Here is a 57,671-nt window from a genome sequence, read left to right on the forward strand (position 1 = left end):
TAAGACACCTCGAACTTGTTTATTTGTTTTTAGTATAAACTCTCTGTTCGGTGTGTCTATCATTTAGACTAGCATCATTATACCCTCGGAAAAGTACCATATAAAATGTTTTTATTGGATAACCGTCACCTTAAAGGACCGGCAGAGAAATGGGTTAAAGCAAAAAGACCATTACTAAGTATAGGGGCACGACTCTTACCGAACCAATTGGCATACTTTGATAAGTCATTGCTTGAGCAATTTGATATTATTTTTCACATTCGAAAAACAAGTCCATCTCATATTAAATAAAGTGAAACTTTAATCAGTGGGGATTTTCTTCATCCCCCACTGATTATTAGTTGAACCAATCGGACTTTTATGGGCAGTTGATCCCCCACCTAAATTCTTTGCTTTTGCTGCATTTTCAGGTGGGGGTCTTACTGCCCATTAAAGCGGGATTGTTTTATGGAGATTAATATAAGCATCTTTTTTAACCAGAAGTAGGTTACTCTCCCCTTTTTAGCATCATTTAGAAATGTCATATGACACTTTTACACTAGTGAGAATGACAAAAAAAGCAGTACAATTCGGTTATTACATAGATAGGAGCGATGAACTTTATGAAATCAAGATTCATCCAGAATGGTTATTTTTTATTGCTAACTTTCGTTACAGGATTGTTTTATTTTTGTTTTTATCTAATAGCACCGCTATTCAGTTTCACCCTTTCATTTACGGTAATTGGGATTCCACTAGTTATACGTGTACTACAGACTACTACACCTTTTATCCAATTCGAGCGCATACAGACGAAAATTTATACAGATATTTCAACAGACTCTTATGATAAAAGTATAACAATAGATACATCGAACTGGACTCAGGTGAAATTAGTGCTTACTGATCGTCGCACTTGGTCTGCTGTCTATTGGTTAATGCAGAAATTTGCGATTGGCATTTTTAGTCTCATTAGTGCAACCATTTTTTATGTAATGCCACTCATGTTCCTGTTAGCACCACTACTGTATCGCTACATTGAAATGAATATCATATTCATACAGATAGATACGTTTGCCAAGTCACTCTTTGTAATGTTTATGGGTATAGTATTTACCGCCATAAGTATTAAAATAGTAGATTGTTTAACAAAGAAAATTGGGGGCTATACACGTAGCATGATCCGGCAACTAAATCAATAGAAGTTTGCCTTCTGTAAGAGAATTGCAGTGTAAAATTAAAAAGTATAACAATGTATGAAGGATTAATTTATAATATAGGAAGTAAAAAGGTAGGCTACTTAGGGGGTAAATGACTTGTTAGATATGGTTAAGTATTGGTTTTGGTACGATTGGATTATGTTAGGAGTCCGTATACTTGTTAGTGTCTCTATCGCCATAACCACATTAGATTTTCAGGATAGTTTAACATTGCCAATTTGGATTATTATTCTTTGGGAAATTATTGCCTTCTCTGTTCCATGGGTAGCCTTACTATTCAATTATAAATATTATTTGTTCACAGAAATACTGCTATATGGTGGACTGTGTATATATTTAACTTCTTTATTTCCGGGAGCTAACGTTACATTTCTTATATCGGTTTTTCTGATTGCTGCGAATAGTCAGCATTTGTCCTATTATTGGACAGCTCCAACAACAGTTTTTATAACAACTGGAATTTTCTATGCGGTTGCGCCAAGTAATAGCTATTGGATTATGGTTACCAACTATGGACTTGCTTATGTAATGGGCTTCGCTTTCCATTTATTAATCGTCAATCATAAGCAAAATGAAGCGATTCGTAAACAAAACGCGGTACTTGAGCAATATATGTCTCAGATTGAACGCATTACACTGGCAGAAGAACGGAACAGACTGTCGAGTGAGCTTCATGATACAGTTGGTCACGCTTATACTTCTATTATTATGGGGATGGAAACATTGCGTACCGAACTTGCTACTGAAATGGGTATCAGAGGCTAGATTCTCTGCTTGAAATGGGACGGAAAAGCATCGAGGACGTGAGAGGTTACCTACATCAAATGGATTCTCCGTGTCAATCGCCTTCCTTAATTCAATCTCTACAAAATCTTGGAGCCGAATTTCAGGAGCACGCTCAAGTAAATGTAAGTTTTAGGATATTCGGAGAGGAATATGAATTGTCTCGGCAAGCGAAGATAGCATTCATTCGTTGCTTACAAGAGTCCCTTACGAATGCAGTACGTCATGGACAGGGAACTGAAATTATAGTTTCATTGCAGTTTGAACAACAATATACGAGATTAGAAGTTCAAGATAATGGAAAAGGAAATGTAGAATGGCAGGAAGGCTTCGGTATGAATGCGATGAAAGAACGGGCAATGAACTTGCAAGGTCAATTGTCTGTATATACAAAGCCAGAGGAAGGAATGCTTGTTACATGTACCATACCACGACAAACTGAAATAAAAGATGGACTTATTCGTTTATTAATTGTAGACGATCAGCCATTTGTTCGAGAAAGTTTGAGGACACTACTCGATAGATATGAAGATTTAAATGTAGTCGGTTTGGCTGAGGATGGCAATCAAGCCATCGATTTGTGTGGGCGCCTTCAACCCCATGTTATACTTATGGATTTAGATATGCAGCACATGGATGGAGTCGAAGCAACCAAAAAGATTAAGCAACAATGGACACATATCCGCGTATTGATCTTTACAACGTTTCAGGATACCGAACAGGCGTTAGAATCGCTTCGCAACGGTGCGGATGGTTTCTTACTTAAATCTATTGAAACGTTGGAGCTAGCTAATACGATACGTCTTATTCACAAAGGTGGGACACTAATTGATCAGGGAATGTCTCACAAAATATTTGAGAAGTTTGATGTGCAAAAAGAGACACCACAATCAAAAGCAACCGCTTATGAGCTAACAGCTAGGGAGATAGAAATATTGCAGCTAGTAGCAAAAGGCCTTCGATACACTACCATAGCATCAAGGTTATATTTATCGAGTGGTACGGTCAGAAATTATGCTTCCACAGCTTATACAAAGCTAGGAGTCCGTAACAAAGAAGAAGCTGTTCAAAAGGCTCTAGAAATTGGAATTATTGAATAACAAAATGTTTCGCGGTGTATAAAAATGAGCAACTGTAACAGAGTAAATAAGGCCCGTTATCGTATAAGTAAATGTTAAAACACTTACTGTTTTGTCATAACAAAATTATTGAATCTTATCCTATAAAATAGCCTACTATCCACTTAACTGATAGTAGGCTTTTAAAATCATTTAAGAACTGGGTTATATTCTAATTTATAATTTTTAATCAGTGGAAATATTATCACTTCGGCTCTAAAGTTAACACTTTCCCCTCTATCCCCTCCGTATTCAATGTAGTCGTATGATACGTTCCATTTACCCAATCATCTATTTGATCATGGTACCAATCGCTTCTAAAATGTCCCGATTGTCCCGGTCCTACAATATGATAACCGTTTGACATATCTTTTGTATCAATAACAAATCTCCAAGAAGCTCCGTGATTTACAATACCATTTTCTCCGTAACTCGCTGCTTGAACGGTAACTTGGCTTCCGCCGATTGGAATTGGTTTTTCACGATTAAATGCAAGTAGTGCTAGCATACTAGATGATTTTGAAATTGGATGTGTGAACGCCAGTTGATGGTAATCGCCCCACTTCCACTCCGCAACATCAGGGCCATATTCCTTCTGCAGTTTCTTCATTACATTTTCGTACGATGTATGCACAACTTTTGTGAAGCCTCCGTACTTCGTAAACCAAGCGCCGTTTTCTCCCGCTACTTCTTTTCGAATCAATTCATCAACAACTTGTGACTTCCCTTCAAATAACTCCATCACATCTTTCGGTATTTCTTTTGAAAATAACGTATTCGAAATCTCTTTCATTAACAAATGGAATATTAATGGTGCCGCTTCATCTTTACTATCGTAAAAATTCCACTTTGTTAATTGTTTTACGCCTTCTTTCTCTACTTCATTTAAAGATGCTTTATTTAACTCTTTTAAAAATATAAGGGCAAATTCTTTCCCGTATAAATTTTTTTGATCCATCTGTAACTCTTCTAAATCTTTCACCGTATACTTTTCTTTCTCTTGTAAAAATTCTTGAATACGCATTTGCCTATATGGCTGTGCCCACGTATTACTAATATGGTACGGATAATTATCATCCACAATTTTATTATTCGCAGTTGAAATAAACCCTTGTTTTGGATTTATTACTTTTGGAAGTTGATCATATGGGATATACCCTTCCCATTCATATTCATCTGTCCACCCTGGCACTGGCAAACTTCCATCACCTTTTTTACGCACTGGTATATTTCCATTCGCTTTATACGCAATTGTGCCGTCATTTGATGCAAATACAAAGTTTTGAGTTGGTGTATGAAAATCTTGAAGTGCCGTTTCAAACTCATTCCAATCTTTCGCTTTATTCATATTTAATACAGCCTTTAATTCAGCAGAAGGCTCCAAAGCAGTCCATTTCAAAGCGAATACTGTTCTTGTTTTCTCTTTTACTTTATCCGCAAACTCTGAAATAACTGGACCATGCCTCGTAACCGTCACATTATACGGAATTGTTTTCCCGCCTTTTACTTTAATAGATTCATCAACAACTGTAGCTTTTTCCCACTTATCGTTATACAAAAATTCATTTTCATTATTAGGATTTCGCTTCTCAATATATAAATCTTGCACATCAGGACCTGTATTCGTAACGCCCCATGCTATTTTGTCATTGTGACCTAATATAACACCCGGTACTCCAGCGAAAATAACACCACTCACATGTAAATCTTTCATTTCGAGTTGCGATTGATACCAAATTGAAGGCGTCGCAAGAGATAAATGAGGATCATCCGCTAAGATTGGCTTACCAGACGCACTTTTCTCACCGCTTATGACCCAATTATTACTACCATTAAACTCTGGCGGAATAATCGTTTTTGCAAAACTTTGTGCTACGTCCACATTTGTATTTTTCAGTTCAGCTAACAATCTAGGCGCATCTTTCGGATATGTAGGAAATAGCTCATTTGCTTGCTCTTTCGGCAAATTTTTCAGCGCCCAATATCGAAACGCCTGTCCGTGCCAATGTCCACCTAAATCAAACGCCATATACTTTCCAATCGTTAACGTATCAACAATAGACCATTCAGCAGGCTCATAGCCTAATATAGTAAACTCAACTGGCGATTTCTTTTCTTCTTTTGCCTCACGTATAAAAGCGTTCACTCCATCAGCAAATGACTGCAAGGCATATTTCGCTTCCCCGTCATATTGACTAACAGACGCTTCGGCTGCTCGCCGTAAACCGAGCGTTCGAAACAACTTATCTCGATCAACAGCTGCTTCCCCTACAACTTCACTCAACATCCCAGAAGCTTGCCTTCTACTTAAATCCATTTGAAACAAACGATCTTGCGCTTGTACATACCCTTGCGAAAAATATAAATCATGTACATTTTCCGCTTTAATATGAGGTACCCCTTTACTATCTCGCTTTACTTGAACAGCATGTTGTAAATCCTCTAGCTTTATCGTCCCATCTATCTTTGGCACAGAACTAAGCGTATATATGTTCAAAAAAATCACTGTACAAATAACTACCAAAAGAACGATACTACTAGACCAAATAAAAATTTTCTTCCCTCTAGTTCGTTTCTTCTTTATGACGACTTCCATATAACCCCTCCTTTCTCAAACTATTCGCTTCTATTTTGAAAGAACCTTTTTGAATAGGAAAAATCCATCTTTTCTTATGCTATGGATCATGTAAACAGACTTCTCCTTCCTTTCTTCCACTGAAATCTCCCCGCCCTTTCTTACACCAATTCCTCAAAATCCCCTTCACATAAGCAAACGTTCGCTTATTCTGTTCAAACGCAACTTTAAGTGCCTTTAGTACTGTCTCTCCTGAAAGTCTTTGTATCCAATTCTTCAATTCCTTCACGATATATGGGGATAGACTACTTATATTTTGTTCGTAAAACTTATAAACTTCACTATGCGGAGTATCCGTTTCTATATCTTCCTCCTCAACAACTTCTTGTAAACTACTATTAACCTCTTCCTCTGGCATACCAAAATGCTGCAATAACAATGGAATCTTCCATTCTTCTTCCAAACATTTACGTAAAAACATATGTATGAACTCTTTATTTTTTACAGTCTTTAACTCACGTAACACACACTTCTCTACATTTGTATTTAAAATAGGGTTATAGTGTAGCCAATTTAGTATGTATAACTCTTTCGTTTCCGCATCGTATAAACTCTTTCCGTATTCAACAAATCTATTTAACAGCTTCTCAACAGTTTCCATACTGTAGCCTGTTTCCAGTTCTGACACACGCTTCGGTAATACGTAAATTCCACATTGCTTCGTTTTCGTACCAGTTAACAAATATATATATAAATAACGCTCCTCTGGCGTTAAATCTAATATGAATTCATCTTGCCAAAAGTTCACCTGCACATTACGGTACACCGCCATATATTTCCCTCCTCCTTTTATTCATAAAAAGGCAGAATTCACCCCTTCAATATACATATAGGAATGAGGGCTTTGTTTTTGCATTTGAATTCCAAATTTTTTTAACTACTACAACGCCGGTTTTATTTTTTCGCGCTTTTTTGTTCTTGTAGTTGTTTTTGTTTTGTTTTTTCTTAGTGATTTATTACTTGGTAGGTGCTTATGAGGGGCTTGGAAGGGGCTTCATAGGGGCTAAAATAAAAAGGAGCTGTTCCAAATTTTCATTTTGGATAGCTCCTTTAACATCCTTATTACTTTTTCTTGCATCAGTACAAACTTTTACATACCATTTTTATTTTTGCATAGAGTCTAACATCTTCACTAAAAAAGCAGCTGCCTCGCCACGAGTTGTTGTACCTTTAGGATTAAACTCATTATTTCCAACACCAGTAACTACCTTTAAGCTGTATAATCGTTGAACAGGCTGTTTATATGTGATCAAATGTTTATCCCTAAATGGTAATGCGACTAATTCACCTGTAACACCTTTATACTGTAATGCGTTGTCAATCATGATAGATGCTTCTTCACGAGTAATTGGCGCATTTGGGTCAAAAATCCCTCCGCCACGACCGCTAATAATTCCTGCACTTGCACTACGTTTAATACCGTCATGAAGTGATGAATGCGCTTCGTTAATATCTACAAATGACTTATTTCCTTCTGGTAGTTTAAGAGCATTTGAGATTAATGTCGCAAACTCAGCTCTCGTTACATTACGATAAGGCGCAAATACACCATTTCCTTCTCCATTCATAATACCTAGACTGTGTAGTTTACGAATATGTCCCTCAAACCATCCACCTGTAATATCATCTTTTGGCTTCTGTACTTCTTCTTTTGGTACATTGTAGTTAATTTTAATCCAACTTGGATTATAGAAAATCCACTCTCCATTTCCTATTTTATACCAACCATTTTTAACTGCTAACACTTTGTAACGATCTCCGTTTGAAGCTTTACGAACAATATGATGCTCAAGTCCTACGCCACTACGTACGTTTATACCGTCACCATTCACTACAAGCTCCATATTAGGTTCAGCTGGATTATATTCATTTGAATCAAATAGCTCATCTCTTTCTTGTAAAGGCGAGTCAATTTGCGCATTAACATTTGCATACCATTGAATACCTTGTACGAAGCCAGTCCAATTCCCACGAGAAATTAAAATATCAGGACAGTTTTTTCCGCTCCATTGTTGATGCCTGTAAATGTGATCCGCACTAATACCTTCTTTGTTCATTAAATAACCTGCAAGTCGTTTTGCATTCTCTAACGCTTTATTGTAATCTCCATCTTGGTTAACTGAAATTTCGATACCAATAGACTCTCTATTTCCTGAGCCATCGCCATCTCCTGCATGCCATCCATTTTCATTTGTTGGTAAGTGCTGATAAATTTGTTTGTCGTCTACAGTAAAATGCCATGAAGCTGTTCGGAACGTACCTTCCGTTGCTTGTTTATACAAATATTTCGCATGATTTTCAGCATTCGCACCACGGGCTGTGTTTGCAGTCTCATGAATTGTAATGTAGCGTGCTTTCATCGGATTAGCAGGGCGAATATCAGGGTTTCCTGCTGGAACAATCCACTCTACAAATGGAGTACCTGCAAGTGTTCCATATTTCTTTGTAGTCATCGATGCACTATACTGAATGGCTCTTGGCTTTTCAACCGGCTTCATTTCACGAGTAGAGCCATCATTTTTACCGTCTACATGTTCAAATGCCTTTTCAATGTTTGAAATAGCTTCATCTTCTGCTACTTGACCTTTTTTAGCTTCCTTCATTTTATTTAGTTCTTCTGTTTCATCATGTTTATGCTTATATTCTTCTAGAAGAATTTTCTCATTCTCTGATACTTCCGCTTCGTTAATTTGCATGTGATCTGGAGTTTCTAGATTGAAATTCGAATAACTTAATCCGCTCGTTCCACGTTCCCCTTGTGCGATACGAAGTTGATCCGTTTGAAGGTTTTTGCTCTCTTCTGCTGATATCGCTAAAGGTGCACTCCCTAACATTACTAAACTTGTTGATAGTGCAACTACTCTTTTTTTAATTATCTTTTTCATTGCTGTAATCGATACCCTACACTGTTCGTGTAAGTATCTCAACCTCCCTTTATTTTCTCATTAGTGAAAGACTATGAATCTACTATGTATAAAAATATGTTTATTTCGCCTTTTTATAAACACTTCATTTTACCCCCAGCAGGTGAATGATAGTTTCTATAAACTCCCTTAACAGACATTATTTTATAACCAATTGCAATTGCCGTCAAAAACACTTATCCCCTTACACACTACTACTTCTCAAAAAATAGATTAGGATACCTTTTACTGATTTTCTTCACCAAGAAGGACCTTTACGTTTTTTCATAAATACTATGTATCTATTAATTAGATCCTGATTTAATGTAATTTCCCTATTTGAAAATACTAAGCTTTTCAATTTTTCGTTATAATATAGTTGTCATCTTTTTACATTGAAAGGAGTTTTTATATGAAAGAAATTGCTCATATTTTACTCACTAATATTGATACATTAAATGAAGAAGACCAAAAAATTGTAAAGAAACTAGTTAATAAGTTAAAATCTTTTGCTCATGCACCACTAAATAAAAATCACTGCTTACGTATGAAACCTTTTATTGAATCTGAAGGAATAACTAGACTCGTTGCCAATACAGTACACTCTTACCAATTAGATTTAATGCCAAACAATCAATTTGCTATGTATGATGTTATTGGCTATTACTACAGCATAGCATTATTAACATGTTGTGTAGTATTTGAAAAAGGTGATTTCAAACACATCTACTCTGTATTAGAAAATGAAGTGACAAAAGAAAACGAAAAGAATGTTCTAGTATCAGAGCGTGGCGGGGAAAATTACTACGTTATGGCACGCATACTTAAATTTTTCAAGAAAGATGCTAAAGACATAGAAAGTTTATTTTCACAATTAATTATTCTAGATTAATTAATTGTGAAATATCACTACATACGAAACAAGGAGGATGAGTATGAGTATGCTACGAATAGAAAATATGGAAGATGATGAAGTTTTCCAATTTCTAGCTGGCACTTTCCATCAAGATACTTTCTACGAAGAAGCACTTAAAGAATTATTAGAAGAGGCACACAAGGAATATTTACAAGACTCTATTGCTTTTCTATCTAAATTTCTAAAAAATGATTATAGCATTGAAGAAAAACAAGCGTACATTCGATATTCAGCAGATGGGATATATTTTGAAGGGCTAGAAATCACACCGGTAGAATGGCTTGAAAACATAGTTGAAATATTAAAACAAACCATACAAGTTTATTAGATTATACATTAAAGGGGATGACCTAATTGTTAAATACGATCGTTTATGATAAAGCGAAGTACCATTATCAAGGTGATTTCCCTGAGGACTTACCAATTGATCAAGCTTTTGTACATACTGGTATGTTTTTAGGATGGATACTTGAACATAATTTATTTAGTGAAGAATTTGAAGAAGAGTCTCAAGACGAAATTAATCAGTTTAAACTTAAACAAATGACTGGCACAGAAATTTATATGAACTGGGATGGCGTTTTAGCAGACGACATGTTAAATGATGAGGGCAACCAATTCGCAAAGTACTACTTTAACCATGACGAGGACTGGAAATATATAAATGATTACAGTGATGTTTTTATAGACGAAGGCGAAACTCTCTACCATGTGCAAGATACTTGGGAAAACTATTTCAAATTAAAAAACGTTATTGATAATAGCTATAATTTTTGGAAAGACAACTTACAAAATAAATAATTATAATAAGTCGATTTCTTATTTTAATAAGGAATCGACTTTCTTAATATCTAATTTGCTGATTAACACCTCACCCAAAGATCATTTTACTAACGATACTATTATCGATATCGAATTTTCTATAACGGAACGTTCTGGACGTGATTTCATTAACACTGTTAATCCAATTAAGGACGTGACTAATGTTTGCGCTAATGCTTTAGCGTTCAAATCACTTTGCAGTTCACCTGATCGTATTCCCTTCGTAATTAATTCTTGAAAAATAACTGCAAGATACATTTGATGTTCTCTAGTCAGTACTTCAAATTTTTCATTATGAGAAGCAAGTTCAACCATTGTGTTAATACAAAAACAACCTTTACTGAACTCTTTTTTATATTCCTCTTCCACCATATTTTCAAAAAACGTCCGAATTGCTCCTTTTACAGATTGTTCGTTTTGAAGTTTTGTTCGTATATTAGCCGCATGTAAATTTGTGTATCTCCTTAATGCCGCTTCAAATAAACCCTCTTTATCACCAAAGGCTGAATATAAACTCGGCTTTTGTATTTCCATTTTTGCAGTTAAATCGCTTAATGAAGTAGCTGCGTATCCCTTCTCCCAAAAAAGTTGCATAGCAGCATCCAAAGCTTTTTCTTCATCAAATTCGCGTAGTCGTGCCATTTAAAACCATATCCTTTCTATATCTAGTTATTAAGATTACACATCGTCATTTATGTACCAATCAGTATGTTATATATCGTATTAGATTATAAACGACATGTCAAAAAAATTATAATTAACTCAAAATAAACTTGACATATATGTTTCTTCAAGATTATATTTTACTTACAAATAACATACCGTTCGGTACATTATTTGTAAGTAATGCAAAAAGGAGCTGTTTTTATGAATAGTAAAGAAAAAATGATGCCCATTCTAAAACATACTCACACTCAGATACATTCACCTGTTCATGCAACCATGTCTCGCTATATGACTCTATTATTCGCAATCGCTTGTGGGATGGCTGTAGCAAATATATACTTCGCTCATCCACTACTTGATTCTTTATCAAATGAATTTAAGATGAGTCATTCCACTATCGGTATTGTAATTACTATTACTCAAGTTTGTTATGCACTCGGTTTACTTTTATTAGTTCCACTTGGTGATTTATTAAACCAAAAGAAAATAATAATTCTCCAAATGCTTTTATCTGTTTTCGCTTTAATTATAATCGGGTGCGCTTCCTCAAGCACCGTACTTTTTATAGGTATGGCCTTAGTAGGTATTCTTGCAACGGTTACGCAAACACTCGTCGCATATGCATCAATTTTAGCTAATCCAGCAGAACGTGGACGCATAGTAGGTTTCGTTACAAGTGGCGTTGTAATAGGTATTCTCCTTGCTCGTACATTTGCAGGCACATTAACAGATTTAGCTGGATGGCGATCCGTTTATCTCACCTCCGCTATTCTTTTACTCTTCGTAACTGTTTTGTTACACCGGAACTTACCAACTCTTGAACTAAAAAAAGTGACAACTATGTCTTACCGAAAATTAATACACTCTGTTCTCTTATTATTTGTAGAAGAACGACTTTTACGCGTTCGCGGAATACTAGCATTTCTCATTTTTACTTCATTCAGTATTTTATGGACTTCTTTAGTATTACCTCTAAGTGCTACACCACATAATCTATCTCATACAGCTATTGGCGCATTCGGCCTTGCTGGAGTTGCAGGTGCATTAGCTGCTACTAAAGCTGGACAATTAGCTGATAAAGGATTCGGACAAAGAACAACTGGCATAGCCTTATCATTATTAGTACTTTCATGGCTCCTAATTAAATCTATTAACCATTCTCTATTATTACTAATTTTCGGAATTATCCTTTTAGATTTAGCGGTGCAAGCTGTACATGTCACCAATCAAAGTATGCTTTTCACAGTGCGTCCTGAAGCGAGAAGTCGACTCACTGCCAGTTACATGATTTTTTACTCTATCGGTAGTGCAACAGGTGCAATTCTTTCAACAAATACGTATGCAAAATATGGTTGGGATGGAGTATGCATATTAGGTGTATCTGTTAGTGCTTGTGCTCTTTTATTTTGGATAATAACCTTACGGCGATCATAACAGCTAAAAGAAGAATAATTCATTTATGTTTCATACGTGTTTTTCTACAAGACTATAGAATAGCATTTACTTTTTAACACAAATCAACGGCATTTTCATATAAAAAATGCCGTTGATTCTAAATTTTCACATATGCGATTCATCATTTTATAATAATAAATCCTATACTAGCGAAGTACATCTATTACAAATTCCCTTTAACGTTTTCGACAATCTCGTTTATCGTATTCCGATCAAACTTATCACTAATTTCGTATGGCTCACGATCTCCTACTAATTGTACGCCTACAATATCATTGCGGTCTTTACCATATTGCACTTCAATAATAGACCCACGCTCTATTTGTTTCCAAACGAGACCTGCTTCATCTTTATTATCTAAAATAATACAATCCTCAATATTTTCATCAATTCCAATTAACTTATTGTCATCCATATATCCAACCTCGTATTGTTGACGCTCTTTCGCTTTGCCGCTTACTACTATACCTTTGCTTCCATACGAGTAATCCGTATAATCCTTTTTCTCCGATTGTACCGCTTTCGGCTCTTTTGCTTCAGTTTTTTCAGTATTTCCACAACCCGCAATCATACCAATTGGCATAATTGCAGTTAATACTACTCTAGTAAATTTCTTTATCACTTATAACCAACCTCACATGTTTAACTTTAAATTCCATTTATCCCCTTTCCAAATAATAACATGATAATACCGAGAAAGAGCCAAAGATAAAATATTATTTTCATCCCAACAATCTATGTAAAAAGCTATACTTCTGTATTTCCTTCCCGTCTACTTTCATATAGTACCCTTACAATTATAGATAGCTAGAATTTCAAAATCAATAACTGAATTATCGATAAATTACAGAAAGTAGACATCCTACTCACATAAGATTTAAAATTAGGAAGTATGGAAGACATGATAAAAAATTTAAACTAGATGATCGCAATTAAAATGATTTTTATATGAAGGAAGGAAGTGCACAGCTATGGATTTAAAAACAGTTATGCAAGAGCTTGAATCCCTCGGTAAGGAAAGAACGAAAAAAATATACATATCTAACGGTGCGCACGAGCCAGTTTTCGGCGTAGCTACAGGCGCTATGAAACCAATCGCTAAAAAAATAAAATTAAACCAAGAGTTAGCTGAAGAACTGTATGCGACAGGCAACTACGATGCTATGTATTTTGCAGGCATTATTGCAGACCCGAAAGCTATGAGTGAGTCTGATTTTGATCGCTGGATAGACGGAGCATATTTTTATATGTTGTCCGATTATGTGGTGGCAGTAACTTTATCAGAATCAAATATTGCACAAGATGTTGCTGATAAATGGATTGCAAGTGGAGACGAGCTACGAATGTCAGCGGGCTGGAGTTGCTACTGCTGGCTTTTAGGAAATCGCAAAGACAATGAGTTTTCTGAAAGCAAAATTTCCACTATGCTTGAAATGGTAAAAAATACGATCCATGATTCACCAGAACGAACAAAATCCGCTATGAATAATTTTCTAAACACTGTAGCAATTTCATATGTGCCACTACACGAAAAGGCAGTCGAGATTGCAAAAGAAGTTGGTATAGTTGAAGTAAAACGTGATAATAAAAAAAGCAGTTTGCTAAATGCTTCCGAAAGTATTCAGAAAGAACTTGATAGAGGCAGACTTGGTTTCAAACGTAAGTATGTAAGATGTTAAAAAAGAAAAAGGTGGTATCAATCTTTCTTGATTGATACCACCTTTTTCTTTGACTACTGAACTCTCTTCTTAGAAAACATTCATTTACCTCTGGACAACTTATATGTTAGAAACTTCTTCTTTTAATTTATAAACCCTATCTCTTTTCTCATCGCTTTTGACAAAAATAAGCTTTCCTTCTTTAACAAAATCTTCTAATACTAAGCATACTTGTCCATATGCTTTCGGCTTATTCGTTGTGAATCTTTCATCTGATATTTTGCCGGATCGTATTAATTGTTCACATAGCTCAAGTGTACTTATTTCTTCAGAATCCACTAATTCCAATATATCTTTTTGCAATGGCGATAAAGGTACTGGTATATCAGCTACCTCCACCTTTTCTGGTTTGTTTTCTTCTTCAAATAAATCTTCAAATGAAATTTGATTCATTACTTCTTTTCCTTTCTAACGATTGATTTGTATAACATGAACTGAATTCTATAGCGTAGTTATTATTATGTAGTACTTACCTTATTACGTAAATGTCAAACTCATGTACATCGTTTCATATAGTATGTTTCGATTATACCAAATATACGTTCTGTTTTCTATTACAGATTGGAAAGCAGAATGTTTTACTGTATATACCATTATTAAATAGAGCTGAATATCCATTATCCAAATATTATATTTTCAGTTATATTATCAAAATTTATCCATATTGCGGAAATAAATGACCAATAATTATAATTTATATGTTATAATCACGATGCATGCATTTAGTTATATTAAATGTGTAATACGTATATTTAATAAAGTTAAATTAAACTGGGGAGGCTTGCGCAAATGGGCAAGAAAACAAGCAAAGCTAAAAAATTTTTCGGTTTCATAATCACTGCAGCATTAGCAACTACAACGATGGTAGGTACAGTAAATGCAGAAACAACTACGAAAACAAACGGTAATGAAAATAGCTATAAGGTAGCTAGCAATGCGAACGTTGTATTTACAGATGTACCAAAGGACCACTGGTCAAAAGATGCTATCGATTACTTAGCGTCAGCAGGAATTTATAAAGGATACGGAAATGGGAAATTTGGTTTTGGGGACAATGTTACTAGAGGACAGGTAGCTTCTTTAGTCAATCGACATTTAGGTTTAATAGCAGATGATAAACAGGCGAATATGTTTAGGGACATTACAAATCATATGTTTGAAAAGGATATTAAAGCCATTGCGCAAGCTGGAATTATGAAAGGTGATGGATCAGGTACATTTCGTCCAGATGATGTATTAACTCGATATGAAATGGCAGTAGTGTTACAAAAAGCATTTCATTTAGAATCAAAAGGACAAGGGAGCTTTAAAGATGTACCAAAAGGTCATTGGGCCTATGAATCTGTAAATGCAGTGCGTAGTAACCGTATAGCACAAGGTGACGAATCAGGTAATTTTAATGGCAACATGATTGTGAAGCGTGAGCAATATGCACAATTTTTCTATAATGCAATAGCAAAGAACCGATCTTATAATTTCAACATCAATACAAAAGAAGAAATGAAACAAATGTTAACAACAGCTTTACAGAATGGGACGTTTGGTCCATTTAAATTAGATGCACTAGGTAAAGATATATCTGAAGTGAAAAAAGAATTTGGAGCGCCTGATGTTTGGAAGCAAGCATCATGTACAGAATGTGATGCACCTAATATAGCGGTATACGGCGATTATAATATTGACATGTACCCTTCGGACGCTAGATATATTTCAGTGAAAATGGATATCACTATTAATGAATTAAAAGAGTGGTTTGGTGAGCCAGATGGAATCGGAGAGGATATGACTAGTGAAGGCTTTATATATAATCGAGGAAGCTATTCTCTTTATTTCAGCTTCTCTGATGGTTATATTCAACGCGCTGAAATATCTAAAAATAAATTCAATTAATAAGTTACAAGCAATATAAAATATATAAAGCATAAAAAATCCTTCAAGAACGTGCTTTTTCTTGAGGGATTTTATTTGTCTCTATCTATTTAATATAATCCAAAACTATATAACTCCTACTGTTTAAACTTTATTTTTCTTGATGCTCCGCATCCCATTCACTTAAATACGTTGCATATTCTAATTCATCTGGATCATCATGTAACATAGAAATAAACTCTAATTTATTTCCATCACAATCTAGAAAATATACACTTGCAGCTGGCATCCACCTTTGGACAATTGGTTCTCGATTTCCTTTCCCTTGACTCCCTACTACCTCTATTCCACGCTTCTCTAGCCATAATTTAGAAATCTTTAAAAACTCTAAATCTACACGAAAAGCGAAGTGTTTCGTCTCAAACTCTTCATTCGTATGTACTTCCCATAATCCGAGCATTTGCTCTTTATTTTCGCCTATCCAAAAGAACGCAACTCGTCTTTTGATAGTTTTTTTGCTACTGTTAAGCCTAACTTATTTTGATAGAAATCTATCGCCTTTTCTAAATTTCTTACATGTAAATGAGTTTCATATATGCTTTGTATCATTATATATTTCCCTCTCCTCTACATTCTGATTTTTAAAATATATTTTGTTTTTATCATACAAATATTTATATTTTTAAGCATCCTACTTTTGTATAATTGTTCTGTCCTACAAATGTATAGGTATCCATCTTTAACTAATGCCTCAACGCCGGAATTCAATACAATGGAACTAGTGAGCTTTTATGAAAAATTGGCTCTCACCTACTTTTCTCCCATTAGAAGCTTTGCTGCCCACAAATAGCAGGATAAAAATTCTATTTACATTCGTAAATTTTTATAATGTAATAAAATTAACATCTTAATAATAGAGGAGGAGCCATTCTGGATAAAACAAAAGTTATGGCTTATTTTAGTGCAACGGGTAATATATTCCCTGTTGAAGCAATTACCGACGCCCTAAGTATCGAGCCTACAAGAACTTATAAAAAAGGTGATGTTGTTGCAAAACGTGATAATCCGAATCTTGTATCCACCAAAACCCTATATAGAAAAGAAACTAATTGGACTTTCAGCACCGGCTATCAAGAATCATACGATATAAATAATCAGTTGCAAGTTATTCTAAAATCCCTTGAAGGAAAAACAGAGCAATTAAAACATCTCAAGAAGAAGTATAGTTTAGAGTTTCTTTTTATGGTAGTAATGCAAGTGGAGAATAACGAATCACCCGCGATGTATTTACAAAAAAACATTATTGATTTTGTTAGTTCCATTCAAGCAGAAATTCATTTTGATCTATATATTTGTTAAAAATAAAAACGCTATTGATATTGGAATCAATAGCGTTTTCTTATGTGACTTTATGTTTTATCTTGTTTGTACCCAAAAGCAAATTCTTTTTATATAACGTATTACTTCAATTTCCCCTCAAAGACAATCTTTCTACCGCACGGTTCTACTTCTGTTTTGCCGTTTTTCTTCACTTCATGAAAGATTGGTTCTTCCATACGACGAGACGGTGCATAGCCTTCTTGTTCCATACGTGCTAAGCAGTCTGTAATTGTTTCGTTTTCGAGTACTTCAAATTTCTTTTTATTAGGTTGTTTTGTCATGCCCTAACCTACTTTCTATTTTTCTTGATGCGAATTGATTCTTCATGTAGACCATATATACCATTGCGAGAATTCCCATTATAATCATAACCGCAATAAAAAAGCTTGTATACTGTATTTTTTCTATAAATACGCCTCCTAATACAGGTCCCATAATACTTCCTAAACTAAAGGCGATTCCAGATAATATATTACCTGCTGGTAGTAAATGTCTCGGTAATAAATCTGTCATAAATCCAAGACCTAGTGAGAAGCATGATCCAATGACCATACCCGCTAACAGCATACAGGCAAAGACGATCCAGTAATAGTGATCAAATACTGCTGCAAGTAGGAAAATGCCCGTACTTACGCTGAACGTCCACGTTAAAATACGATCTCTTCCGTATTTATCACTTAATATACCGAGTGGAATTTGTGTAATAATGCCCCCAACTGCGAACGCTGGTAATAAGAAGGATACATCTGATACAGACCATCCTTTACGAAGCGCGTATACTGGTAAGTTACTATTTAACATTGCTTCTAGTACGCCATATGCAAGTGGTCCTAGTAATGCAATCCAACCTAATCCAACAACTTGTTTATAACGAGAAAATGATGATTCACTCTTCACTTCTCTTTCATCTTGCGCCGGGAATGCATTTTTCGTTGGAAGTAATAATAGCCAACCTATTAAGCAAAGTATAGTAGATATAATAAATGGCGTTGCAAGACCGTACTGCACAGTGTTTGCTAAATACGGACCAACGGCAAAACCAATTCCGAAGAATACACCGTATATCGATACTTGTCTCCCTATTTTACTCGGGTCTGATGTTGTCGTAATCCATGTTTGTGTTCCGACATGAAGCATATGATCTCCGACTCCAACTAGAAATCTAAGAATAAACCATACCCAAAATGAAAAAGTTTGTGTAAAAAAGAATAATGAAATAATAACGAGAAACCCACCAATAACGATAATTGGCTTCATTCCAAACTTTTGCATCGGTTTTTCAAGAAACGGTGAAATAACTAATATCCCAATGTATAATGCCGTCGCATGAATACCGTTAATACTTGAACTTACCCCTTCTTGTTCAAAAATCATTGCAATGGCCGGTAAAAGCATCCCTTGTGACAAACCCGAGATTGCTACAATTCCAACCATAATCCAAAAAGTAAAACGCATCGACATCCTTTTCCCTCTCCTTCTCACGCTTTCCACTTTTCATTATAAACTGTTTCTCCAAATGCGTGTACGAATATTATGAATAAAAAAGAAGCTAAAAGAATGAATCTTTTAGCTTCTTATCCTTCCCATACTTGCGCTTTCACATTGTTATGGAATTGCTTGAAATACGGATGTTTATAAAAAGCAGTTTCATACACGTATTGCTGTGCATGAGCAATTGGTGGCTGCGGGTATTGCATTTGTAAAGGAACTACAGCTGATGAAACTTGCATATACATCGGAGCTATCATTATTTTTGTATATAAGTGATGATTATATGGCGAATGCGCAATTAAGAACGGATGATGCATGGATAATCTCCCCTTTTACCTACAATGTTATAGTATATGCAATACTTATCATTTCGGGGATTATTTCTCTTCTAACCAATCCTCTACATGTTTTATAAATACATCTAAACAATCAATAAACGGCGAATGACCGCAATCCTCTAACACTTTCAACTCTGCATTCGGCAAATGTTTTGCTAATTCCTCACCGACTACTTGCGGTACGACATAATCTCTGTCACCTTGTATGACGAGTGTTGGAGCTTTAATATGATGAATTTGCTTATTTCCCTCTACAACCCCGTTATGTTCATCCGAAATATTAAATGTAATGAGCGCATAATTTACATCCACGAAATTACGTTGCGTTAACATATCGTCTAAATACTTTTCGTAACGATCCGGTTCCGGTTGATTATGTGTATATATTAATAGATTCCATACTGTACGGTAATATAATTTATTCATATTTTTTATCGCATCTAGCACTGGAGCAATTTGTACGGGATCTTGCGCGATTTCTTCTTTCGTCTTTACTAAACTTGATACGATCGGTTGCCCGTTTATATCTTTTTTAAAAATTGGATATCCCTTCATGCCTACTGATTCTACTAAAATTAACTTTTCAACAAAAGTTGGATGATTCGCTGTAAATTGCATCGCAACACCACCACCCATTGACCAGCCCATTAATGAAAATTTCTCTAGTTTTAATTGATCAATAAATAGTTTTACATCTCTTGCAAAGTCTTGTAATGAATCTATCGATTGATTATATGTTGATTGTCCAAATCCTCTTAAATCAAGAGCGTAAATATGGTATCGGTCTTGCAGCTTTTCAATTACTAAATCCCAATGTTGTGACGATGTCATGTTTCCGTGAATGAGTACAAGAATTTCTGCATTTTGCCTTCCAACTTCCTGATACGCAATCGTTTCTCCGTTCGATAGTGAAGCAAACTCCATTGTTGCAGGCTTAATCATCACAAGTTCCCCCATTCTTTTTAATAGAAAGAAAATTCTTTACTTACTTAAAGAATAGCATGCAGAATATACGTTCGCAACATAAAACCTATACGAAATTTTTACATAAATCAACATGTCTATTACTAGACAATTATAATGAAAAAGTATATAGTTAGCTAGGTAACTAATTTGAAAGGATCAAAATACATGGACGAAAAACAACATTTTTTTCACATTGTCAGCCAGACTTCTCGAAAATTCACAAAGAAATTTAATGAACGCGTATCTCCAACTGGGCTATTCAGTGCGCAATGGGCTGTTATTTTCCGCATTAATCAAACCGGTTCTTGTACGCAAACAGAATTGTGCCAGTACTTAAATGTTGAATCACCAACGATGACTCGTACGTTAACACGTATGGAAACGATGGGCTGGATTATTCGTACAGAAGGAAAAGATCGTCGTGAGAAGCTCATTTCTTTATCAGAGACAGCGATAAAAATGATTCCGGTATGGCAAGAAGAAGTTGATACTTTCGAAGAAAAAACACTAGAAGATATTAACGAAGATGATTTACATCAAGCATTTGAAGTGTTACAACAAATTATTAAAAATTTAGATTAAATTGGAGGGATGACGATGCAAAGTGAGAAACTTTGGACGAAGGATTTCCTCGGAACTTGTTTTAGTAGTCTATTTCTCTTCTTAACATTTTACATGCTTATGACTACTCTGCCTGTCTATGTAATAGACGGCCTAAAAGGAAAACCTGAGGAAATTGGTTTAGTTGCAACTGTTTTTCTTATTTCATCTGTTTTATGTAGACCATTTACAGGTAAATGGCTCGATGATTTAGGAAGAAAGAAAATATTATTTATTTCACTTTCATTATTTTTAGCTGCTACTGTTATGTATTTCGGTGCGCAAAGTTTATTTTTATTACTTGCCCTTCGCTTCTTACATGGTATTGGGTTCGGTATGGCAACGACAGCAACTGGTACGATTGTCACAGATGTGGCGCCAGCTCATAGACGAGGCGAAGCACTTGCCTATTTCGGCGTATTCATGAGTCTGCCGATGGTAATTGGTCCTTTTTTAGGTTTAACAATTATTTCTCATTTTTCATTTACTGTACTATTTATCGTTTGTTCCGTATTTTCATTGCTTGCATTTTTATTAGGACTACTTGTAAATATTCCACATGAAGCACCAGTGAACAAACAAAAACGAGAAAAAATGAAATGGAAGGACTTAATTGAACCATCCTCTATTCCGATCGCTCTGACAGGATTTGTTTTAGCCTTTTCTTATAGTGGCATTTTATCCTTTATTCCTATTTATGCAAAAGAGATCGGTTTAGGAGAAGTTGCTAGTTACTTCTTTATTGTATACGCACTTGTTGTTGTAATTTCTCGTCCATTTACAGGAAAGATTTTTGATCGCTTCGGTGAAAATGTACTTGTTTACCCTGCTATCATTATTTTCACAATTGGAATGTTTATTTTAAGCCAAGCACAAACTTCATTTTGGTTCCTTGGCGCAGGTATGCTAATCGGTTTAGGCTATGGGACATTAATTCCTAGCTTCCAAACGATTGCGATTTCTGCCGCTCCAAACCACCGACGTGGTTCTGCGACAGCTACTTACTTCTCATTCTTTGATAGTGGTATTGGCTTTGGTTCTTTCATTTTAGGTATCGTCGCAGCGAAATCCAGTTACCATAATATGTATTTTATCGCAGCTATTATCGTTGCCTTCACTTTACTTCTATATTATGGATTACACGGACGAAAACAAAAATTCAAGAAACAGCATACAGATGGAAAAGTTTCCGCTTAACATGAATAAGGAAAGTAAACTTCCCCGTTTACTTTCCTTATTTTGTATTTCTTTTAATAGAAGCGTATACTTATAATAGAAATAAAAAAGGAGGGACCGATATGAAACTTAAAAAATCTCCCCTACTCTTACTCATAATCACATTCATATTTGTAATTACAGGGCTCGTTTTTACATACTTCAAACATAATAAAACAATCCCATCAAAAAATAACGTGACGAAAAAAAATTGGTTAGATGATCCTTACTTACGTTGGTCGTACACACATATGAAAGAATTCACTTTAATTAACGAGGTAAATAATAACCCGGATCACGTTTCCCACTTCTCTACCGCATCACAAAACTTAGACGATTTTGCTGTGGAGCGGAGATTTGGAAATACAACTCCTCTAAAAAAACTTTTAGACGATAACAAAACGGATGCTTTTGTCGTTGTACATAATGGACAACTTGTTTATGAACGATATTTCAATGGATATAACGAGAGTGAACCTCATGGCATGGCGTCATTAGCAAAGGTTTTTACCGGTGCAATTATACAATCTCTCGCTGAAGAAAATCGTATTGACTTAGAAAAAACAGCTGACGCATATATAAAAGAATTAAAAAATACACCGTTCGGTAATGCCACACTTCAGCAATTAATGGACATGCAAGTTTCTGTAGAATACCCTACTCACGGATACGAACATCCAGCGTTAGAAAATCAAGATGCACAACTATATTTAGCGAGCAATATTTTACCTAGAGGTAAAAACTACGACGGTCCGATGAAAATTTATGGTATGTTACGAGAAGCAGAAGAAACTGCAACGCCTGGTTCCGATTTTTCTTACGATAACGGATCAGCCGAAACACTCGCTTGGGTTATTCGAACTATCACGGGTAAATCATTAGCTGAAAATGTTAGCGAGCGCATATGGTCTCAAATTGGTATGGAAGAAAATGCTTATTATGTCACCGATGAAACAAAAGTTGAACAAGCTAGCGCTGGTTTAAATGCAACTGCTAGAGATATGGCTAGATTCGGGCAATTACTATTAAACAACGGGGAATATAATGGAAAACAAATTCTCCCTTCTTCTATTACTAAAGATATAAAAAATGTCCAAGAAGGTGAACTTGCAGTTGGCCCTGGAGCTTCCATTTCTTATCATAATCAATGGTGGATTCCGCACAATGAACAAGGTGCTTTTGAAGTGTTAGGTAGTTACGGACAAACACTTTACATCGATCCGAAAGCAAATATGGTCATTGTCCACTTCTCTTCTAACGCTACGCCAAGTAATGAAATACATTCAGTCTACTCAAATATGTATATTGATATTGCACATCATTTAGAGAAGCTTCCACAGTAGTGGAAGCTTCTTCTTATTGGGGTATTTATTTTAATAAATCCCCTCATCACGATTATTCTTTTCTTATTCATACGTGAATTTTTTATTAGCAATCCAATAATTTGTCACGAAGAGTGTCAATAAGATCCAAATAATCGTTAGTAGTACATTGACCATTGCAGTTGCATTCACTCCCCCTGTGACTAACGTTTCCATTGCGTGTTTACTCATACTGGCTGGATTAACTTGATCTATTATTGGACTCAAACCGACGATTATTCTACAAGCTAAAAGAACAACAATTGAAATTAGTGCAATAATACCTTGACTGTGAAAAATAGCACTTATCATTGTTGTGAAAGATACGATAAAAAGAACCCAAATTAAATAAAATAGTAATCCAGTAATCATGTGCGAAAACGGAACAACAGTAAAAAGATAGTTTGTATATAGATAAGAGGTAAAGTATCCAATCATTACACTAAGCGCTACTATTACATAATTTGATACTATTTTCCCCACTATATATGAAGTAACCGTAACAGGTCTCGTTAAAATAAAGGCCAACATACCGTTAGCTTTATCTGTTTGAATAGCACCCATCATAGAAATCACTAGAATCATAAGTCCGAGCTGATCAAACTGAGACCCCAAAGTACTCGCTAATACTTCGCCTCCTTTTTGTGATGTCATACTTGGATCGATGGTAATTCCCTGCCCTCCACCTAATGCTCCTAAAATGGATGGTAAGTAATGCGTTACTATTGGCTGTGTTGCCCCTAAAAATATAAAAACAATTGGTAGCCAAATGATCTTAAAATCACGTAACATTTGAACACATTCTTTTTTTATCAATATCATTGAGTTATTCATTTTTGCACCACCAATTTCAAGAAAATTTCTTCTAAAGTATCGTTGTTTATTTCAAACTTAACGATGTCCACTTTATGTTCGAGTGCATTTTGCAGTAACATATTTTTATTTATTTTGATACTTTCAACCTTCACTTTGACTTTAAGTCCAATCACTTCTACATCCTTCACATAAGGCAAATTTTTTACAACGTCAATCCACTCTCGATCTTTAGCTGTAATTTCAATGATTAATTTATTTTCGCTATTACGTTGTAAAAGCTCAGTAATTGTTGTATCTTCTATCTTTGTTCCATCTTTAATCATGACAAATCGTTCACAGATTTCTTCTGCATCACTCAATATATGGGTTGATAATAAAATAGTCGTATCTTTTTTTATTTCTTCAATGAGATTTAATACTTCCCTTCTACCTATTGGATCTAATGCGGATACTGGCTCATCCATGACAATAAGCGCCGGTTTATGCAGTAATGCTTGTGCAATACCGAGTCTTTGTTTCATTCCACCAGAAAAGGTACTCACCTTCGAATCTTCTTCCCCACTTAATCCAACTTTCTCCAAAATTTTTGGTATCGACTTTGACAATGCTTCTTTTTTCATCCCTGAAAGTTGCCCCATAAACATAAGGGTTTCTCGCGCTGTCATCCAATGAAAAAAATTAGGGTATTGCGGTAAGTAGCCAATTTCCCTTTTCATTTTTGATATTTTTATCCCATTCAATAACACTTCACCCACATCTGGATTAATAATATCCGAAATCACTTTTATTAATGTAGATTTCCCCGCTCCATTTGGTCCGATTAACCCTACACATTCCCCTGATTGCAGTTCCATTGAGAAAGTATTGACAGCAATTTTCCCTTTAAATGATTTTGTTACATTTCTAATCTCTAATTTCATAATTTCTCACTGTCCTTTCTCCCTATAACAAAGTATAGAATAGGTCCCAATACGTTAACAAAAAGAATAATTAGCGCCCATACAAGTACATTTTTTCTTGTTTTTCTATGTCGGTATAAATCAATTAGTGCAATGAAAACTAAAAGTACCCCGACTGCAATAACTGGCAATATGATTGGGAGAAACGCCATAATATCCATGTCTTTAAGATCATTCCATCCATAATGTAGTTGCATTTTTATCATTCCTTCCTAAACTCATTATCATTATTGATAATAATAATGATAAATCAAGAGCAGATGCATTGCAAACATTATTCTCATTATTTATAATGAGAATAAATAATGAATAAGGTGATATATAGTGAGTAATAAAGTTGAAATCTTAATGCATCCAGTAAGAATGAAAATTTGCCAAGTATTAATGAGAAATAAAGAAGATGGACTAACACCATTAGAAATGGTAAAAATCATTAAAAATGTACCACAAGCAACTCTATATAGACATCTACAAACTATGGTTGATTCTGATATCGTCCATGTAATTAACGAAAAAAAGGTAAAATCTGTTTCTGAAAAATATTACGCAATCAATGAAGAAGATGCAAAAATTGAAGGAAGTGAGTGGAAAGGATTATGTGATGAGGAAAAGTTAAATTACATTTCCTATTACCAATTATCACTTATGACACAATATCAAAGTTACCTTAAAAAATTAGAGGAACAAAACAGTCAAGAAGATAATGCTACTTTTTCTGTAGTGGAATTAAAGCTAGATGAAGAACACTTTATGAACTTTCAAAACGAACTTAATGAATTAATGAATAAATACTACCATACCCAAAGTAAAGGTGACGAAAAAGAGGCTCCTGTTCGGACCGTCGCTATTACAATTATTCCAGAAACGTAAACTAACTCAATATAAATAATACAAGCCGATGTTTCCTATGTTAAGGAAACATCGGCTATTTTCATTTCAAAAATTGTTTAGCTTCTGTTTTAACTTCTGCTGTAAGGCTAGCGAAAAAACTGATCTAGAATTCGAATGTGCTTAAAGCCCCTGTCTTTCTTTTATTAAATGAATTCTTTTCTTTCTTTTCTCATGCTACTGTCATACCATCCACACTCTCTCCAAACACTTTTTAAAAAGAAGCATGGGTAAACTAATAAATATAAATTAGGAATCCACCAAGAAATATCGAAATCTAAACGGATTGTCCAAAATGCTAGAGCTTGTATTCCTGAACAAAAAGTTAAAATTAATGATAAGAACGCCAAGTGGCTCCAAATATGTTTTTGTTTAGAATGTAATTACATGAGCATCCCCCTGTTGTTCCCTCTTATTAAAGGAGGAACTATTATGGGATTTGGTGGTAGTTGCGATTTTGCTGAAGGTTTTACTTTATTAGTTGTATTGTTTATTTTGTTAATCATCGTTGGAGCTGCTTGCTTCTGCTAAAAAACTATAAGAAAAGACACTCTTATCATAGTGTCTTTTCTATTCTCTTTAAAGAATTTATATCGACCTCATAATTATTCCCATATGGTCTAAGCGCCGAAAGTTCTTCCTTTGGCCCATAAAATAATACTTTCAACTCATCATCTTTATACTGAACTACAAAGAAGTCATCAAATTGGTCAAATGTGTTTTGATTGATCGTGATAAACCCTTTTTCTTGGGCAGTTGTTTTAACACTTATTCTTCGTCCATCTTTAATGACATCATATCCATGCTGATTCGTCACTTTGGATAGCTCACCATTCGTATAAAGAACACAAAAAAATTCACCTAGACGACCTATAAGATGCCTTAATTCAGTCGCCTTACAACCAAGAACATTCATTTCAAATCGTAACATTTCAAAATATGCCTCATATAACTTTTTAATTTGTGAGATTCCTATTTTATCCTTATCCCCATAGACAAGAAGTTTCCCATTATCCCACTCACCTACAACAGATTCACAATCTGTCCCTTTAGGTTTGTGAAAAACTAATCCTGTATAAGGATAATTTTCACCTACATATCTAAAAGTTTTTTTATTTATATATATAAACAGATTTTTATTAACAGCTCTCCCTTTGTTATAACGGTTATAACAATAATCAGCAGGATTAATACTCCCCGGTTTCGTATTAAATTTTGCTATTAATCTGTCCTTTATCTCTGCAGATGTTACAGTATCGCCTATCTTTTCTTTAAGAGCCTCTATAAATTGCTCATAAATAGTCAATGTAATCCTCTCCTCATGTTTCTCAATAGTTTTAAGCCTAGTAGAACTTGCACTCTATAATTTGGCCTAATTGTAGAATAATATATTTAAAGTTCTTCATAAATTTTTATAACTTACTATATAAATTTTACATTTAATTAATTAAATTTCATAGACTATTAGAGTAAAATATAAATTGGAGAATTTTATTAAATGCTCAAAATAAAGATAATACTCCATTAAGAGCTCGTTTATTTAGGAAACGTGTCTTTTTTTTATTGGCTTTTTAAATAAGGTAAACGTGAAGAAGCATTATAAAAAGCAGGGCAATAATATTAAATTAACTTCCATTCGAAGGAGTTTAAGCCTTGCCTGAATGACTATAATGACTATTTGGTTGAGCAATCGATATGTTGTGCCGAAACGTCAATATATTAAAAAAAGGATCTCTCTTTATCAAGAGAGATCCTTTTTTTACTTCTTCTTCTTTTCTGTCGGTTGGCTTTGTTTAGCGAAATTAGATGAATCATCGAAATTCGGTTGCTTTTTACCAGCATTATTACTTCTACCTTTTCCCATATGTAATGCACCTCCTCTCGTCCTTACTATTCCCAATAAAAAAATCCTCTTGCATCCAAGGGGATTTTTTGTTGTGCTATTATTAATAATGCCCAACTATTACCGCAGTACTTCCAACACGGTCCTATCCTAACTTTTAACCATGGTGTTGATCGTGGCCATCAAGCCTATGATTATCTATCCGTCTTGGCGTTTTCCTTTAAACGATACCCTAGTCTTCGATCGCTTGATAGGTCGTGGTCCAGAAGTCTTGGATAAGATGCGATGGGGCCGGAGTGGACATCCCAACCTGGGTGAACAGAATTCCAATAAACTGTTTATCTGGATCAGCGTAAGCTGAAGTACCGGTTCCACCATCCCAGCCGAACTGACCAATAGACGCGTAGTCTCCAAGATAGGTACGCACCGCCATCCCAAAGCCCCAGCCACCTTGGATCCCTTGTCCGAACGACAAATGGACGTTATTTTTGGCCAAATCGTCTCGGTATACTTGTTGTTCCGGAGTAAGACGGTTGGTGGTCATCAGCTGGACTGCGGGCCTAGACAAGATCCGTTTAGTATCGTGCACCCCTTTATTCAAAAGCATCTGCAAATACGCGTGATAATCGTCGACGGTTCCAAGCAGTCCACCACCGCCTGCTTGGAATGCTGGAGGTTTGCTGTAACGTCCACCCGCCCCCTCATCCCACACGATGAATTCACCTGTCTGCGGATTGGGGTTGAAGGCTGGTGGAAGCCGATCAATCTTGAGCTGAGGTACGTAGAATCCAGTGTCCTTCATTCCTAGCGGATCGAATATGCGTTCGCGCAAGAACGACTCGAACGTCTGACCCGTGACCCTGGCAACAAGAACGCCGATTACTTCTATACTGATATGATACTGCCACCGCTCTCCGGGCTGATAGCTTAGCGGAAGTGCACCTAGGCGACGCATAAACTCATCTGGATCGGGCATATCCTGACCTGGCGTGTCGAATATCCCACTCTCGAAGAACGCGTTCATGATTGGAGAACCCATCAACGTGAGATCCACTCCGAGCCCGAATGTGGAGGTCAACAAGTCTCGTACAGTGATAGGACGTCGTGCTGGGACGGTCTCTTCTAGCGGGCCATCGGGCTGTTTCAACACTTGCCGGTCGGCGAGTTCCGGTAGCCATTTGTCTACTGGGTCGTCTAAATGCAGTTTGCACTCATCGAGCAGAACCATTACTGGTGAAACTGCGATTGGCTTGCTAGTGGACGCCAATCGAAAAATCGTGTCCCGACGCATTGGTGCACCACCATCATGCCTCATTGTTCCAAGCGCTTCGACATACGTCTCGCCGTTTCGGCTGACTAAGGCGACGAGCCCAGGAATCTTTCCAGAATCGACATGCCGCGCCAATATATTGCGCATTTTGCGCAATCCTGTTTCAGAAAAGCCCTTATTGTTTTGTCCCATTTTGTTCTCCTTTAGTTTAGATTGAGATTTCTAATACATATTGACAATCAATTATTAGTTCTTCAAATAGAAAAATTCCCCTTTTTAATAATTTCGACAAAATGCATTTATATACATGGAGGCACCATGCATCACTATCAACCTAAGATAGGCTACATTTATGGGGATTTAATAATGGGAAATGCAATCATTAATAACTTTGTTAATGGAACGTTTTGTTCATTAATAATTGTTCTCCACCATTCCCATGCAAGACCTGTACATTCTCTTGCTACAATTTTTATATTTTTTGAATTTGGTGGAAGAGGGATAACTGTAGAGTAATGAGCCGTTTTGTCTTTGCCACTACCTTCCCATGTTTTATGTGTTAATACTTCTTTCCCATTTTGATCAAATGTGAATTCATCCCAAGATACATCAAATTGAGCAACGTAAGCACCGTAATGATCAAGTGTCATTTTAGCACTTGAATATTCTGTAGTTGTCGTCTCGATATAATCTGTATTGTTATGAACAGCAGCAGTTGCATTATCTTTTAAGAAAGTGCTTGTATATGAAATTGGGTATGCTGGATTTTTAAAACTTAATTCAGCATTATCTTTAATGATATTTCGGATTTCATTGAAATCTTTTGTAACAACCTTGTTATGCTCTTTCGCATCTCCACCTAATACGACAGCAGTAAAGGTACTTTCTTCAAAAATATCTTTATACTGTCCACTCGTTTCGACGCTGTTATTCTTAAGTAAAGCTTTAAAAGCAGCTTGTACATCTTTACTCTTAGATGTGGTTTCTAATTTTACATAAACCGTTCTACCATAAGCTACATTTGAAACCATAACAGGTGGAGCTGAATTACTTACTCCTTTACGAGTTAGCTCATCAAAAGTAACACTATTATCAAACAAATCGGATGGATTGTTAGGTAGTTCAGCACTTACAGTATAAAATATTTGTTTATATGCCGCCACCATCACTTTTTTCTCTCCATTTGCAACTGCATTAAAATCAATGTTTAAACTGTTATTAAGATATTTCGCATTAACATTAAGAGCACTAGCGATTTGTGATTTACTATAAACCATAGATTCTGTATACTGCATTCTTGCAGGTAACGTATGTGTTGCGGAATACTTTTCATTCCAAGTAGATACTAAATCATCTACTGCTCCAGCCACATTACCATATGTCGGATTTTGGACAGTGATTGTATTTTCTTTTCTCATGCCAGGTAAATCTATACTAATATTCAAAGGCTTTCTCTTAGCAACTAATAAACTCGGTTGATTGTCTGCAAAGGCTTTATTGGCAAGTTGTACAGCTCCTGGATACGTGCGATTCGCTACAGAATCGATAATCGAAATATCGACTGGTGACGTTGTAAGTGATTTTTTCTCACGTTCCACCACTACAAATTTACCATTTGAATTGATACTTTCTTTCGGAACAAAACTCTCTACTTTATCGCCATTTACAGCTAAAACCTCTTGATTATTATATTTAAGGTTTGCTATACCAGTATTAATGCCATTAACATTTTTAGTTATGTCAGTTGCATTACCGGTTTGTGTTTCTGCAAAAGAAATAGACGAATAATGAATCGTGCATAGACTAACTAATAAACACGCAAGGAACTTTCTTCTTTTGGTATTTTTCTTATTATTCAGAAAAATCACCCCGTTCTTTTTTAGTAAGATATAATAATGATTGATATATGATAGCTAACTAATAACCTTACATAAACGCTTTTAAAAGTTCTTGAACTAAAGGAATTACTCCACCTAAAAATTTTAAAACTGCCATTGCGATTTCCATATTACTTCCTCCTCTTTGCTGTATTAAGATGTGTTGTATATTTATGCTTTCATTATAATAAGCTTTTGCATTTGCATCAATTCATTTTTATATGCAATATTTCATATTGAGGAAAAGCAATTTTTTCTGTCAGGGTGATGGTGGTACTACTCTTCTTGACAATATTTCAATCCCTCTAAAAATATCAGAATTTTCTAATTATAAAAGGTTATGAACGAATCAACCTCGAATAATTGTAATACATATAGGAGGTTGATCTATTTTGTTTCGTTCTTTTACAAATGGTTGCGTCGCCTTAGTGCAACGTTTCTTGCCAGAGCCGTTTATTTTATCATGTTTATTAACTGTTTTTGTTATTTTCTTCGGCATGTTTGCGACTCACCAAACACCTGTGGAAATGATTAATCACTGGGGTAATGGCATTTGGGGACTACTCGCCTTTTCTATGCAAATGGCACTTGTACTCGTGACAGGATCTGCTTTAGCAAACGCGCCTCTCATTAAAAAAGGATTAACGAAAGCGGCAAAACTACCGAAAACGAATGGACAAGGTATTATTGCTATTTCAATCGTAAGTTTACTAGGGGCATACATAAACTGGGGATTTGGTATTGTTGTATCTGTTTTATATGCAAAAGAAGTAGCACGGCAGCTTGAAGGGTTAGACTATAGACTAGCCATTGCCTCTTCTTACTCTGGATTTCTCATTTGGCATGCGGGGCTTTCTGCTTCTATTCCTCTTACGTTAGCAACAGGCGGCGAAACGTTAATTAAAACGACAGCTGGAAGTATTAAAGAAGCGATTCCAATAACAGAAACGTTATTCTCACCATACGCACTTGTACCAGTTATTATTTTTCTCGTTACGATGCCTCTCATTAATAAAGCGATGCATCCAGATGAAAAACATACGATAACGGTAGATCCTAGCGTATTCCATGAAGAAGCTGCCGCGCAAGAAGTAGGAAACAATACATTCGCCGAAAAAATGGAAAATAGCATCATTATTACACTTTGCGTTGGATTGTTAGGTCTCATTTATATTTTCAATTTTTTTTATACGAAAGGCTTTAACCTTACGCTAGACATCGTTATTTTTATGTTATTAATTGCTGGACTTATTTTCCACCGTACTCCGATTCAATATATTCGCGCTTTTTCAGATTCTACAAAAAGTGCTTCTGGCATTTTACTTCAATTTCCGTTTTACGCAGGAATTATGGGGATGATGATTGGAGCGAATAGTGAAGGACTTTCACTTGGAGGGGCTATTTCGAATTACTTTATTAGCATTTCAAACGAAACGACTTTCCCACTCTTTACTTTTTTAAGTGCTGGCATCGTTAATATTTTCGTTCCATCTGGTGGCGGCCAATGGGCTGTGCAAGCACCTATTATGATTCCAGCTGGTGCTGAACTTGGTGTACCTGCAGCAAAAACAGCAATGGCAATTGCGTGGGGCGATGCTTGGACGAATTTAATTCAACCATTCTGGGCATTACCGGCATTAGCGATAGCTGGTTTAGGTGCTCGTGATATTATGGGATTTTGCGTTGTGAACTTACTATATGCAGGATTCATCATTAGTCTATGTTTCTTATTTATTTAAACGAAAAGCTAGTTTTATGCTAGCTTTTTTACATAATAAATCACTTATTTCCCGTGCAATTTATCACGGTCTCCCACTCTATCTCCGTAAGATATAACGCCTCAAATGCAAAAAAATCTTCACATACTTTTTCAATTAAATGTGGATTTTTCTTAAGGAACTTCCACTGTAACGCTTTAGGAAGAAAATATGTTTCATATTCTTTACTTCCTCTTACCACCTCATCAACTTCTCTTTCACAAATCCCTCTTATTAGATAATCATTTCTTAATTGAATCGTCATTTGTTGAAATGTTTCGCTACATTTTTTCAATTGAAGTAAACATGTAATATACGTTCGCAAAAGTTCGTTATCATACCCACAACAGTTTAGAATACGATCGATTTCATTCATAATGTACGAGCCTTTTCTTCTATTTGTAATAACCACTTTTCCCGCTTCTCTTGTTTACTCGTTTTCACAGATTGAAAAACTGACCGTTTTATATCGCGAATGCCGCAAAAACGTAAAACGCCTCTCTTCATCATAATCCAATCTGCTGATCGATATAATAACGCGACGTACCATAATGGCGAGTCTAACGTATTAATTACCCATGCCTTCTTCCCTTTCAATAAACCTTTCGGCAGAGCTCCTTCATATTTATAAGCAAAACCAGCAACGAAAATGCGATCAATAAACCCTTTTAAAATAGCAGGCATCCCCCACCACCATATCGGATATATAAAGAGAAGCGTATCCGCTTCTTTTACTAACGTTCTGTACCGGGCTGTTTCTTCTTCATTTACTAAATCACGTCTTTTCTTCTCCTCATTAAATACAAGGACTGGATCAAATTGTTCTTTATATAAATCAAGTACCGTAACCGAATGATCTGTTTCTTGTAATCCTTTTTGCACATGCTTTAATATCCCCGCATTAAAACTGGAAGGACTAGGATGAGCGTATACAATTAGTACATTCACTACAAAACAACTCCCTCTATAAGTTAAAGTTTCCCCTTCTTTAACATCTTCTCTACAATTTGCACGTTTTTCGAACTTTGCAATAAACGATTTAATACTGTGAGTAACTCTTCCTTTTCTAAATCTTTCAGTTTCTCTTTCACCGTACTTTCACCAGCACTTTGAATATCATAAACAACTGCCGCCATATGCTTACAATAGTTTTCATATGGACATTCACAGCTACTTTCCGAAAAATCCTCCAGTTCAATCACTACTTCATAATTCCCTGCATTACCAGTCACAAACGCAAATACTTTATTATTATGTATTTCAACATCTTCTACATGTCCTTCTTCATAATATTCATACCCTCTATCAATAATGTGTTTTGGAATATACCTATATAAATCTTTTAATAAATAAGCGTACATAACAACACCTCTTCCTTTAATTCCCTTTTGACTTCCACAACCCCTGCATGTTATTCTAATAACTGTCAAATAGCAAGTCTATATGACAAAATGACTGACACCTATTCGGCGGAGGTGTCTCTTTTCATTTGCAGCCGATACGAAGTGCCTCTTTCAGGCACATTCAATCTTTGACACTACACACTCAACACCATTCCCTTGTATCAGGCTGCTCAAGCAGTCTTTTACTCTACATACTTCAAAAAAAGAGAGCTTAGCTCCCTTTTCCCGCCTTATAAAATACCCCTTTTTCAGTATAGAGATATTCATCAGCTAATGTAATTTTCCCATCCAGTTTCAGTTCATCTAATAGTCTTGATAAATAAAATTGATGTAACATCTTTTTCGTGAATTTTCCTTCATGATGCGAAACGATATGTTCTTGAATATCTAACAATGATATTGGCTTATCTTGCTCTATCATATATTCATAAACTGTACTACGCAGTTTTACGTATTTTTCGAGTGTCACAGTACTTCGCAACCCCTTTCTTCTTAATATAAATTTTCGTAATCGGTTTTTTTGCAACAAAAAAACCTCTCCGATAAGAAGAAGTTACGTATATATCTTCGTCTTATCTCCCAGAACAAATATGTTCTGCTGGAATTAGCACCTGCATCGCGGTTGCTGGGTTTCATCGGGCCAGTCCCTCCACCTCTCTGGATAAGAAAATATTCACTTAATTCTTACTATACGTAATTTCATTCTAATTGTCAAACAAATATAACAAATTATATTTTGTTCCTTACTGTTCATACTATACATATATGAATATGCAAGGAGGATTATGAAATGCACGAAAATGCTCGCGGATATGTCCAAAATTCTTTTCAATCATTACAAGAAGCAAAACATTGTTTAGAAGAAGCGCTACAGACTGTTGAAAAAGATTTTAATCGCGCTCGTATTGAACAATCCCTTTATGCGATCGAACAAGCTATTCAACGCTGCGATTACACGGTTCATATTTTAGAACAAGATTGAAAAAACTTCCCATCATAAGGTGGGAAGCTTTTTCAAATGGCATACTTCATAATTATTGCCGTTATAATTAAAAAATATACAGAATTAACAATTTCTAAAACCCCTACTTTTATAATAGAAATTTTTTTGCCATACAATATAATTGCTCGAATGACACTCGGTATAAAAATAAGAGAACACAACGGATTGATAGCAAAGACAATGACTGTTAATACAATATGATACCCCCATGATATAAGACGATACTTCGGGTTATTTTTCTCGCGAATCATCGTTTTTACATAAAACGTACTTCCTAAAAAATATAAAAATGAAATAAGCGCAATAAATAGTGCTGTTTTATCTATCAGTTTCATTGAAAAATAATAACTAACTAAACCACCAATACAGAAAACAATAATTGCACTAATGTCATTTAGTAACGCTCTTTCATTCTTTTGACGGGCGTAATACATATTTACTATAAATAATGGAATCATTACTGCTATGAATAAAAGAATGCGCCATTCATATAATAGAGAAATCATCCCAAATACGAACGCGATGATAAAATATACAATTGCAGCATGTAAAAACTCTTTTTTTCGTTTTTGCTTTATGTACGTAAGAAATGGATACGTAGCTAAATAGATAAAGAACCAAGCTAAAAACAATGGAATATGATACATAGTAGGTTTCCCAAGTATGACACTTAATAGAAATGGTATAACGAGCATGGCCCATGCACCATGTTGCTTCGGAATAACTAACTTCATTAACTATACACCTCCCTTTTGAAAATAGTTCTCACCTACTATTATACAAATAAATTTATATAATAACGGATATATATTGAATCTATTTTTTGACAATAAAAAATGCTCCTTACAATATGTAAGAAGCATGAAAGAGGCAAACGAATATGTAAGTCGCGACCCTACCTTATATGAGTATGCTTTTCTATGCCATGTTATGCTTATCTAATATGCCATATTTCTTTTTAAATCTTGTAAGAATCGTAATCCAGGACGTACTAAATAATAGTAAGAAAACAACATTCGAAATCGCATGGCTCAAATCGAAATAAAAACTTGCGATATAATACGAAATGACAGCTTCCCACGTTGCCTCACGTATAAAACCGAGAAGCCCCCATAAGTTCATAATCCAGCCAAATAAAAATCCAACAAACAATCCGTATAGAAGTCTTCCCCATAGCTTTCGCATTAAAAATGTATTACGTAATAATCCAGCTATAAAACCAATCATACCCCATGAAAACATTTGCCACGGCGTCCACGGACCTTGTCCTAAAAAGATGTTAGATACGATAGCCGCTGTTGCACCGATCATAAAACCAGTTTCACTCCCAAACACAATTGCAGAAACGATAATGACAAATGAAGTCGGTTGTACACTTGGCAATATCGAAAATGGTACGCGGCTAACTGCTGCAATTGCCGCTAACACAGCAACGAGCACAATTTCACGTGAAACAAAAGCCTTTCTTTCAAAGCGGATATAAAACGGTAACATAATAACAACTAATAAAAACAAACTACTTAACATGTAATAACCGTCCATGATAAGTGTAGTAAAGAGTAATGTGCCTATTATTACTGCAAAAATACATATTATGAATGCAACATATCGTTTGGACACGCTTCGTACACATCCTCCCAAGTTAATGCATATGGCAACTCTTTTCGAATGAATCGATTGATAGATGTTGTATAAAAGAAGTTTCCACTAAAAAATTCTTTCGGTGCATCATTCATAATGACTGCTCCGTCAAATAACATCATACATTGATCAACGTATTTCGCTGCAAACTCAATATCATGCGTTGCCATTACAATTGTTGTACCTTCTTTTTGCAGCTTTCTAAATAGCTCTCCTACTCTTTCTTTTTTCCACGGATCTAATCCCTTTGTCGGTTCATCAAGTAACAATAAAGTCGGCTTTGATAATAACGTTGTACATAACGCAAGTAGTTGTTGCTCTCCCCCGCTACAATCATGCGGATGGCGTTCTTTAAGCGAATACAACCAAAACTTCTTCAACATATCTTCTGCTATTTCTTTTCCTTGTTTTCCGTATAACTCTCGTGCACGTTCATACACTTCTTCCCACACTGTATCAAATGTAAAATGATAATACGGATGCTGCGATACATACCCGATCCTTTTAAATCGTTCTTTCGAATCAATTTTATGTATCACTTTCCCATTCCACTTTACTTTCCCTCTTCTCGCTTTTTGTAATCCAGCTAAAATCGTTAACAGTGTAGACTTACCTGTACCATTTTTTCCAACGAGAGCTACCCATTTTCCTTTTTCAATCGATACGGTTAAGTCTCGTAAAATAAGTGGACTATTTTTTTCATATTGGAACGAAATATGCTCTGCACTTAAAATGACTTCTCGCTTTTCACTTTGTGCTATTGGCTCATTCACATATGATATCGCTGAAAAATGATTCAGTTTCATTTGCGCTTCTCGCACTGTAAACGGAATATCTTCCGCATTCCATTCTAAAAACAATCTTGGAATTTGCGGAATAAATGGACGGAATTTTTCTACTTCCCACATGTTCGCGATAACCGTTTTAGGATTTCCATCATACACGATTTGACCATTATTCATACAAATAACGCGCGTAGCAAGTGGGATCACTTCATCTAAACGATGTTCACTTAACACAATCGTAATACCAAGTTCTTCGTTAATACGTTTTAACAATCCTAAAAACTCTTTCGCAGCAATGGGATCTAACTGCGCCGTCGGTTCATCTAATAATAATAGTTTTGGCTGCATAACTAGTACCGCAGCCAAATTGACAAGTTGTTTTTGTCCACCAGATAACGTATGAACAGATTGATGCAATAAATCTTGAAATCCTAAGAAGCTAATAAGCTCTGCTATTCGTTTTTGAATAATCTGTGATGGTAACCCGATATTTTCTAAAGAAAATGCTAATTCTTGAATGACCGTATCCATTACGAGCTGATTTTCTGGATTTTGAAATACCATACCAATTTCTTGTGCAGATAATAAATCAGGTACTTCCTCTAATAAAACGTCATCATAAAAAATTTCTCCTGAACGTGTACCGATTGGAAGTAATTCCTTTTTAAAATGTTTCAATAAAGTCGTCTTTCCAGAGCCTGACCCTCCAGCAAGTGCAATAAACTCTCCTTTTTGAATAGAAAGAGAAATATGCTGTAACGCATATTCGTTTTCATCAGCATATACAAATGATAAATTGTTTATTTCTGCATGCGCCACCATATCCATTCCTTTCCTTCCATTATAATTGGTAGACTAATAAACATCATAAATACTCCGAACATCACTCCATCGTATTGCTGAAATAGAATAGATTCGACTCTCGGATAAATGATTAGCTTTCCCCCGCCATACGTATTACATATAATAGCAATGATAAGTAGAATACTTAAATAACTGAGCGTATACCAATCTCGTCTTTCCATTCTATACCGAATATATGTCGTACGCTTCGTTACACCAAATCCACGGGCTTGCATAGAATCTGCTGTTTGCAGCGCATCTTCTAATGAACAAATTAATAATACTTGCAGCAATTGCATACCATTTTTCACCCGTTCTACAATGGAACCTGCGTCTACTTGTACACCTTTCGTTTTTTGAACGAGTGTTATTTTCTGTAATCGCCTCATAAACAAAGGAACAAACCTCACCGTAATCATCGTTAACAATGCTACTTTCGGTGAAATTCTAGAAAACAAATATAAAAATTTATGACTCGAAATAATATCATTATACGAAGCAAACGTAAACATAATCGCAACTAATAATAATCCCATTACTACTCCAAACATAATCGCCTCAAGCTTAATACGGCTATCACCTAACCAAAATAACGTAGTTCGCCCTCTATGTGTTAATAACGAATTAAATAAAATGACCATAAAAAAGAAAACGATTGTGCTCGGTAACATCTTTCTTATCTTTTCACTATTCCCTTGCATTATATTGATTATGACGATTAATAGTATTGCTCCAATTAAAAAAAGAGGATGAAGACACATCATACATAGTGTCATCACCCCGATATAATAGAAAAAATTCACAAAAGGATGTAAAGAAGAAAAACTTATTTTCATAGTCCTTTACCGAATGCCTTTCTTATTTTAATACATACACCCACTCAATTGTATCTCCTGGTTTAACTGTTACTACACCTGCACTATGGTTTGGAAACGCACCGTTCACACGATATTTCCATCCACTAGTATCTGTAATATCTTTTTCATATAAATCATTAATACCTTTTACATAAATATCACCTTTAGAGCCCATTGCATCCACATCTAAACCTGTACGCTGCAATACTTTATAAACAGTATCGCCTTCTTGTACATCCATTTTTTTCGCACCTAATAAGTACCCTTTATCACCTTTTACTGAGATAGTGACTTGTTTTGGTTTTGGTATTACTGGATCTGGCACTGGCGGTACTGGATCTGGTACCGGTGTTGGTGGCGTTGGTACAGTTGCTTGTTGCTCTTTATTCGGATCAACCTTCTGCTCCTGCTTCGGTGTTTCTTCCGGCTGATTCACAACCTTCGCTTCTTCTTTTATTTCTTGCGCTTTCGGTTGTTTCTCTTCTTGTGCTTTTTGCTGTTCTGGTTGCTTTGTAGCAGGCTGTTCCTGAGGTTTCTCTTCTTTCTTTACTTCCGGTTGTGCCTGTGCCTTTTCTTCTTTCGGCTTCTCTTCTACTTTTTGCTCTTGTTTCTCTTTCTGCTCTTCTTGCTGCTTTTGCTCTTGTTCAGCTTGTTTTTCCTCCGGTTTTTCTTCCGGTTTCGCTTCATCTTTTTTCTCTTCTTGTTTTGCTACCTCTTCTTGCTTTGGTTCTACTTTCTTCTCAGGCTTTACAGCTGCCTCTTCACACCCGGCAAGTAGCCCAAGTGAAAGCATTAAAGAAATAAACCATTTCATCTTACTCATGTTGTCTCTCACCTTTCATATTAAAAATTAGGAGCAAATGATTGCTCCTAATTTTTGTTAAGCTGCTTTACGTCTCCATAATACATATGCAGAAGCAATACATAATACACCCATACCTACTTCTGTAGCTGCACTATGAGAAGATGCTCCTGTTTTTGGTAACGTACTACCGTTTCCTGACTTTTTGCTTTTAACTGGTTCGTTATCGACAACAACTTTTAGCGTGTCATCTTTCGTTTCTTGTTGTACTTGTTTTTGTTCTTCTGGTTGCTCAGTAACTTCTTTTTCTACTACAATATTTTCTGCATCCACATTTGGTTTCGTATCAATTTCAGGAACAGATACAGTTGACCAGTCATAAATCGATTTTCCAAGATCTTTAAACTGAAGTAAAGCTAAGAATGCTTGCTCTGTAGCCATTCCGCTACCGTTTTGATCACTTGGTAACCATTTGAATTCACCATTTGGAAGTTGGTATGACAGTAGATTTTGCATTGCCTTATGTAGACGATTTTGATCTACATCTTGTACAAGAGATAATCCAATAATTGCTTGTGCAACACAATTAGAATTTTCTTGTCCATCAGCAGAAAAACCACCGTTTTCTAGCTGTTCGTTATATAAATAGGCAACAGCCTTTTGCACAGCGGGTTTCACATCTTCTCGTTCTTGATAAGGAGCTAATGCTGATAAAACCATACCTGTTACATCAACGCTACTAGCACTGTCTTTACTGCTTGCGCTATCGTAAGTCCAGCCACCATCTGTATGCTGTGAGTTTAAAAGCGCATCTACTAAAGCAACTCGATTCCATTTTGAATTCACTGGCACTTCATATTTCTTCGTATCAAATGCAAGTAAAGCAAATGTATAACCTGTAACAGAATTCACTTTATCTGATTCGTACAATTTTTGAACTAAATTATGTTCGCCAACCTTTGTAGGGTCTGCTTGCATTGCATTCATCATAATAATCGTTCTAGCTAAATCTGTCGCTGAAAAACGGTTAATGCGCTTTTCTACTTTTTCAGTTACTGACTTAACATAATTTAATTTCGCCTCAATTGGAACATTCTTTCCAGAACGAGAAAGGCCTAAAGCTACCCAATCACTTTCAATTCCATCTTGTAACATCTTTTCAGATGTCTTAAAGATCGCGTCATTTACTTGTGCTACTGGAACTTGAATGTTCTCTTGCTTTGGTTGTTCTACCTTTTCATCATTTGTTTTTGGTTCTTCTGGTTTTTCTTGTTTTGGATCATCTGTCTTTGGTTCTTCTGGTTTTTCTTGTTTTGGATCATCCGTTTTTGGTTCTTCTGGTTTTTCTTGTTTTGGATCATCTGTTTTTGGTTCTTCTGGTTTTTCTTGTTTTGGATCATCTGTTTTTGGTTCTTCTGGTTTTTCTTGTTTTGGGTCATCTGTCTTTGGTTCTTCTACAGTTTTACAAGTACCAAATTTATCTAATGTTTGCTGTAATGTTTCCTGGCTCATATTGCTCCAGTCTGCAACAAAACGAAAGACAACAACATCTCCAGACTTTAATTTATAACTATCTGCTCCAACTTCTGCAGATTTATCATTTACATCATACAACCAGCCGCTTGTGTCCCCAGCCATTAAGCCGTCAATGCCTTTAACATACGTTCCAAACGACATCGTCTCTGCTGTTACTTTGTCCCCCATGACTTTTTGCAGCAAACTTAAAGCTGTTTCCCCATCTGTAATTTGCTCTTCTTTCGGGCATAACATAATGCCCTTTTGTGATTCACCAATAATTGCAAGTTTTGCTGTATTTCCTTCAGCAAACGTAATATGTACTGTATTCGCAAAAGAAACAAATACGAGTGTAACTGCCATTAACGACGTAAGCAGCCATTTTTTCAACATTGCCATCCCAAAATTTCCTCCCTTACTACTATTTACACAAAAAAAGGCCCTTCAAGGGCGTGCAATTGACACTCTTTTTTTGTAAGTGTCGAACAAACTGTGCAACACCTCCTACCCGCATCATTCGCGGCTATATTTGTATAGGAAAAATAATTTTGTTTATGAACGTATCATTGTGATAACATTCACTTTTCTAGGCAAAACTGACTTCCATTCAAGTTATCGTAAAACGATAAACCTATACATTCTGTTAATTATAAATTTCTGTATCATTTTACTATTGACAAAGAATTTTGTCCATGCTTTATCGGATTTATTTTCTAAGAATAGTAGTTTACTATCCTTTAACGATGCAAACTCTTTTCACTAATAATGACGCCATCTTCATCCGCATAAACATATTCATTCGGCTTCCATTCTACTTGTCCAAATTGCAATGAAATACCACGCTCTCCTTTTCCTTCTTTTATACTTCTATTTGGCATCGTTCCTAACGCTAAAATACCAATATTAATATTCTTTAGTTCACTAGAATCACGAACATATCCATTCACAATAATTCCTGCCAGCTTTCTTTCTTCTGCAATAGCTGCCAAATTATCGCCAAGTAACGCACAATTCGTAGACGCTTCGCCATCAACGACTAATACCGTTCCTTCTGGTAATGTTTGCAATCCTTCCTTCACTAGTACGTTATCATCCTTCACTTTTACCGTTGCAATTTTCCCGTGAAATTGTTCTTTCTTCCCAAAAGACCGAAAAGACTGGCGACATATTTGTAAATCCTTTTCAAACTCATCACATAGATCCGTAGTTTTCCACATCTTTTTCCCTCTTTTCCTTATTCTTTCTATATAACATATTCTTTGATTTTTTTCGTTTCCCTGTCTAATGTTGCAAGAATTTGTATGTGTAAGAAAAGGATAGAAAAACTATTGCCTTAAGAAGCCACCTTTATTATAATCTATTTCACAGATAAGATTCAGAATATTGAAAATTAACTAGGTGAAAAAGGAGGTTTTTTATGCAATTACATACCGATGTAAAAAAACAGCCGAGTAAACGAAAGTTTAAAATGCCTGACGCGTACGTACTACTATTTTTTATTGCCTTACTTTGTGCCATTGCTACATATTTCGTTCCTGCTGGGGAGTTTAAAAGAGTTACAAACAGTACTGTTACAACGACAATACCAGGAAGTTATCATTCTGTTCCACAATCGCCGGTAGGATTTGTTTCTTTTTTTACCGCTATTGAAAAAGGAATGACACTTGCTGCTCCTATCATCTTCTTAATTTTATTTACAGGTGGAGCCATCGCCATTCTTGAAAAAACAGGCGCTCTTGACGGTTTAATCTATCATGTTATTAACAAATTTCGTAATCAGCAATTACTTTTCATTTGTATTGTCGCTGCACTCTTTTCTATTCTCGGAACGACTGGTATTATCGTTAACTCAGTTATCGGCTTTATCCCCATCGGTATCATCGTTGCACGCACATTAAAATGGGATGCTATCGTCGGTGTAGCAATTATTTATTTAGGCACTTATGCTGGTTTTAATGCTACTATTTTATCTCCCTCACCTTTAGGCATTTCACAAAAAATTGCAGAACTTCCGATGTTTTCGGGGATCGGTTTACGCACGGCAATTTATATCTCTTTTTTAATTGCTACCATTTTATATATTAATTGGTACGTAAAACGTTTGAAGAAATCGAATAAAGGAAGCATACTCGGAGATAACTGGTTTCCAAGTAATGCTCTTTCAAGTGAGAAAGAACTAGAGAAAACTGAAGTTCCTTGGACAATACGTCACAAATTAATTTTACTCGTTTCAGCTTTATCATTAATTGTATTTTTAATAGGCGCTTTTCGTCTACATTGGACTGACGCAGAAATGACCGCTACTTTTATTTTCATAGCAATTACAGCTGGAATAATAGGTGGTATGAAAGCGAACGATATCGCTTCTACTTTTCTAGCAGGCTGCCAAAATCTCATATACGGTGCTTTGATCGTCGGAATGGCTCGTTGTATTTCAGTCATTTTAGACCAAGGCAAATTATTTGATACAATCGTTAACCAACTCGCACAGTCTCTCGAAGGACAAAGCCCTGTATTTGGCGTTATCGGCATGTATGTAAGTAGTGCCGCATTACATTTCCTCATTTCATCCGGGACAGGAGAATCTGTTATTTTCATTCCGATATTAGCTCCATTAGCTGATTTCATGCACATTACACGCCAAGTTACAGTACAAGCTGTTATGCTTGGAGAAGGTGTAGTGAACTGCCTCAACCCAACTTCCGGTGTTTTAATGGGAGTACTCGCAGCGAGCGGCATTTCTTACGGAAAATGGATTCGATTTATGGCTCCACTTGCATTCATTTGGTTTATCATTGGACTTATTTTTCTTATTGTTGGTGTGAATATTGAGTGGGGACCGTATTAAAAGACTCATATTATACTTTACTTAATAAAATATCGATTCTATTCTCCAATCCTATAAAAATCACTTATTCTAGTATAGATATAAACAGGGATTGATCATAGTGATCAATCCCTTCTCTCAAAGTAAAATACCTTTAAGTATTTTACTTCCAAATTTTATTTACCCATTCCGGATGATCAATAAAAGGATTACGATTATGTTGATATTTCGTAAAAATCACTTCATTACGCTTTCGCTCTAAATCATCTACAGGGTCTTGTTCATTCCATTTTAGTAAAACGGATAGTTTGCCCATGTATGGATCTTTATTGTTATTCACCTTTTCATTTAATTCTAAGTCTATTTCGCCGTTGTCTCCTTCATAACGAACAGCCATGTAAAATAGCATTCTAGCGATATCTCCTTTTACACTATCACGAGGTTCCCAAGAATCACTATCATATTTACATTCTGTCGCTTCCGAATGATTCACACCACCATTATCAAAATCCAGATTTCCACGTGAGCTATTTACAGATACATCCGTCGCTCTTAAATGATGCAAATCTGTTCCAGCTCCTGCAGTCGTTCCAAAATCACCGTGAGATTTTGCCCAAACATGCTCTCGGTTCCAATTATCAACTCCTGAACCATTCGTAAGTTTCCCTTGCGAACGCCCAGTATATAAGAGTATCACATTGTTTTTATTATTTGGATCTTCATCAGTATCTCTTAGTGCTTCCCAAACCGCACTGTATGATAACTTTGTATGATCATCAATAATATTATGAAGTTCCTTCTTTAACTCTAAACCCGTTTTTCCTATTGCATTATTATAATATGTATCATCATAGCTTTTTACAGTAATCTCTTGTGGTGATGCAGAAGTTACTTCACCGTGTATGATATCTGTGAATGATAGAGATGCAGTACTTAAAATAAAAAATGAAGATAGTGTAACCATAGCAAGCTTTGTATTTCGAAACTTCATATACCCATTTCCCCTTTAACATATAATTTGAAGCCATTAACTAAAAAATGCTTTCTAACCCCCAAAAACTTTTAGAAAGCCATACCCATCCTTTTCTTTTTATTTAATACAAAACTCTATTGAGTCTGTATTATTTCCACACTTTTGGTTTATCTACTTCTCAAGGAATATCCTTCTCTAGTAAAGATTATTAAAATATTCTTTACAATTAAAAAGTAGTTTAATGTTAACTTATAAATTTCAATTTTTTCATGCAATTATGCATATTTGATAAATCGTTCGACTTTTCCTTTTTCTATAATTGTCTTTATTTTTTGGTGTAAAACCCTTCTTCCTCTGAAAAATAAGTACAAAAATAGATTGGATACCATGTAAGGCACCAATCTATTTTAATTAAAGAAACTTTGGTAATTCTGAGTTCACAACACATTGCGCAGTAATGATAACATTTTTATATTGAGACAGAACTACTACTATTTATTTGGTATCGAATCTATATACTTTTTAACTACTTCATATACATATTCTTGATTTGCCGCCGCTGTATTTGGATTGTATTTTCCGCCGTTTGTTTTATTGTTAGATAATACTCGAATCCCTAAAAATGGTACGTCATAAGCTTTTGCGATTTGCGCTGCGGCAGCACCTTCCATTTCTTCAACAGATGTACCGTATTTTGTATGGAACCATTTAATTCTATCAACTTCATTATTCCAAAGATCTGCTGAACCTATAGTCCCTTCAACCACTTTACCTTTTGTATATTTATCTTTTACCGCATTAGCTGCTGCAAGTAAATCCTTATCTCCCTCGTAGTATCGGATTTTCTCAGCATTTGGATCTTCTCCTGCACTTCCTTCAGAAGCCATTAAGTCCATTGAAATCCATTTTGTCGGTTCAATCCCTTGATTCTCATCCATATTTGTTGTTTTTAATGAACCTATGTTTGCTACTTGTTTTCCTAAAACAATATCAAATACGTTTAAATTTGGATCGTGTCCACCTGATGTTCCTTGGTTAATAATCGCTTTAGGCTTATATTTTTCAATAGCCACTGCTGTAGCAGCTGCTGTATTTTCCATTCCTTTACCTGTTTTCGCTACGATTACAGGATAATTGTCGACAGTGCCTTTATAAAATACGAAAGTTCCAGACTTTTCTTCTTTCACATTTTTTAACCTTTTTGCAAACTTCTCAGCCTCTATCGGCATTGGCCCTTGAATTAAAATAGGTTGTTGATTACTTTTTGCCTCAACTTGTTTTGGAGTCACATTACATCCCGCAAGTATTGATAATGACAATCCAACAGTAGTTACTAGGGCAGCACATTTTTTCAACGTATTCTTCTTCATAAATAATCTCCTCTTTTTCTTGTTGTTTTCTATACTCGATGCTTTTAGTCCAAACAAAAAAGTTCTAGAAATTGTAGAAGAATCTCTACTTTCTAGAACTACGGTAGTCAAAGTTAATTAAGCACATGCAAAATTATAAATCGGTAGCGTACATTACATAGCACGGCCGAATACTTTAACCCGTAGTCCAGTTCTTTCATTGGGAACTAGGTAGAAACGCTCGGACCATATTACCGAGTATATACGAGTGATGATGTGTAAAATTATTATATTGGTAATATATCAAACTTTTAGTGTGCATGCAATCTAAATATGAACATTTTAACTAAAAATAATTAAAATGTTCGTTTTTACACAAAAAAGATGATATTATTCATTTTCCAGCGGATAATATCACAAAAAAACTTACAATCAAAAACACTAAACTATAGTCATGATATGAACTCACTTTTGGTTTCCGATAATTTTTTTGTATTATTCTTTATGAAATGAACAACTAAGGCGATTAAAGGAAAAGCTGCTCCAATGAGTAAAGTTACTTCACTATTAAATTTATAGTACGTATAACTTCCACCCCATGAACCAAAGGCTCCCCCCAAAAAGAAGATGGTCATATATAATCCATTCAGTCTGTTTCTTATCTCGGGATTCAAACTAAAGATAACTTTTTGACCTAATAATAAATTTCCTGCTACACCAATATCGATGCTAATGCCTGAAATAAGTATTAAAATCACACTAAACAGTGAATGATCTTGAACAAAAAATAGTAGTACAACAGATAATAGTACGAGCACCATTGATAGATTAGTCATTGTAAACATATAACCTTTATCTGCTATTTTACCAATAGTAGGAGTTAATACAGCTCCAGCTATTGCAACAAATCCAAACAATGCAATTTCATTATTTGAGAAATGTAATGGCTCCGACCTTAATAAAATGGGAATAACTGTCCAATAAAGGCTAAATGTTGCGAATAAGCATGCATGATAAAAAGCTCGTTGTTGTAACGGAGAAGTATGTATGAGTAGTTTTACCATAGAAGCTATTAAATTTGGATATAACATGTTACTAGTCGATACCACTTCATAGTTGGGTAAAAATTTTATAATTAACAGTAAGACAGCAACTAAGACTATTAATGAAAAAAGAAATACCATTCTCCAGCCAAACCATTCAGCTATTCCGATCGATAATGGGCGAGCAATCATAATCCCAATCAATAAACCACTCATTACTTTACCGACATATTTCCCCGTCTCTTCAATAGGCACAATCCTCATTGTTAGCGGAACTAACATTTGAGCAGCACAGGCTCCAATGCCAATTATAGTTGTTAATAGTAAAAAAACAATTCCATTTGTCGAAATTAACGCACCAATTAATGAAAGAATAGTAAGCCCGATAAGACCCCCTATTATTTTCTTACTTTTAAATAAATCTGCCATTGGTACGATAAAAAACAATCCCAATCCATAACCAATTTGCGTAAAAGTAGTGAGCAATCCAGATAAATCAGAGGAGATATTCAAGTCCTTTGCAATGAATTGTACAATTGGTTGCGCATAATAAATATTTGCAGCAAGTGAGCCACAACTAATCGCTAAAATAAATATTAGAAAATTTGTCTTGTTATTCAACTTTACCATTCCTTTCTTTTTTTGGAACGTTCATTCCTAAATCATTAAAAAAAGAAAGACTATAGGTCTGCAATAGTCTTATCCACTAGGCGATAGGCTAAATTTTTTTCTTTTTTATATTTGGACATTATATTCAAGCTGTGGTTTAAACTTAATAAAGAATATGCAACTAATTCAGTATCAGCCTCTTGTGAAATTTCGCCTTTCTTTTTTCCTTCTTCGATAACTTGCTTAAATACTTTTTCAAGTTCATTAAAATCATTTATGAGTATCTCTTCTATGGAAGGATCAATTTGTCCAATAAGCAGTGAAGAATTTGTTATAATACAACCTTTTGGAATTTCATCTGAATAACATTTTTCAATATGTTGATAAAAAAAGGATTGAAGTGATGCTTTTGTGTTTATACCACTAAAAAGTAAATTTCTCTTTTGAGAGCCATAATTTTTATAATGTTCCAAAACTAGTTTAAATAGTGCATCCTTATCTCCAAAACTATCGTACAGAGTAGAGCGACTTATACCCATTGTCTCAATAAGCTCTGAAATATACGTAGCATCATAACCTTTCTCCCAAAATAAATGCATCGCTTTATTTAAAGCATGTTCTTTGTTAAAACTAATCTTTCTACCCATTTAACAACACCCCCTATTATATAATTTAGTATAAATTTTTCGGAACGATAAGTCCATAAAAACATTTCGAAACTAAGCCTTCTGTTAAAGAGTTATATAAATTTATTAATAAAAATCAAAAACACTTGAAGTTGACGTTGGGTCATTTTATATACTGTTAAGTAGCTACTATTTAGCAATTTCATAAAAGAAATTAAAAAAATAGGAGGTTTTTAGATGAAGCAAGGCGATATTATTATTTATGGATGCGTCATTATAGGTGCAGGGATCGGAATGACATTGGATCATGCCTTTCCTGGTGTACTAATTGGGCTAGGAGCAGGATACTTACTTAAAAACATTTTTAGTAAAGAAAAATAGATGTGGTTTGAAGAAAATAATCGTTAACGATAAAATCTTAACGTACAGAAAGGTAGGTTTATCCGTTGATACACATTAATAAAGTTGGAGAACTGACAGGCGTTACAGTAAGGACACTGCGTTATTACGATAAAATCGGATTATTAAAACCAGCATCCAAAACAGAGGGTGGCCATCGTTTATATACAAATGAAGAAATAAAAAAATTACAGCAAGTTCAATTTTTAAAAAAGGTTGGATTTCCGTTACAAGAGATTAAAAATATGCTCGACTTCAATGAGTGGAATTGGTCGGATAGTTTACAGAGTCAATTATCTTATGTCATAAAAGAGCAGGAACATTTAAAGAAAATAGAATTATCCTTACGGGAATTGATAAATGGAATTGCGATAGAAGGAGAAGAAAGCTGGATTGCGATTCAGAAGATTATGCAATTATCCAGCAAAGATAAAGATATACAACAGTATTATCGCGAATCTGTATTTAAAGAAAAAGAAATAAAACTATTGGAAAAGGTTCCCAAAATGGCAAGTGACTGTTCTGATTCACTTGAATGGATTGCTCTCATCGGCCAGTTAAAGCGTTATATGAAGGACGGTCCAAAAGCAACAAAAGTTCAAAATATCATAAGAAGAATGGAGGAAAAACGCTTAGAAGAATTTGAAGGTGAGGATGAATTTCTAAATAAGCTTTGGGAGATAAGGATGTCTCCCAAACAATCAGAGAAACTTAGTTTATATCCAATTGATCAAGATGTGCTTCAGTTTATGAACGAGGCATATGCCATTTTTATGACTGAAAAAAATAATCCTGAGCCGAAATAAGGGGGAAAGCACGATGGGTACAGAACACCTTCTCCTAATAGGCGGATTAGCTATATTGGACACGCTAAGCCCTACTACAATAGGAGTAACAATATATCTACTTTTAACAGATAAAGAGCGTCTCACGAAACGTTTATTCGTTTATTTATTGACGGTAGCTGGATGTTATTTTGTTGTTGGAGTTTCACTCATGCTAGGATTAGATTTTTTGTTTGAGATTATTTCTGGCGTATTTCAAAACCAAATCGTAAGCTGGACGTTCTTTATTATTGGAGCCCTATTATTCATCGCAAGCTTTTATATTCCACCAAAGAAAAGTTCAAAGCTCCCTTCACCAAAATCAAATAGCATTCTTTCAATAATTGCGCTCGGATTCACTACTACATTAATTGAAGTGGGAACTGCATTCCCTTATTTTGCAGCAATCGGCATATTAACTACTTCTAATCTATCATGGATAGAATGGTCTTCTATTTTAGCTGGATACAACTTTATCATGGTATTGCCCTCTCTCTTGCTGTTTCTCCTCTATCTCCTATTTGGTCGATGGATGCAAAAATCTCTCGAGAGGCTTCGAATGAAAATCGCTAATCATTCAGGATCAGCTCTGTCATGGATTATGTGTATAGTTGGCTTCCTCCTAATATTAAATAGCCTGGATTATTTATAGGGGGTTATATAATTGTTCTAACTTTACTTTGAGCCTACACCTATATTGATTTAGATAAAAGTTTTGAAGCGGAATATGAATTTATACTTCGAACCTTATATAAACACCCCTATACAGAATTTAGTAGTATATTGAATTGATTAAGAGGATTTACTATAGCAATCTAATAACAAAAGCTTATTATCTTACTATAGAATGTACGGTCAGGGAGATATGCTTGAAACTACTAAAGAACTTATACCTATTATTAATCTAAACCAATCCGTCTTTTACAGACAGTTACTCTCCTTTCCATCTCCCTCATATTCACTTAATGTTGATGCAGGGATCTTATGCGAGATAAAACGCGCATCCATCCAATTTACAATTATTCCTTCCAACTCTGGATGAAGCGGCTTATCTGCACTTTCCGTATAAATCTTTTTAAATTGTAACGCTTTAAAATCTCCTTCAAAATACTTTAAGGTATGATCCATATTTTTTATTACGTATACTTCAGAATCACCTTGTACATAATCACCAATTCTCTTCGCTTTTTCAGGATTCGCCTGAAAATCTTTATCACCAGCAATTGCTAGTACTGGACATGTTACTTGTTGTAAATCTTTATAAATATCATGCTGAAAATGCTCTCTATACCATTTTGCGTTCATCGGTTTAAAACCAACTTTAATTGTATCTTTTTCTGTATTCATCATTTTCTCTTTTATTTTTCCCATCTGCTTCTCTCCACGTTTCTCCACATTGAGAAGGCGCATTAGTTTTCCCTTTATTCCCTTTTGTTCTTTTAATTCTTTATAAGCAATTTCTCTTTGTCTTTTCGTAGCTTCTTCTAATGATTCCGCAGCTCCTGTAAGAAGTATGAGTCCATTAACTGGTGTTCTTGCGTTTATTACACTTGCTAACATACACCCTTCACTATGACCAACTAAAATGATATTTTCCGAATCAACAAATGGCTGTTCTTTTACATACGTAATCATAGCCTCTATGTCATTAACTAAATCCCACATTCCAGTCTTCTGAAATTCCCCTTCACTCTTTCCTACCCCGCGCTTATCAAAGCGGAGCGTTACTACTCCAAGTCTCGCTATTACATGTGCTAAATCTTTGTAAATATTCGACGCAAGCTTTAACGGTACAATCATTCCATCACGATCAACTTCTCCAGAACCAGCGATAATGACAACAGCAGCATACTTCCCGTCAGCTTTCGGTTTAGTAATCGTGCCTTGCAAAGTAAATTCACTATTTATCGCTACTTCATATTCGTCAAAGGTCATCATATTTGTCCTCCCTCTAATCTGTTATATCCAATTTAAATTTCAAACTCGCTATTATATTTTTGTACTCTTTTACATCTTTCATCGATGCGAAAATGGGGTTCTCTGCAATACCTTGTAGCATGCTTCGCTTTATAATATCCTCATTTCTAACCGTTTTAGCGCCAAGCGGAAATTCTGCAAACCATCCATCAATCGCATCAAAATATGAATCGCCGTGTAAATGCAGACTATTTATTGTAAAGCTAGACGCACAAACCGCTGCATATTTCCGTAACATTTCTAATGCTCTTTCAAAATTCCCTTGCATACAATATACTTGTGCAGCAGCATAGTATACTTTTAAAGTCATATTGGGATGTAATGTTTCTATTTCATATATATCTATTAACAGGAAAGCTCTATTTAAAATTACCTCTACCTTTTCAGTGTTTGAAGCATTTACTACTACATAATTCGGTATCGTCGCAACGAGGTGTATTAAATGTTGGTACATACTAATTTGCATCATTTCATTCGCCTTTTCAGCATTTCCAAGCATTTGATACGCTTGTGCGATTAAATCCTCTTCTGGAAAATTAGGACGTATCGTTTCACCAAGTAATTGAAGCACCTCATTTGGTCTATTGAATATAAGATAGCAAGTTGCTTGAAACGATACCGCCTCTTTCACAAGAGAAACATCATCACTCTCTTCCTGCACCCTGCTAAAGAGATACATTGCCTCTTCTAACAGTTCAGTTCTTTTATCCGTATCCTCTGTTAACATGTGGTGATTAATAAAAAGTAGTCCCATTTGAAGTAATAACGGAAAACAAGAATAATATTTTTTAATTATTTCTCCGCACTCCTTCATTACTTCATCAAACGGTTCTTCACTAAAAGCTTCCGCTAGCCTATGATATAAATCTCTAATATCTTTCTGTCCCATTTGCGGTGTATAACAGATTAGTTCATCTATACTTATATTAAAGTACGATGCTAACAGTGGTAAAAATGTAATATCCGGATAACTCTGCCCCGTCTCCCATTTAGAAACCGATGCCTTCGTAATACCGATATACGCCGCTAACTCTTCCTGTGTAATTCCCTTTTCTTTTCTCTTATCCGCAATAATTTTATGAATATGAATTTCTCTCACTGTATCACCTCATACTTTTATTATATGTACTATATTCTATACAAAATATGGATTTAAAGTCGACTTTCGTTAACAAAATCAACTGTTAGGAAACATCTCTCTAAAATGAAAGGCAGGAACATATTTGATATGCTCCTGCCTTTTTATTGTGGGGTACCGATACATAGCCATCTAACTAAGATTTTGAAGTGCTTCAAAATCAAAACTTTCATCTCACCACCGTTTTCTATGAGAATCCAGTGAACAGCTTATTTACATAATTTTTGAAAGCGGAAGTTAAAAATTCTTAGTTTCTGACTCAATTAAAGCACTACATTAATCTAGAATTTCAAGTGATTTCAATTTTTCAATTATCATTGACTTATATTTGATAGCTTCATACTGTGAATTATCAATTTTTGTCTTTTTTATATTTAACATATTAAATATTTCTCTTTCAATATCTCTTCTTGCTTCTAAAACTTTAATTGTTCCGTCTAAACCGTGATAGCCTTTCATTTTCCCATACCCTTGATTTGTATAATACTCAATAAATCCAGCAGACCATTCTTTATCTCTTTCATTAAATACCTTTCTGAATGAGAATTCCAAATCATCTTGTTCTATATATAACAATACTGGATCTAATTTTTCTATGATTTTCGCTAATGCATTAATATAACTTATAACTTTCTCTTTTTTTTCACCATATTTAACCATCCCGATTGTTAATGGATTTTGTATGAAGCAACATTCAAAAATATAAATTTTATTTTCGTTGTTGGCTATTTTAACAAAATCCCTCCATTTTTCAGTTATTAATTCAATATTCCTCTCTAGCGGTAATTCATATATATCATTTTTGAAAATGGTATTTAATAAATTTTCAGGAAAATTAGAGCTGTATTCATTTTTAATTTTTTTATATGGCAATAAATAATTGTTTTCTCGCTCCGTGACTCTATCACTAATTACTTCCTTAAAATTACCACTATTCACTAACAAACTTTCGAATTCACTTTTATCAAAATAAGATACCCCATCATAATCAGCAGGGTGGCCCGGATTCCCTTCAAGAAATAACTCAGCGTCAATACTTTTTTCAATTAGAATATCGTAAAGCAAGCTTGCAGTAGTGGATTTCCCAAAGCCAGGAAGCCCTTCTACTATGATTAATTTCGTATTCAAAAAACCTACACCTTTCTAAGACAAAACGGACTAACTACCCTATAAATTATTATCTAAACTCAATAAAACTAGAACTTCTTTCCCTATCTATCATTATTTCGTTATTTCACCAAACTGCGCTCTTGTCACTTTCGCCAAGTCATCCACTTTAAGTTCAATTTGTATACCAATCTTCCCGCCGCTCACTATGATTGTTTCAAGCGATTGCGCACTCGCATCAATGCATGTTGAAAATAACTTTTTCATTCCGACTGGTGAGCAACCACCGCGAATATATCCTGACACTTTCGTAATATCTTTTACAGGAATCATTTCAATCTTCTTTTCACTAACCGCTTTTGCTGCTGCTTTCAAGTTCAGTTCCTCATCTACTGGAATGATAAACACATGATAATTTTTACTATTCCCTTGAGCGATTAACGTTTTATATACTTCTCTCACTTCTCGTCCAATTTTCTCGGCTACTGATACGCCATCAATTTTTCCATCGTCTGGATCATATGACATCATCGAATATTCAATTTTCTCTTTATCTAATATTCGCATCGCATTTGTTTTATCTTTTTTCATAGTGATCTCCTTAAACGTTTAATTCATATTATTAAGTTTTATTATACACCCATTTCTATTTCTCCTACATAACTTCACGTATATTTCAAAACTAAAAATATTGATAATTCAAAAATCTTCTGATATAATTTGGAAAAACTTATGTTAAGGAGAGATTTGTCATGCGAAATGTTAATACTTCTTTCCAACTTCATCATCATACGTAACGCCGTGTATCCGAAGGAAAATTTTTCTTCGTGGGTACAGGGCTTTTCCTGTTGACCCACGAAGCGTTCATAAAGCTATGTGGGTATTTTTATACCTGCATAGCTTTTTTTAATTTTAAAAAGGAGTGATTACAATGGAAATGAAAAATGTAAAAGGAACGAAAGACTATTTACCAGAGGAGCAAGTGTTGCGAAATAAAATTAAAAGAGCTTGTGAAGATACGTTTGAACGATACGGCTGTAAACCGTTAGAAACACCAACTTTAAATATGTATGAGCTTATGTCATATAAGTACGGTGGTGGCGATGAAATATTAAAAGAAATATATACGCTTAGGGATCAAGGAAAACGTGACCTTGCCTTACGTTACGATTTAACCATTCCATTCGCAAAAGTCGTGGCAATGAACCCGAACATCCGCCTCCCTTTTAAGCGGTATGAAATTGGAAAAGTCTTTCGAGATGGGCCCATTAAACAAGGAAGATTTCGTGAGTTCATTCAATGTGACGTTGATATAGTCGGTGTAGAATCAGTCATGGCAGAGGTGGAACTTATGAGTATGGCGTTTGAACTGTTCCGAACGCTAAACTTAGAAGTAACGATCCAATATAATAACCGAAAATTGTTAAATGGTATTCTCGAGTCCATTAACATCCCTGCTGAACGAACGAGTGACGTCATTTTATCATTAGACAAAATCGAAAAGATTGGGATTGATGGTGTACGAAAAGATGTATTAGAACGCGGAATTTCTGAAGAAATGGCTGATACGATATGTAATACCGTTTTATCTTGTCTAAAGCTTTCAATTGCTGACTTTAAAGACGCTTTCAATACTCCACTCGTTGCCGATGGAGTAAACAAACTACAACAATTACAGCAATACTTAATTGCCCTTGGAATAAATGAAAATGCTATATTCAATCCATTTTTAGCACGAGGACTTACAATGTATACAGGTACCGTGTATGAAATCTTTTTAAAAGATGGCTCGATTACATCCAGCATCGGTAGCGGTGGTCGATACGATAATATTATCGGAGCATTCCGTGGTGATAATATGAACTATCCAACAGTCGGTATTTCATTCGGTTTAGACGTTATTTACACAGCACTATCTCAGAAAGAAACAATATCATCTACAGCGGATGTATTTATCATCCCACTCGGGACAGAATTACAATGCTTACAAATTGCCCAGCAATTACGTTCTACAACTTCCTTAAAAGTCGAACTCGAACTAGCAGGACGCAAATTAAAACGGGCCCTTAATTATGCCAATAAGGAAAACATCCCTTATGTGCTTATTATTGGGGAAGAAGAACTTAGTACAGAAACCGTTATGCTGCGGAATATGAAGGAAGGTAGTGAGGTGAAGGTTCCCCTTTCTTCTTTAAATAGTTATTTATAATACGAACCACCCTCGTTTGGGTGGTTTTTCTATTTTATAGATAACGAAACCATTAGTTAACATAAAACAATTATATTCTACTAAAAATCACAAGTATTTAATATCCAATTACCTATTATTTTTGGTAATATATAGATATGAATTGTTTTAGGAGGATTTACTTTGAAAACTTACATACAAGCACTAAAGTGGACTACAGGGATCTCTCACCTATTATTACTTCCTTGTTATTATTTATTTCCAAGTTTTATTAACCTAGACGGGATACCTTTACTACTATTTTATTAGCTAACAAAGCAGGCATGAATACGTACGCTCATTATATAGGTATTATCGTTACTCTAGTTGCCTTCTTTCCTTATATAGACGTCGTTCTACATATTATAGCAGCTGTTTTCCTTTTATTAGATGCAGCTTCTACTACTAAAAAGGAAGTTTTTAATTCATAGCAAAATCAACAGCACATCCCCAGAATAGATTCACATGCATTTTAATTACAACCAAAATTTAAGAAAGTAAAAAATAAAAGGTTTCTTCACATATGGAAAACACCTTTTATTTCTACAACTCTTAACTATTATTTTTCGTATTTCTACTCTCCAAAACTTTCTCCATATTATGAGTTGCCCACTCCATCATTAATAGAATCATTGGACGTAGTGATTCACCAAGCTCCGTTAACGAATATTCTACTTTTGGCGGCACTTCACGGTATACTTCACGATGTATAATGCCATCTGCTTCAAGTTCTCTCAGCTGCAGTGTTAACATTCTTTGTGTGATATTAGGTTTTAATCTTTTTAATTCATTAAATCTCTTTGTACCATCTAATAAATGATACAAAATAACCCCTTTCCATTTTCCGCCAATAACCTCAACCATAGCTTCCACTGGAC

General features: G+C 35.1%; 56 protein-coding genes, 5 pseudogenes and 2 riboswitches (1 of these 63 running past the window's edge). Of the genes and pseudogenes, 23 read left to right on the forward strand and 38 right to left on the reverse strand.

What is annotated here, in order from left to right; translation table 11 throughout:
* Positions 1 to 75: 75 nt before the first annotated feature.
* The 3 genes and pseudogenes from JDS99_RS21495 to JDS99_RS21505 form a co-directional block, all read left to right on the forward strand.
* Positions 76 to 291: pseudogene (locus JDS99_RS21495) on the forward strand (erythromycin esterase family protein); the annotation flags it as partial.
* A gap of 311 nt (positions 292 to 602) precedes the next feature.
* Entirely contained in the window at positions 603 to 1,181 is a 579-nt protein-coding gene (locus JDS99_RS21500) for a sensor domain-containing protein (protein WP_199695679.1), read from the forward strand.
* 114 nt (positions 1,182 to 1,295) lie between these two features.
* Positions 1,296 to 3,082, forward strand: a pseudogene (locus JDS99_RS21505) (response regulator).
* 223 nt (positions 3,083 to 3,305) lie between these two features.
* Here JDS99_RS21505 and JDS99_RS21510 read toward each other — a convergent pair.
* The 3 genes from JDS99_RS21510 to JDS99_RS21520 all read right to left on the reverse strand — a co-directional run bounded on the left by JDS99_RS21510 (position 3,306) and on the right by JDS99_RS21520 (position 8,620).
* Positions 3,306 to 5,696: a penicillin acylase family protein gene (locus JDS99_RS21510; protein ID WP_088609321.1), complete on the reverse strand. Its 2,391-nt coding sequence runs from the start codon at positions 5,694 to 5,696 to the stop codon at positions 3,306 to 3,308.
* 79 nt (positions 5,697 to 5,775) lie between these two features.
* Positions 5,776 to 6,507 (reverse strand): DnaD domain-containing protein, encoded by a 732-nt coding sequence (locus JDS99_RS21515; protein ID WP_199695680.1) that lies wholly within the window; start codon positions 6,505 to 6,507, stop codon positions 5,776 to 5,778.
* Between the two features lie 331 nt (positions 6,508 to 6,838).
* The gene (locus JDS99_RS21520; RefSeq protein WP_199695681.1) at positions 6,839 to 8,620 is read right to left on the reverse strand and encodes an S-layer homology domain-containing protein; all 1,782 of its coding nucleotides are present in this window, start codon (positions 8,618 to 8,620) and stop codon (positions 6,839 to 6,841) included.
* Positions 8,621 to 9,050: 430 nt separating this feature from the next.
* On the opposite strand from JDS99_RS21520, the gene JDS99_RS21525 reads away from it, so the two are divergent.
* The 3 genes from JDS99_RS21525 to JDS99_RS21535 are packed head-to-tail and all read left to right on the forward strand — an operon-like array spanning position 9,051 to position 10,355.
* Complete coding sequence (locus JDS99_RS21525) at positions 9,051 to 9,530, forward strand: hypothetical protein (RefSeq protein ID WP_098201153.1); 480 nt, start codon at positions 9,051 to 9,053, stop codon at positions 9,528 to 9,530.
* A 49-nt stretch (positions 9,531 to 9,579) separates the two neighbouring features.
* Positions 9,580 to 9,882, forward strand: coding sequence for a contact-dependent growth inhibition system immunity protein (locus JDS99_RS21530; protein WP_199695709.1), 303 nt, complete (start codon positions 9,580 to 9,582; stop codon positions 9,880 to 9,882).
* A 26-nt stretch (positions 9,883 to 9,908) separates the two neighbouring features.
* A complete protein-coding gene (locus JDS99_RS21535; RefSeq protein WP_063220963.1) occupies positions 9,909 to 10,355 on the forward strand; it encodes a DUF7832 domain-containing protein in 447 nt (148 codons plus the stop codon).
* A gap of 81 nt (positions 10,356 to 10,436) precedes the next feature.
* On the opposite strand, the gene JDS99_RS21540 is transcribed toward JDS99_RS21535, so the two are convergent.
* The gene (locus JDS99_RS21540) at positions 10,437 to 11,018 is read right to left on the reverse strand and encodes a TetR/AcrR family transcriptional regulator (RefSeq protein ID WP_199695682.1); all 582 of its coding nucleotides are present in this window, start codon (positions 11,016 to 11,018) and stop codon (positions 10,437 to 10,439) included.
* A 225-nt stretch (positions 11,019 to 11,243) separates the two neighbouring features.
* Here JDS99_RS21540 and JDS99_RS21545 point away from each other — a divergent pair, with 225 nt between their 5' ends.
* The gene (locus JDS99_RS21545) at positions 11,244 to 12,476 is read left to right on the forward strand and encodes an MFS transporter (RefSeq protein ID WP_098201155.1); all 1,233 of its coding nucleotides are present in this window, start codon (positions 11,244 to 11,246) and stop codon (positions 12,474 to 12,476) included.
* Positions 12,477 to 12,660: 184 nt separating this feature from the next.
* Here the strand turns inward: JDS99_RS21545 and JDS99_RS21550 are convergent, their stop codons facing one another.
* Positions 12,661 to 13,119, reverse strand: a complete 459-nt coding sequence (locus JDS99_RS21550) for a hypothetical protein (protein WP_088609319.1) — start codon at positions 13,117 to 13,119, stop codon at positions 12,661 to 12,663.
* Between the two features lie 349 nt (positions 13,120 to 13,468).
* Between JDS99_RS21550 and JDS99_RS21555 the strand changes: the two genes are divergently transcribed.
* Positions 13,469 to 14,176, forward strand: coding sequence for a DNA alkylation repair protein (locus JDS99_RS21555; RefSeq protein WP_088064009.1), 708 nt, complete (start codon positions 13,469 to 13,471; stop codon positions 14,174 to 14,176).
* 99 nt (positions 14,177 to 14,275) lie between these two features.
* On the opposite strand, the gene JDS99_RS21560 is transcribed toward JDS99_RS21555, so the two are convergent.
* Positions 14,276 to 14,608, reverse strand: coding sequence for a DUF3895 domain-containing protein (locus tag JDS99_RS21560; RefSeq protein WP_087984191.1), 333 nt, complete (start codon positions 14,606 to 14,608; stop codon positions 14,276 to 14,278).
* A gap of 396 nt (positions 14,609 to 15,004) precedes the next feature.
* Here JDS99_RS21560 and JDS99_RS21565 point away from each other — a divergent pair, with 396 nt between their 5' ends.
* A complete protein-coding gene (locus tag JDS99_RS21565) occupies positions 15,005 to 16,105 on the forward strand; it encodes an S-layer homology domain-containing protein (RefSeq protein ID WP_199695683.1) in 1,101 nt (366 codons plus the stop codon).
* 130 nt (positions 16,106 to 16,235) lie between these two features.
* Here the strand turns inward: JDS99_RS21565 and JDS99_RS21570 are convergent.
* Positions 16,236 to 16,693: pseudogene (locus JDS99_RS21570) on the reverse strand (VOC family protein).
* 339 nt (positions 16,694 to 17,032) lie between these two features.
* Here JDS99_RS21570 and JDS99_RS21575 point away from each other — a divergent pair.
* On the forward strand, positions 17,033 to 17,443 hold the full coding sequence (locus JDS99_RS21575) for a DUF4279 domain-containing protein (RefSeq protein ID WP_088064011.1): 411 nt from the start codon (positions 17,033 to 17,035) through the stop codon (positions 17,441 to 17,443).
* Positions 17,444 to 17,544: 101 nt separating this feature from the next.
* Here the strand turns inward: JDS99_RS21575 and JDS99_RS21580 are convergent, their stop codons facing one another.
* The 4 genes from JDS99_RS21580 to phaZ form a co-directional block, all read right to left on the reverse strand.
* Positions 17,545 to 17,745: an NETI motif-containing protein gene (locus JDS99_RS21580; RefSeq protein WP_000166305.1), complete on the reverse strand. Its 201-nt coding sequence runs from the start codon at positions 17,743 to 17,745 to the stop codon at positions 17,545 to 17,547.
* Positions 17,729 to 18,925 carry an MFS transporter gene (locus JDS99_RS21585; RefSeq protein WP_199695684.1) on the reverse strand — a complete coding sequence of 399 codons (1,197 nt, stop codon included), beginning with the start codon at positions 18,923 to 18,925 and terminating at the stop codon, positions 17,729 to 17,731. The genes JDS99_RS21580 and JDS99_RS21585 overlap by 17 nt, the downstream gene beginning before the upstream one ends.
* A 113-nt stretch (positions 18,926 to 19,038) precedes the next feature.
* Positions 19,039 to 19,272, reverse strand: a complete 234-nt coding sequence (locus JDS99_RS21590; protein ID WP_199695685.1) for a hypothetical protein — start codon at positions 19,270 to 19,272, stop codon at positions 19,039 to 19,041.
* A gap of 60 nt (positions 19,273 to 19,332) precedes the next feature.
* Positions 19,333 to 20,250: an intracellular short-chain-length polyhydroxyalkanoate depolymerase gene (gene phaZ, locus JDS99_RS21595; RefSeq protein WP_199695686.1), complete on the reverse strand. Its 918-nt coding sequence runs from the start codon at positions 20,248 to 20,250 to the stop codon at positions 19,333 to 19,335.
* Between the two features lie 174 nt (positions 20,251 to 20,424).
* On the opposite strand from phaZ, the gene JDS99_RS21600 reads away from it, so the two are divergent.
* From JDS99_RS21600 to JDS99_RS21610, 3 genes are all read left to right on the forward strand, one after another.
* Positions 20,425 to 20,841 carry a MarR family winged helix-turn-helix transcriptional regulator gene (locus JDS99_RS21600; RefSeq protein ID WP_046954781.1) on the forward strand — a complete coding sequence of 139 codons (417 nt, stop codon included), beginning with the start codon at positions 20,425 to 20,427 and terminating at the stop codon, positions 20,839 to 20,841.
* A 15-nt stretch (positions 20,842 to 20,856) separates the two neighbouring features.
* Positions 20,857 to 22,056: an MFS transporter gene (locus tag JDS99_RS21605; protein WP_087984184.1), complete on the forward strand. Its 1,200-nt coding sequence runs from the start codon at positions 20,857 to 20,859 to the stop codon at positions 22,054 to 22,056.
* A gap of 101 nt (positions 22,057 to 22,157) precedes the next feature.
* Entirely contained in the window at positions 22,158 to 23,417 is a 1,260-nt protein-coding gene (locus JDS99_RS21610; RefSeq protein ID WP_199695687.1) for a serine hydrolase domain-containing protein, read from the forward strand.
* Positions 23,418 to 23,480: 63 nt separating this feature from the next.
* Here JDS99_RS21610 and JDS99_RS21615 read toward each other — a convergent pair whose 3' ends face one another.
* From JDS99_RS21615 to JDS99_RS21625, 3 genes are read right to left on the reverse strand one after another with little or no spacing between them, the layout of a single operon-like run.
* Positions 23,481 to 24,269 (reverse strand): ABC transporter permease subunit, encoded by a 789-nt coding sequence (locus tag JDS99_RS21615; protein ID WP_088064016.1) that lies wholly within the window; start codon positions 24,267 to 24,269, stop codon positions 23,481 to 23,483.
* The gene (locus tag JDS99_RS21620; RefSeq protein ID WP_199695688.1) at positions 24,266 to 25,171 is read right to left on the reverse strand and encodes an ABC transporter ATP-binding protein; all 906 of its coding nucleotides are present in this window, start codon (positions 25,169 to 25,171) and stop codon (positions 24,266 to 24,268) included. Before JDS99_RS21620 ends, JDS99_RS21615 begins: the two co-directional genes overlap by 4 nt.
* On the reverse strand, positions 25,168 to 25,407 hold the full coding sequence (locus JDS99_RS21625) for a PLD nuclease N-terminal domain-containing protein (protein ID WP_087984180.1): 240 nt from the start codon (positions 25,405 to 25,407) through the stop codon (positions 25,168 to 25,170). Before JDS99_RS21625 ends, JDS99_RS21620 begins: the two co-directional genes overlap by 4 nt.
* Before the next feature lie 127 nt (positions 25,408 to 25,534).
* Here JDS99_RS21625 and JDS99_RS21630 point away from each other — a divergent pair, with 127 nt between their 5' ends.
* The gene (locus JDS99_RS21630) at positions 25,535 to 26,080 is read left to right on the forward strand and encodes a transcriptional regulator (protein WP_088064018.1); all 546 of its coding nucleotides are present in this window, start codon (positions 25,535 to 25,537) and stop codon (positions 26,078 to 26,080) included.
* 164 nt (positions 26,081 to 26,244) lie between these two features.
* Here the strand turns inward: JDS99_RS21630 and JDS99_RS21635 are convergent.
* Positions 26,245 to 26,481, reverse strand: a pseudogene (locus JDS99_RS21635) (DUF5360 family protein); the annotation flags it as partial.
* 49 nt (positions 26,482 to 26,530) lie between these two features.
* Here JDS99_RS21635 and JDS99_RS21640 point away from each other — a divergent pair.
* A complete protein-coding gene (locus JDS99_RS21640) occupies positions 26,531 to 26,629 on the forward strand; it encodes a YjcZ family sporulation protein (protein WP_088064019.1) in 99 nt (32 codons plus the stop codon).
* Positions 26,630 to 26,654: 25 nt separating this feature from the next.
* On the opposite strand, the gene JDS99_RS21645 is transcribed toward JDS99_RS21640, so the two are convergent.
* From JDS99_RS21645 to alo, 3 genes are all read right to left on the reverse strand, one after another.
* Positions 26,655 to 27,404, reverse strand: a complete 750-nt coding sequence (locus tag JDS99_RS21645) for a DUF7225 domain-containing protein (RefSeq protein WP_199695689.1) — start codon at positions 27,402 to 27,404, stop codon at positions 26,655 to 26,657.
* A 769-nt stretch (positions 27,405 to 28,173) separates the two neighbouring features.
* Positions 28,174 to 29,403, reverse strand: a complete 1,230-nt coding sequence (locus JDS99_RS21650; protein ID WP_199695690.1) for a serine hydrolase domain-containing protein — start codon at positions 29,401 to 29,403, stop codon at positions 28,174 to 28,176.
* A 158-nt stretch (positions 29,404 to 29,561) separates the two neighbouring features.
* On the reverse strand, positions 29,562 to 31,079 hold the full coding sequence (alo, locus tag JDS99_RS21655; RefSeq protein ID WP_199695691.1) for an anthrolysin O/cereolysin O family cholesterol-dependent cytolysin Alo: 1,518 nt from the start codon (positions 31,077 to 31,079) through the stop codon (positions 29,562 to 29,564).
* Positions 31,080 to 31,480: 401 nt separating this feature from the next.
* On the opposite strand from alo, the gene JDS99_RS21660 reads away from it, so the two are divergent.
* Positions 31,481 to 32,827: a short-chain fatty acid transporter gene (locus tag JDS99_RS21660; RefSeq protein WP_199695692.1), complete on the forward strand. Its 1,347-nt coding sequence runs from the start codon at positions 31,481 to 31,483 to the stop codon at positions 32,825 to 32,827.
* 40 nt (positions 32,828 to 32,867) lie between these two features.
* Here the strand turns inward: JDS99_RS21660 and JDS99_RS21665 are convergent, their stop codons facing one another.
* The 4 genes from JDS99_RS21665 to JDS99_RS21680 form a co-directional block, all read right to left on the reverse strand.
* A complete protein-coding gene (locus JDS99_RS21665; RefSeq protein ID WP_199695693.1) occupies positions 32,868 to 33,221 on the reverse strand; it encodes a group-specific protein in 354 nt (117 codons plus the stop codon).
* Entirely contained in the window at positions 33,218 to 33,793 is a 576-nt protein-coding gene (locus JDS99_RS21670) for an NAD(P)H-dependent oxidoreductase (RefSeq protein ID WP_199695694.1), read from the reverse strand. Before JDS99_RS21670 ends, JDS99_RS21665 begins: the two co-directional genes overlap by 4 nt.
* Positions 33,794 to 33,816: 23 nt before the next feature.
* Positions 33,817 to 34,206, reverse strand: a complete 390-nt coding sequence (locus JDS99_RS21675; protein ID WP_088122670.1) for an SWIM zinc finger family protein — start codon at positions 34,204 to 34,206, stop codon at positions 33,817 to 33,819.
* 253 nt (positions 34,207 to 34,459) lie between these two features.
* Positions 34,460 to 34,777 carry a hypothetical protein gene (locus JDS99_RS21680; protein WP_002096439.1) on the reverse strand — a complete coding sequence of 106 codons (318 nt, stop codon included), beginning with the start codon at positions 34,775 to 34,777 and terminating at the stop codon, positions 34,460 to 34,462.
* Between the two features lie 40 nt (positions 34,778 to 34,817).
* Positions 34,818 to 34,916, reverse strand: a riboswitch (SAM riboswitch).
* A 122-nt stretch (positions 34,917 to 35,038) separates the two neighbouring features.
* Here JDS99_RS21680 and JDS99_RS21685 point away from each other — a divergent pair.
* Positions 35,039 to 35,230, forward strand: coding sequence for a hypothetical protein (locus tag JDS99_RS21685; protein WP_000545003.1), 192 nt, complete (start codon positions 35,039 to 35,041; stop codon positions 35,228 to 35,230).
* Between the two features lie 32 nt (positions 35,231 to 35,262).
* On the opposite strand, the gene JDS99_RS21690 is transcribed toward JDS99_RS21685, so the two are convergent.
* From JDS99_RS21690 to rraA, 7 genes are all read right to left on the reverse strand, one after another.
* Entirely contained in the window at positions 35,263 to 35,985 is a 723-nt protein-coding gene (locus JDS99_RS21690) for a YwiC-like family protein (protein ID WP_088122671.1), read from the reverse strand.
* Positions 35,986 to 36,169: 184 nt separating this feature from the next.
* Positions 36,170 to 36,871, reverse strand: a complete 702-nt coding sequence (locus JDS99_RS21695; protein WP_060487721.1) for an ECF transporter S component — start codon at positions 36,869 to 36,871, stop codon at positions 36,170 to 36,172.
* The gene (locus tag JDS99_RS21700; protein WP_199695695.1) at positions 36,844 to 38,505 is read right to left on the reverse strand and encodes an ABC transporter ATP-binding protein; all 1,662 of its coding nucleotides are present in this window, start codon (positions 38,503 to 38,505) and stop codon (positions 36,844 to 36,846) included. Before JDS99_RS21700 ends, JDS99_RS21695 begins: the two co-directional genes overlap by 28 nt.
* Positions 38,478 to 39,356 carry an energy-coupling factor transporter transmembrane component T gene (locus JDS99_RS21705; RefSeq protein ID WP_199695696.1) on the reverse strand — a complete coding sequence of 293 codons (879 nt, stop codon included), beginning with the start codon at positions 39,354 to 39,356 and terminating at the stop codon, positions 38,478 to 38,480. The genes JDS99_RS21700 and JDS99_RS21705 overlap by 28 nt, the downstream gene beginning before the upstream one ends.
* Before the next feature lie 22 nt (positions 39,357 to 39,378).
* Positions 39,379 to 40,200 (reverse strand): DUF4430 domain-containing protein, encoded by an 822-nt coding sequence (locus JDS99_RS21710; RefSeq protein ID WP_199695697.1) that lies wholly within the window; start codon positions 40,198 to 40,200, stop codon positions 39,379 to 39,381.
* Between the two features lie 57 nt (positions 40,201 to 40,257).
* Positions 40,258 to 42,093: a DUF4430 domain-containing protein gene (locus tag JDS99_RS21715; protein WP_199695698.1), complete on the reverse strand. Its 1,836-nt coding sequence runs from the start codon at positions 42,091 to 42,093 to the stop codon at positions 40,258 to 40,260.
* Between the two features lie 338 nt (positions 42,094 to 42,431).
* On the reverse strand, positions 42,432 to 42,911 hold the full coding sequence (gene rraA / locus JDS99_RS21720) for a ribonuclease E activity regulator RraA (RefSeq protein WP_088064029.1): 480 nt from the start codon (positions 42,909 to 42,911) through the stop codon (positions 42,432 to 42,434).
* Between the two features lie 200 nt (positions 42,912 to 43,111).
* On the opposite strand from rraA, the gene JDS99_RS21725 reads away from it, so the two are divergent.
* On the forward strand, positions 43,112 to 44,542 hold the full coding sequence (locus JDS99_RS21725) for a YfcC family protein (protein ID WP_199695699.1): 1,431 nt from the start codon (positions 43,112 to 43,114) through the stop codon (positions 44,540 to 44,542).
* A gap of 142 nt (positions 44,543 to 44,684) precedes the next feature.
* Here the strand turns inward: JDS99_RS21725 and JDS99_RS21730 are convergent, their stop codons facing one another.
* The 4 genes from JDS99_RS21730 to JDS99_RS21745 form a co-directional block, all read right to left on the reverse strand.
* Positions 44,685 to 45,512 carry an endonuclease I family protein gene (locus JDS99_RS21730; protein ID WP_199695700.1) on the reverse strand — a complete coding sequence of 276 codons (828 nt, stop codon included), beginning with the start codon at positions 45,510 to 45,512 and terminating at the stop codon, positions 44,685 to 44,687.
* Positions 45,513 to 45,985: 473 nt separating this feature from the next.
* On the reverse strand, positions 45,986 to 46,864 hold the full coding sequence (locus tag JDS99_RS21735; protein ID WP_199695701.1) for a 5'-methylthioadenosine/S-adenosylhomocysteine nucleosidase: 879 nt from the start codon (positions 46,862 to 46,864) through the stop codon (positions 45,986 to 45,988).
* A gap of 163 nt (positions 46,865 to 47,027) precedes the next feature.
* Positions 47,028 to 47,131: riboswitch (purine riboswitch) on the reverse strand.
* Positions 47,132 to 47,295: 164 nt separating this feature from the next.
* A complete protein-coding gene (locus tag JDS99_RS21740) occupies positions 47,296 to 48,516 on the reverse strand; it encodes an MFS transporter (RefSeq protein WP_199695702.1) in 1,221 nt (406 codons plus the stop codon).
* Positions 48,517 to 48,566: 50 nt separating this feature from the next.
* Positions 48,567 to 49,142 (reverse strand): TetR/AcrR family transcriptional regulator, encoded by a 576-nt coding sequence (locus JDS99_RS21745; RefSeq protein WP_088064033.1) that lies wholly within the window; start codon positions 49,140 to 49,142, stop codon positions 48,567 to 48,569.
* Positions 49,143 to 49,358: 216 nt separating this feature from the next.
* Between JDS99_RS21745 and JDS99_RS21750 the strand changes: the two genes are divergently transcribed.
* The 3 genes from JDS99_RS21750 (at position 49,359) to JDS99_RS21760 (ending at position 50,996) form a co-directional block, all read left to right on the forward strand.
* Positions 49,359 to 49,502 (forward strand): hypothetical protein, encoded by a 144-nt coding sequence (locus JDS99_RS21750; protein WP_179196846.1) that lies wholly within the window; start codon positions 49,359 to 49,361, stop codon positions 49,500 to 49,502.
* A gap of 65 nt (positions 49,503 to 49,567) precedes the next feature.
* On the forward strand, positions 49,568 to 50,326 hold the full coding sequence (locus JDS99_RS21755) for a MerR family transcriptional regulator (protein WP_088609515.1): 759 nt from the start codon (positions 49,568 to 49,570) through the stop codon (positions 50,324 to 50,326).
* Between the two features lie 13 nt (positions 50,327 to 50,339).
* Positions 50,340 to 50,996, forward strand: coding sequence for a GAP family protein (locus JDS99_RS21760; RefSeq protein ID WP_088064035.1), 657 nt, complete (start codon positions 50,340 to 50,342; stop codon positions 50,994 to 50,996).
* A 269-nt stretch (positions 50,997 to 51,265) separates the two neighbouring features.
* Here the strand turns inward: JDS99_RS21760 and JDS99_RS21765 are convergent, their stop codons facing one another.
* The 4 genes from JDS99_RS21765 to ybaK all read right to left on the reverse strand — a co-directional run bounded on the left by JDS99_RS21765 (position 51,266) and on the right by ybaK (position 55,157).
* On the reverse strand, positions 51,266 to 52,282 hold the full coding sequence (locus JDS99_RS21765) for an alpha/beta hydrolase family protein (protein WP_142291781.1): 1,017 nt from the start codon (positions 52,280 to 52,282) through the stop codon (positions 51,266 to 51,268).
* Between the two features lie 13 nt (positions 52,283 to 52,295).
* Positions 52,296 to 53,420 carry a helix-turn-helix domain-containing protein gene (locus JDS99_RS21770; protein WP_199695703.1) on the reverse strand — a complete coding sequence of 375 codons (1,125 nt, stop codon included), beginning with the start codon at positions 53,418 to 53,420 and terminating at the stop codon, positions 52,296 to 52,298.
* A 315-nt stretch (positions 53,421 to 53,735) separates the two neighbouring features.
* A complete protein-coding gene (locus JDS99_RS21775) occupies positions 53,736 to 54,587 on the reverse strand; it encodes a P-loop NTPase family protein (protein WP_199695704.1) in 852 nt (283 codons plus the stop codon).
* Positions 54,588 to 54,680: 93 nt separating this feature from the next.
* Complete coding sequence (ybaK, locus tag JDS99_RS21780; protein ID WP_098857647.1) at positions 54,681 to 55,157, reverse strand: Cys-tRNA(Pro) deacylase; 477 nt, start codon at positions 55,155 to 55,157, stop codon at positions 54,681 to 54,683.
* Between the two features lie 340 nt (positions 55,158 to 55,497).
* Between ybaK and JDS99_RS21785 the strand changes: the two genes are divergently transcribed.
* Positions 55,498 to 56,775 (forward strand): histidine--tRNA ligase, encoded by a 1,278-nt coding sequence (locus tag JDS99_RS21785; protein ID WP_199695705.1) that lies wholly within the window; start codon positions 55,498 to 55,500, stop codon positions 56,773 to 56,775.
* Positions 56,776 to 56,937: 162 nt separating this feature from the next.
* Positions 56,938 to 57,224, forward strand: a pseudogene (locus JDS99_RS32065) (hypothetical protein).
* 121 nt (positions 57,225 to 57,345) lie between these two features.
* Here JDS99_RS32065 and JDS99_RS21795 read toward each other — a convergent pair.
* Positions 57,346 to 57,671, reverse strand: partial view of a winged helix-turn-helix transcriptional regulator gene (locus JDS99_RS21795; RefSeq protein WP_000340656.1) — the 3' portion only. It continues 55 nt past the right edge of the window; the window shows 326 of its 381 coding nt (coding positions 56–381); the start codon falls outside the window, past its right edge; its stop codon occupies positions 57,346 to 57,348.

It is taken from the genome of Bacillus cereus group sp. N6, assembly GCF_016483705.1.
Taxonomy (GTDB): Bacteria; Bacillota; Bacilli; order Bacillales; family Bacillaceae_G; genus Bacillus_A; species Bacillus_A wiedmannii.

Coding starts and splice junctions, on each gene's coding strand:
- JDS99_RS21500 (WP_199695679.1), top strand. CDS start 603: ATGAAATCAAGATTCATCCAGAATGGTTATTTTTTATTGCTAACTTTC.
- JDS99_RS21510 (WP_088609321.1), bottom strand. CDS start 5,696: ATGGAAGTCGTCATAAAGAAGAAACGAACTAGAGGGAAGAAAATTTTT.
- JDS99_RS21515 (WP_199695680.1), bottom strand. CDS start 6,507: ATGGCGGTGTACCGTAATGTGCAGGTGAACTTTTGGCAAGATGAATTC.
- JDS99_RS21520 (WP_199695681.1), bottom strand. CDS start 8,620: ATGAAAAAGATAATTAAAAAAAGAGTAGTTGCACTATCAACAAGTTTA.
- JDS99_RS21525 (WP_098201153.1), top strand. CDS start 9,051: ATGAAAGAAATTGCTCATATTTTACTCACTAATATTGATACATTAAAT.
- JDS99_RS21530 (WP_199695709.1), top strand. CDS start 9,580: ATGCTACGAATAGAAAATATGGAAGATGATGAAGTTTTCCAATTTCTA.
- JDS99_RS21540 (WP_199695682.1), bottom strand. CDS start 11,018: ATGGCACGACTACGCGAATTTGATGAAGAAAAAGCTTTGGATGCTGCT.
- JDS99_RS21545 (WP_098201155.1), top strand. CDS start 11,244: ATGAATAGTAAAGAAAAAATGATGCCCATTCTAAAACATACTCACACT.
- JDS99_RS21555 (WP_088064009.1), top strand. CDS start 13,469: ATGGATTTAAAAACAGTTATGCAAGAGCTTGAATCCCTCGGTAAGGAA.
- JDS99_RS21560 (WP_087984191.1), bottom strand. CDS start 14,608: ATGAATCAAATTTCATTTGAAGATTTATTTGAAGAAGAAAACAAACCA.
- JDS99_RS21565 (WP_199695683.1), top strand. CDS start 15,005: ATGGGCAAGAAAACAAGCAAAGCTAAAAAATTTTTCGGTTTCATAATC.
- JDS99_RS21575 (WP_088064011.1), top strand. CDS start 17,033: ATGGCTTATTTTAGTGCAACGGGTAATATATTCCCTGTTGAAGCAATT.
- JDS99_RS21580 (WP_000166305.1), bottom strand. CDS start 17,745: ATGACAAAACAACCTAATAAAAAGAAATTTGAAGTACTCGAAAACGAA.
- JDS99_RS21585 (WP_199695684.1), bottom strand. CDS start 18,925: ATGTCGATGCGTTTTACTTTTTGGATTATGGTTGGAATTGTAGCAATC.
- JDS99_RS21590 (WP_199695685.1), bottom strand. CDS start 19,272: ATGCATCATCCGTTCTTAATTGCGCATTCGCCATATAATCATCACTTA.
- phaZ (WP_199695686.1), bottom strand. CDS start 20,250: ATGGGGGAACTTGTGATGATTAAGCCTGCAACAATGGAGTTTGCTTCA.
- JDS99_RS21600 (WP_046954781.1), top strand. CDS start 20,425: ATGGACGAAAAACAACATTTTTTTCACATTGTCAGCCAGACTTCTCGA.
- JDS99_RS21605 (WP_087984184.1), top strand. CDS start 20,857: ATGCAAAGTGAGAAACTTTGGACGAAGGATTTCCTCGGAACTTGTTTT.
- JDS99_RS21610 (WP_199695687.1), top strand. CDS start 22,158: ATGAAACTTAAAAAATCTCCCCTACTCTTACTCATAATCACATTCATA.
- JDS99_RS21615 (WP_088064016.1), bottom strand. CDS start 24,269: ATGAATAACTCAATGATATTGATAAAAAAAGAATGTGTTCAAATGTTA.
- JDS99_RS21620 (WP_199695688.1), bottom strand. CDS start 25,171: ATGAAATTAGAGATTAGAAATGTAACAAAATCATTTAAAGGGAAAATT.
- JDS99_RS21625 (WP_087984180.1), bottom strand. CDS start 25,407: ATGCAACTACATTATGGATGGAATGATCTTAAAGACATGGATATTATG.
- JDS99_RS21640 (WP_088064019.1), top strand. CDS start 26,531: ATGGGATTTGGTGGTAGTTGCGATTTTGCTGAAGGTTTTACTTTATTA.
- JDS99_RS21650 (WP_199695690.1), bottom strand. CDS start 29,403: ATGGGACAAAACAATAAGGGCTTTTCTGAAACAGGATTGCGCAAAATG.
- JDS99_RS21665 (WP_199695693.1), bottom strand. CDS start 33,221: ATGAATGAAATCGATCGTATTCTAAACTGTTGTGGGTATGATAACGAA.
- JDS99_RS21675 (WP_088122670.1), bottom strand. CDS start 34,206: ATGTACGCTTATTTATTAAAAGATTTATATAGGTATATTCCAAAACAC.
- JDS99_RS21685 (WP_000545003.1), top strand. CDS start 35,039: ATGCACGAAAATGCTCGCGGATATGTCCAAAATTCTTTTCAATCATTA.
- JDS99_RS21690 (WP_088122671.1), bottom strand. CDS start 35,985: ATGAAGTTAGTTATTCCGAAGCAACATGGTGCATGGGCCATGCTCGTT.
- JDS99_RS21700 (WP_199695695.1), bottom strand. CDS start 38,505: ATGGATATGGTGGCGCATGCAGAAATAAACAATTTATCATTTGTATAT.
- JDS99_RS21705 (WP_199695696.1), bottom strand. CDS start 39,356: ATGAAAATAAGTTTTTCTTCTTTACATCCTTTTGTGAATTTTTTCTAT.
- JDS99_RS21710 (WP_199695697.1), bottom strand. CDS start 40,200: ATGAGTAAGATGAAATGGTTTATTTCTTTAATGCTTTCACTTGGGCTA.
- JDS99_RS21715 (WP_199695698.1), bottom strand. CDS start 42,093: ATGGCAATGTTGAAAAAATGGCTGCTTACGTCGTTAATGGCAGTTACA.
- rraA (WP_088064029.1), bottom strand. CDS start 42,911: ATGTGGAAAACTACGGATCTATGTGATGAGTTTGAAAAGGATTTACAA.
- JDS99_RS21725 (WP_199695699.1), top strand. CDS start 43,112: ATGCAATTACATACCGATGTAAAAAAACAGCCGAGTAAACGAAAGTTT.
- JDS99_RS21730 (WP_199695700.1), bottom strand. CDS start 45,512: ATGAAGTTTCGAAATACAAAGCTTGCTATGGTTACACTATCTTCATTT.
- JDS99_RS21735 (WP_199695701.1), bottom strand. CDS start 46,864: ATGAAGAAGAATACGTTGAAAAAATGTGCTGCCCTAGTAACTACTGTT.
- JDS99_RS21740 (WP_199695702.1), bottom strand. CDS start 48,516: ATGGTAAAGTTGAATAACAAGACAAATTTTCTAATATTTATTTTAGCG.
- JDS99_RS21745 (WP_088064033.1), bottom strand. CDS start 49,142: ATGGGTAGAAAGATTAGTTTTAACAAAGAACATGCTTTAAATAAAGCG.
- JDS99_RS21750 (WP_179196846.1), top strand. CDS start 49,359: ATGAAGCAAGGCGATATTATTATTTATGGATGCGTCATTATAGGTGCA.
- JDS99_RS21760 (WP_088064035.1), top strand. CDS start 50,340: ATGGGTACAGAACACCTTCTCCTAATAGGCGGATTAGCTATATTGGAC.
- JDS99_RS21765 (WP_142291781.1), bottom strand. CDS start 52,282: ATGATGACCTTTGACGAATATGAAGTAGCGATAAATAGTGAATTTACT.
- ybaK (WP_098857647.1), bottom strand. CDS start 55,157: ATGAAAAAAGATAAAACAAATGCGATGCGAATATTAGATAAAGAGAAA.
- JDS99_RS21785 (WP_199695705.1), top strand. CDS start 55,498: ATGGAAATGAAAAATGTAAAAGGAACGAAAGACTATTTACCAGAGGAG.